A 57,671-nucleotide genomic window follows, 5' to 3' on the forward strand; every position below is an offset into this window, starting at 1 on the left:
CTTCCATAATAGTTATTTAATTTAATATAGCCTTTAGGCATATCTTTTATGGCATTACTTAATGTTTCAATAATGTCATGACCTACAAATTTAGTTGTATCTTTAAATTTAATCCAGTCATGTGCTATGGAGATTAGAAATCCATTTTCATTAGGTTTGATTTTGATCTTAACATATAAATCTGAATTAATGATCTGTTTATTAATTATTTCAATTGTAGGTTCCATTTCACTATCGATGATTAACACGTCATAGTCATCAAATGTTCCTTCGATTTCGGACTGTATAATATTACACAAATCATCAATCACATCATTAACTGCAGATGTATTGTCATTATTTTGTAGAATTTCTATAATTCCATTAATACAGTCTAAAATCATTTTATAACCTCTTTATATTTTTTAAAAATTAACAATCTATTTAATTTTATAACATCTTAGTTTTTATAGTTTATACTATTTATAAACTAAGACTCAATTTTTATATTCTTTAATATTAATTCCACAAAATGGGCATAGGACAGTATTCTCTTTAACTTTATTACCACATTTTGGACAGTAGGTTCCTAATTTCAATGGTTCTTTGTTCTTTCTATCTTTATGTAATATGGATTCTTTAATCCTTTCAAATTCTTTTAATGACTGGGGGTTCCATTCATTCTCAATTAAAATCTTTTTTGCAAGATATGCCTCTGTCATTGTGTCGAAAGAACCGAATTTTTTATCTCCTTTAACTATTGTGAATTTATTTATTTTATGATTGAATTCTAATTTACCTTCAATCCTGGATTTGTCTATTTTATTATGTTTTATCTGTCCCTTTGGTCTTTTTTCTGGAAAGGGAGGCAAATCCATATTTTCATATTTGTTTTCTAAATCACATTCAACAAGTAAATCATAGTCAAAGTTACAGTAAATTAAACAATCCCTTTCATATAATGCATCACTTAATTTACTAAATTCTCCATAATCTTTATTTTTGTGTTTTATTCGATAATGGTCTCCTACACGGACAATATTCCTATAAAAGTATCTAATATCGATTTCTTTAATAGAATCCCCTCCATACCATTATCTATTTAAAATATTTCTTCTTAAAAAACAGTTTATTTGTAAGTATTTCTTTGATTTTTTTATTTAATAAAGTTTATTAACTTTACAAATTCATTAACTGTTAAACTTTAATTCTATTTTTTTGCTTATTTCATTTATTGTAAATTTATTTAGTGCCTATATTATTTTTTATTTTAAAAAAATTATTATATACTTTTAAATAAATTATTATTCATGTTAACAATAGAAAATGGATTGGTTTTAAAGGGTTCTAATCTTGATCCTGTTTATGAAAATATATTAATAGATGATGGAGTGATTATAGAAATCTCTAAAGAGGTTAAAGAAGGTAGGACAATAGACGCCTCTGGTTGTATTGTATCTCCTAGTTTTCTAAATGCCCATGTTCATATTGGTGATTCCATTATTAAAGATGAAGGTGATGGTTTAAGTTTAAGTCAGATGGTTAAACCTCCAAATGGTATTAAGCATAAGGCTTTGGAAAATGCAGAACCTGGGGATATTGTTCAGGCTATGAAATCATCTATGGATGATATGCTTTCAAGTGGAACCACCCACTTTATTGATTATAGGGAAGGTGGAGTCGAAGGTGTGAAATTACTTCGAAAGGCTTCTTGCAATCTTCCAATAAATCCGATTATTTTGGGAAGGGATAATAGTTTCTATGGTGAAGATCCTGATATGAATCTTGTAAAAAGACAGTTACATAAACTCTTAAAATATGGTGACGGTGTAGGTTTAAGTGGTTTTGGTGAGATATCCGCTGAAGTTTCAGAGTTAATATCCTCGGAGTGTGCTAAACATAATAAGATATCCTCAATACATACTGCAGAGTCTATAAATGCTCAAAATAAATCGATTGAAAAAACAGGTTTAAGTGAGATTCAAAGGGCTGTGGATTCTTCTCTAGATCAGGTTGTTCATTGTACTAATCCTGTTGGTGATGATATTAAACATCTAAAAGAATCTAATACATCTGTGGTTTTATGTCCTAGGGCAAATGCCACATTGAATGTTGGGATACCTCCAATAGATGATGTCCTATGTGAGAATATTCATCCACTTATCGGGTCTGATAATATAATGTTGAATGCTCCAAATATAATGAGGGATTTGGAATTTTCACTAAAACTAGCAAGAGCATATTATAGGAAATATTTCAATCCAAAATTTTTCTTTGAAATGGCAACAACAAATATTTATAAATCTAAAAAGACTAATCCCCGTTTATATGATGTAGTAGGTAAAACTGTTATTGAGGAAGGTAGTTCTCCACAGTTAACAATTTTAAGGAAACTATCAAAAAACCCTTATTTAAGTATAATTAATAGGACTGAAACAAAAAATATATTATATGTAATGAATAAAAATACACTTGTAGATTATAGTAATAATCAAAATTATAATGATTAATTAAATTTTCTTTAAAAAATGATAGATTATAGAAAATTTTTTTTAATTATCAATTAAAAATTATTTCACATAATAACTTAAATCTAAGTTGTTTTATGGATATATGGGATAAAAGGGTAAATGTAATATGATTTCCATATATTTTTTGATTTATAGTACCCGTTATTTAATTTATATATTTCAAGGAGATTTAAAAATGTACAAAAAAATATTATTACCTACTGATGGTTCAAAATATTCTGAGAATGCAGAACAACATGCACTTTTCCTAGCTGAGAAATCAGGTGCTGAAATTATTGCATTAAGTGTAATTGAAAACGGTTTTTCAATAGGTCTTCCATCAGATGATACTATTTATGAAATAAATCAAATGCTCAAAGAAGAAACTAAACAAAATCTTAAAAGAGTTGAAGAGATTAGAGATGAAGTTGATAGTAGTATTAAAGTAACTAGTTTAGTTAAAGAGGGATCTCCTGCTGCAGTAATTTTAGATGTTGCTGAAGATGAAGATGTTGATTTAATTGTTATAGGTAGTTCAGGTAAAACTGGATTTGATAGATTTTTAATGGGTAGTGTAGCATCTAAAGTTGTTAAATCCGCTAAATGCTCAGTACTTGTTGTAAATTAAATCTTTAATTTTTAATAATTTATAATTTAATTGAAAAAATAGTTATCTATTAAAATTACTGGATATCTACAATTTGTAATTAAGTTTATAAATTAATTATTCGAAGATATTAAAAATTAATTATTGATTGATTTAATATTATTTTATGATTAATCTTCTATTTTTTTAATTTCGATAATTTATTTTAAAACTTATAAAATATTTTATTAAATTAACTAAAAAATGGTGGAATTATGTTAATAAAAAGAATAGTGTCTAAAAACGTTGTAAGCGTTTCTGTTCCAGGTAATAGACATAAAGCTTTAGAATTAATGAAAAAAGAAGATGTTTCTGTTGTACCTGTAACTAAAGGAGATACTAAAAAAGTTATTGGAATATTAACTCGTTCTGATTTAATTAATAATCCTGACGAGGAACAAATTGCTCTTTTAATGAGTAGAAAATTGGTAACTGCAAAACCAAATGAGGAAGTAAGTGTAGTTGCTAAGAGAATGTTAGAAAATAATGTTAGAAGAGTTCCTGTTGTAAATGATGATGATGAACTCGTAGGTATTATAACAAGCTATGATCTTGTAACCTCAGCACTTGCAAAATTGGATGTTTCAATTCCAGTTGAAGATTTCATGATTACTAATGTTCCAACTACTTGGGATGAGGCACCATTAAATGTAGCTTTTGAATCAATGAAATTCTTTGGTTTAAAATCTATTTTAGCTTTAAACAGTAATTGTAAATTAACTGGTATATTGACCGAGACAGACTTTATTGCAGAAAGTGAAATTATCTCTGAAAGAACTGAGCATAGTTCTACAGTAGGTACTGAAGGAGATAAATGGTCATGGGATAGTACCTCAATATTATACATTGAGAAAAACCATCTTAAATTTACAAATAAACTTGTAAAAGATGTTGCAACCTCAAATGTTGCAACTGCAAATTCAAAAACAAAAGTATCTGATTGTGCTAAAAAAATGAAAGAATTAAACATTGAACAAATTCCTGTTACTGATGTTGACGGTGAAATCTTAGGTCTTGTTCGTGCTAGTGACTTAATGAAAGCACTTATTGATGCAAAATAGACCATTTCTTATTCTTTTATTTTTTTTATCAAATTATTTCTTTGTTTTAATTTTTTTAACTTTTTTATTCTTTTCAAATTAGTATTGTTTAAATTTAATAAAAACAAATATTATTATTAACTAACTTTTTATTTTTATTAAGTGAATTTATAAAAAATGATTTAACGGAGTAATGATATGTCATCTGAACCGATTTTGGTAATTAGAACAAGTCAAAGGAAAATTATTATTAGAGCTCGTATTGAAGATGATTATGTTGAAAATGAAATTCTTTTAAGTCCTATTTTAGCAATGTATAGAAGAAATAATGATAATATTATTAAAAATTTCTTGGATCTTTTTGAATCTTCTGTTAAAAGAACTATAAATGAATTTATACCTCATAAAACTTTAAATATGGATTACAATGTAATTGCAGATGATGATTTAGATAATGCTACACAATTATCTGTTAATGTAACTAATATTGAAGCAGATAATCTAAAATTCCGTATTGATGGTGGAGAATTTACTATCTTTAATTTAAATCCCGAAAGAAATGAGAAAGTTCCATATGATAATAATATTAGTAGGGTCTTACTTACTCCAGATATTGTTTTAAAAAAATATAAAGAGCTTTATGATAAGCGTCAAATAGATTTAAAAAAACCTAAAAGACAATATGTTGGTGAGGATTACAGTCCTGAGGACTTAAACTAAAACATTTTCTATTTTTAATTTTTCTTTTCTAATTTAATTTAATCTAATTATTATTGTTTTTAATTGGATAGGGAAATTTCTTATAAAATTAATATATTAAATATTTCCTTTTAACTTAGTTGATTACAGAAATTTCTTATAAAATTTGTATATTAAAGCTTTCTTTTTCTGTTTATTTTAATTTTTATATCATTTTTAATTGAATATATGAAATTGGCTAAATTCAATTGGTATAAATTAAAACTATGCTTAAAAATAGGTTTAAAAAATTGGTTTTATAAATGATTCTAAAAATTAGATTTAAGAATTCAATTATTATAGTTAAAAGCAATTATTAAAAATTAGATTTAAGAATTCAATTATTATAGTTAAAAGCAATTATTAAAAATTAGATTTAAGAATTTGATTTTTATCTTTGGAGATAATTAAATATGAAAAAATAATTTATAATGTCTTTTTTTATAGGTATTTAATGGATAATCTTATTAAAAAAATAAATAAAGAAGTTATAAAACATATTTATTTTTTTAAACAGTTCTTCTAATCAATTTAAGAATTTTAATTGCAAAATCTTCTCCTTTATCAATATCAACATTGTCTATAATGATTTTACCGTTTTTTGAAATGCTTATGTCTACATCTTCATTGCGGAATAGGATAAGACCACGATCATTGAAGTATTCAACATCACTAAATTCCTTGGATAAATGATTGATTGTTTCTTCAATATCTATTTCATAGGGAAGATTCTTTGTAAACATTACCTTATTATTTTTTGCTTGACATCCCCTATAGGTGTAAAGTTTCTCGTCATTATCTTTAATTTCGGTAATATTTATTCCAATCTTTTTAAATCCTATTGCTTTAAATTCATCCTCTATTAATTGTAATGTTTCAACATTTAATAATGGCTCAATATTATCCGTTTCAATAATAGCATAACTATTAAGTTTTCGAACTTTTACAATATCATTTTTTGTAATGTTTTCAACAATCTTTTCGGCGGTATTTATTCTATTTATTAAATTTCTAGTGATTGGTTTATTGGTTTCAATTCTAGTTGCAAGACATGTGGTTGATTTATTATATTTTATATTATGCTCTTTAAGGAATCTATGCACATCCCTTGTTTCAAATCCCGCATCTATTAAAGGACTTTCAATATTATATTCATATTTCGCTATAATTCCTGGTCTGTCCTCTAAAAAGTCACTAATATTATTTCCGTCAATTACATAGTCAAGGTTATTTTCCTCTGCAAGCTTCTTAATTGAGGAATAAATTTTATTTCTACAGATCAAACATCTTTTTTCATTATTCTTACAGAACTCCTCATCTTTTATAAACTTATCTTTAACTATAATCTGTTTTAGATTGAATTTATCTGCTTGTTCTTTACTTTTTCTAATAAAATCTTTTGGGAATAAACCATTATCAAAGGTGAAAAGGATAATTTCTTTACAAAGGTTCGCCCCGACATATGCAAGTAAACTACTGTCTGATCCTCCAGAAAAGCATAATGCTACCTTTTTATCTTTTAAACTTTCTTCTAATTTCTTAACTTTTTCTCCATATTCCATTGTATCACACAATATTTATTCATGATTTTTAAAATGGTTTATTGCTTTCATATAAATATTTAATAATTGTATATTTTTTTTTAATTGTTTTTATATTATTTAATAAATTTTACTCAATTTCTAAATAATTTCAATATTTTCTATATTTTAAGACATTATTTGTATGCTATTTTCTTAATATATTTCAATACCTCTTTGGCATCTTGGGTTTTAATGTCTTCATGGGAATTGATATATCTTATAAGTTTATTCATCTTATCTTCAGGGAGATCTGATTTTTTAAAGATATTCGGATAGTTTCTATGGGGATAATAGATTTCTTTTGCTATTTCATGTATCTTTTCACCTTCCTCTTCTGTGATTATTCCAGAGGAGATAGCCCCCTTAAGTTTATAGTCAATATTAATCAATGCCTCTGATAATGGTCTATATGTTTTAGGGTCTAATATTACGGCAACATCATCATCAGATTTGATATTTCCATTTTTATATTCGTTATAAACAAAACCTACACCTATCATTCCAAGACTGTCAAGTTCTGATGCTCTTAAAGCACCCATACTAGATCCACCAACAACGGTTATCCCTTCATTCAGTGCTTCCATAATTTCTTTATGTGCTACTGCAGGTGCTGAGTGAAATTGCCCATCTATTATGCCAATAATATCGGGTTTTTCCTCTTCTTTAAGAATTTTAAATATGTCCCCTCTTTTAACGGGAGGCCTATAATCTGCATCAAGTATTTGGCTTGCATCATCAAAACTTAAGGATAATCCTGTAAAAACTATAATCCTTTTATTATTCTCCATTTTATTACATCCAATAAAAATTATTTAAAAATCTAATAAATTTAAATAAATAATAAAACAATTGTTATATATCTTTATTTTTATTAAATTTATATATTTTTATTATTTCTTTTTAATCTTTAAGATTAAATAATATTTCTTATTAAACTTAAAAAATTTATTATTTTTATGATGTTTTTAAAGTTTGGCTATAAAAATAGATGTTTTATTAAGTTTTAAAAAAATAGGTAAAAAATAGGTGTTTTTAGATTCTTTAAAGGAATTTTTTATATCTGGTACCTAGTCTATCCTGGTCTAGTGTATAAAGTTCTGCACCAGGAATTACAACACGGCAAGCATTAATATTAATTTCAGGTCTTGTTAAATCGTCAAACAATATTTTATCAAAACCACTTTCAATTAGATGACTTTTACAGATTTCAATATCCTCTTTAAGTGATGAATTACCACTTAAATCATTCATATCCTCTATTGAAATCTTGTTTTCCTCTTCTTTATAATAGATACTATTGATTTTTTTCATGCGGTCATAACCTGCTTTACGCATGAAATTTGCCCTTGTAGTATCCTCCCTTGTACCATGTATCTGTGTTGCTCTACTTTGTGCAACCTCCGTTAATGCACGTATGATTGCTATATTCGGATCAAGATGTGTTCCAACACCTAAACATAAAAGGGCAGGATCTTTCAGTGAATCATCATCACTTGATGCTGTAACGGTTGGAACATTAATGTCACTTGTAACATCCATTAATTTAATGTTAATGTTCTGTTTGTTAAATTTGTCAAGTAATTCTTGTATGATTGGGTTTTCTATACTATCTGTATCAATCTGCCTTTTATTTTTATGGACTATTTCAAACAGACTCCATGCATCCCTTTCAATAACCTCAAAGATTCCGTGAAGTACGGCCTCTTCAATGACATTTCCAGATGCAAGTCCGTTGGTGTTTCCTTTAAACAGTGGTGTTGCACTTTTATTTGATGGGATATATGGGTGGAAAACTGCGTTTGCAGGTATGTAATACTCCTCCTCACTTACAATATCAATACAAGGATACCATTCAAGGGTTGTAACAGATAGAATGTCATCGGTAATGTTGTTCGGTAGATATAGGCTTTTAGGGTCAATGAATTTTTCACCTTTCATGTCTTCAATGGAAGATACTATGATCTTTTCCTTATCTGTCTCTTGCATCTCGGCGGAATATCTCTCAAATCCCTCCATCATTGCAGATGCTTCAGCTTGATCTTTATTTGCACCCTTTCCTGCATATACACTCACTGCTCCAGATTGTGCAGTAGGTCTGATTGCTGAGAAGACAGGTATTCCCACCCTATCTAAACCAGTAATATCTGTAATTCTAGTAATGCCCGCTGTTTTAAGTTTATCTTCATTTTTTTTAAGTGTTTCTGAGGGTTCACAAACTCTATGGCCTGTTTTAAAATATTTCAATTTAACATCTGAAAACATTAATTTACCACCAATTTTATATTATGTTTATTATGATTTTTTTAAGATTTAAAATATTTTATTGAGTTTTAAAATTAGTTGTGAAGTAGGCATGTCCACAATTGAAAAATAAAAAAAAGAAATGTAAGAATAATTCTTTTACATTTTTTGTGTTTTAATAAAATTACATTAATAAATTAAGAAGTCCACCATTATATGTATAGTATACAAGTATTCCTGCAAATGCTGTAATTATAAGCCATACTAACGGATTCCAATTAAACACCTTTCTACCATCAAGCATACTTATAGGTATTAAGTTGAACAATGCAAGGAAACTGTTAGTTGAAAATCCTAAAAAACAAATTGATTGGATAATTGAAGTTCCAACTGTATATGGACCAAATATCGCTCCGGCATTAAGTAATATTCCTAAAAATATTAATGCAAGTATAATGTTTGTAAGGGGTCCTACAATGGAGATTATTCCATTTTCCTTATTACTCATATAGTCTCCATAGATATATACTGCTCCAGGAGCCGCAAATATGAATCCGAAAAATGAGGTTATAAGTGAAAACACCAAACCTGGAATCCATAATTTAAATTCCGCCCAGTAACCATAATGTAATGCAGCATACTTATGTGCAAGTTCATGTAATATAAAACCTAGACCTACACCAATCATAATCATTGGTAAGATAAAGATTAAAGTACCTGGATTCCTATTGGAATAAAGTATACTAAAACCTAATGAAATAACCAGAAATGATATGATTAAATCAATTGATTCTTTTTTAGTAATATGAAACATAATTTCATATTAGCTTTTTTACTTTATATATTTATACTAATCAAATTCCATTTTATATGGGGGTATATCGTTTAAAATTGGTTATTTGTTATTGTTTTTATAAAAATTTTAATTTGAACTATTTATTTTTATTTTAATTAATTTTTATTATAAATTTTACTAATAATCCAATTATCTTTTATTTATAATAGTTTTAAACAATTATTTATTAATATTTAAATTTTTATAAATTAAATAACTTGTAGTTTTTATTTTAAATAGTTTTTAATAGGTAATTTTTAAAATAATTCTGGATAATATTTTTGTTTGTCATTTAAATTCCTATTAATTCTTTAATTTTTTAATATTTTTTGGATTTTACTTATAAGTTTTAACAAAAATCTTTAATAATGATTTAAATTAAAATTATTATTGATTATGGGTTTTATAATAGGAGATAAAAATGTCAGAATATGAAAGTCCAAGTTCAATTCATTTATCTAATTTGATTAAGAAAACTAAAGAAAAAGGTTATGACGGTTTATTATTAACTGAACCTAACAATATTAAGTATTTGTCTAACTATGATACTAAAAGCTTTGCTTTTGCTATTTTAAGTGATAATCCTGTTGTTTATGCGACTGAATTAGATTTGGAAAATGCAAAACTTAATTCTCAAATAGAAGTTAGAAAATTTGAATCTTTATCTGCATTAAATGATGATTTGGTTAAGGAAGGTTTAACAAACTTTGCAATTGAGTCAACACTTCCAATTAGTTTGTATGAAAAGTTTTCTGATAAGTTCTCTGGAAAATTAAATTTAACCATTGATCATTTAATTGAAGATGAGAGAATGGTTAAATCTTATGATGAGATTGTTAAAATTCAAGAAGCAACTAAAATTGCTCAAAAGGCATTTACTGATTTGGATGTTTTATCTAAATATGATTCTGGAGCTAGCGAATGGGAAGTTTCCTATGAATTAGGTCGTTTAATGAGAGATTATGGTGCTGAATCAGAATCATTTGATACAATAGTTACCTCAGGTTCAAATTCATCATTACCTCATGCTGAACCTGAACATAAGGAACTAGAAACACCTATTTTAATTGATTGGGGTGCAAAATATAAGGGATATTGTTCTGATAATACAAGAACTATTGTTTTCAGTGAAAAACAACAAGAAATATTTGACATAGTACTTGAGGCTCATGATAAAACTATTGAATCTATTAAAGAAGGTATGAAAGCCTGTGAAGTAGATAAAATAGCAAGGGATATTATAACTGAATATGGTTATGGTGATAAATACATTCATAGTACTGGTCATAGTTTAGGTTTGGATATCCATGAGAATCCGAATGTTTCAACAAGAACTGAAACCGTTCTTGAGAAGAACATGTTTATAACTGTTGAACCGGGTATTTACCTTGAGGGAAACTTTGGTGTAAGAGTTGAGGATACGGTTCTTATTGATAAAAAAGCTCATGTTATTGGAGATCTTCCAAGAATTATAATATGAACTCTTTTTTTATCTATTTCTATTTAATTTATGACTTCATTAACACTATATCTTTTCTACTTTTTTATCTATTTCTATTTAATCTAATGAAATCATTCAAAACACTATTTTTTTTAATTACATTTTTTTATCTTTTCCATTAAATCGTCTTTATGGTATTTCTACTTCTTTAAATTATAATCTTTATTTAAAACTAGATAATTTTTTAATTAAATTATTTATTTTATGTATGGATAATAATAAATTAAATATCTACTTTAATAACCTATCTATATGGATTTTACAAGTGTTGTTGCAAGGTTTTCTATCTTTCTCGAAGGGCTGTTAAATAGAAAAACTATTAACAACTTACAGGAATTATTGCTTAAAGCAGGTATTAATCTTTATATATGTGATTTTTTAGCTATTCTTCTTTTAATATCTATAGTTCTATTTATTTTAGATTTAATCTTAATATTTTTCTTTAATTTTTCATTCTACTTTTTAATTACAGTTTTTGTTCCCTTTCTGGCTCTTTTTTTATTTATAAATTATAAGATAGAAAAAAGGAGGGATATCATAGAGAAAACATCTGCTGATTTCTTAAGACAGTTGGCATCTATGCTTAGGGTAGGTTTAAGTTTTGAGAATGCTATGGAGTATATGTCTGATTATGGTTCTGGTCCATTATATGACGAGATTAGAAGGGCTGTAATAGAGATTAAATTAGGTAATGACTTTGATAAAACATGGATTAAATTAACCAAAAGATTAAATTCTAAGGATTTAAAACATAGTTTTCTAATTATATTGGATAGTAGAAAAAGTGGGGGAAGTATTGCTCAGGTTTTAGATGATTTGTCATATGATATACGGGAGATGTGTGTCCTTAAATCTGAAAGGGAGTCTTCAGTTTCAATGACTATAATGTTTCTGGTTATTTCTGCAGTTATTGCCGCGCCTTTTGCAATGGGTATGGTGAATGTTTATTCTGATTTTGTTGCATCTTTAGGAAAATCTAATAGTTTAATCATGACTGTAAGAAATATCTTAGGATTATACACAATAATCCATTCGTTTCTAGTTGGTTTAATTATAAGTGTAATAAAGTATGGTCATTTTAGAAAGTTTTTACAATATTCTATACCTCTGACTTTTGTTGGATATTCTGTATTCTATTTGATCAGTAACTTTGGTGTAGGTTTCTTAAGTTTTACAGTATAGTAAAGAGTTACTTCTAAATCATTTTGTTTTTCCTGATTTTACAGTTTTAAGATGTGATTTTATATTAGAAAATCCTTGAGAAATTAGAACTTCATTAATATGTTATTTCGTTAAAATGTTTGGGGAATTGGAATTTTGTTAATATGTTCTTTATGTTGAAGATATGGGGGAATTGGAATTTTACTGATGTGATTGTTATGTTAAATAAAATCTTTGATGAATTAAATAGTCAGGTATCTTCCGAACTTATTTTATTAATTGGTGGAATTTTAGTTATTGTACTGATTACCATTAATCTTTATAAAAATTATATGTTTAACACATATCACAGTTTAAATAATTCCGAGATTTCGGATTTTAACCAATCAATAAATAAATTATCTGGAAGATTTAAGAATTTCTAATATTTTTGAAGTTTAAGAAAATATTTAATATTATGATTTTAATAATGAAAAATAATAAAAATTGAATTAAAATTATTGGGAAGTCTTATTTATGGAAATCTTAATCAACGGTAAATATGTCACTAAGGAAGAAACAATGGATGTAATAAATCCATATGATAATTCTGTAGTTGATAGTATATCGATTGCCGATAAAAATGATGTGTTAGATGCAGTTGAAGCTGCTAATAATGCAAAATCTAAAATTAATGAATTTTCATCAAGAAAAGTATCTAATTTATTATATGATGCATATGATGATTTAAAAGCTGAGAAGGATAAGATTGCAAAAATCATTACACAGGAAACAGGTAAACCAATTTCCGGTTCCAATTTTGAAATGGATAGGTCAGTTGAAACCTTAAAGTTTGCAGCTGAAGAGGCTAAAAGAATATATGGTGAAACCGTTCCTTTGGATGCAGGTCTTGGTGGTAAAGGTTTCTATGGATTTACAAGAAAGATACCTTTAGGTGTGGTTGCAGCTATCACTCCTTTCAATTATCCGGTTAACCTTGCAATTCATAAAGTAGCACCTGCAATTGCAGCTAAAAATACTGTAATCTTAAAACCTTCAAGAGAGGCTCCACTATCAGGACTTATGCTTGCCGACATTATTGCAAGACATTTTCCAGATGGTGTTATAAATACTATTACAGGTTTGGGAGAGGAGATTGGTGATGCTTTAGTAAGTAATGATGATGTTGATAAAGTATCATTTACAGGTAGTGTTCCGACAGGATTATCCATAGCCAATTCATCAGGTATGAAGAAGCTTACATTGGAACTTGGAGGAAATGATCCCGTAATTGTTCTTGATGATGCGGATATTGATAAGGCAGTAAGAGGTGTTGTAAATGGAGCATACCTTTTCTCAGGTCAAGTATGTATGGGGGTTAAAAGGGTTATTGTAGATAAACATGTTATTGGTGAATTTACAGATAAACTTGTAGCCGAGACCCAAAAACTTAAAGTAGGCGATCCTATGGATAAAGATACTGATATTGGACCACTTATAAATAATACTGCAGTTAAAATGGTTGAGGAATCTGTAAACAATGCAGTTGAAAATGGTGCAGAGATTGTATGTGGTGGAAAAATTAAGGATAATTTCTATTGGCCTACCGTTTTAAGCAATGTAAATCCTGAAATGGATCTTGTTAAAAATGAAATATTCGGTCCAATTGCTCCTATTATTGAGGCTGATGGTGTTGATGAAGCTATTTCAATTGCAAATGATACCCGTTATGGTCTACAAGCAGGTGTATTTACAGAAAATATTCATAGTGCACTTAAATGTACTGAGGAGATTGAGGCAGGCTCTGTATTTGTAAATAAACAATCAACATTTAGAACAGATAACATGCCATTCGGTGGATTTAAATATAGCGGTACTGGTAAGGAAGGAGTAAAATATGCAGTAGAGGAAATGTGTAAAACTAAACTCATTGGTTTAAATTTACGCTAATTTCTATTTTTTTTAATTTTTTGTTAAAACTAGTTTTATTTTCTTTTAGATTTTGAAATCGTTTTTTAATTAATCTTAAAATAGCTTTCTAATTTTATATTCTAAATATAACTATTAGTAAAATAATAGGTTTTTTTTTATTTGTTTTAATTTATTTGTAAAAATAGGTTTTTTAATGTTATAATATTGGAACTATTAGTAAAATAATATGTTTTTAATTGATTTTAGCTTATTATTGAAAATGGTTCTATTTTAATATAATTTCATTGTCCTAAATATAATATTTTGAAATATAAAAAATAGTGTGTTGGTTTTTAAAATAAAAAATAAAAAAATTAAATTTAAGATTCATATGACTTCTTTTCAGGTCTTCCTGCTATTGAAAGTATAATTACAAGAATACCTAATATTATTCCAAGTATTGCAACATAATGTAATCCTGCAGTTAATTCTTGAGCAGCAACACCAAATAATGTTTCCTGTTCAAGTGTTTTTGAGGATACTGCATAGGATAATATTAAACCACCGTAACATACAGCGAAACTAATACCTAAACTTCTTGAAGTAGGAATAACTCCAGAAGCAGTTCCTGCATATTTCTCTGGAACTGAAACCATTATCGCTTTATTAATTGGTGATTGTAGTAAACCACATCCAAGACCATATACTGCAAATACTATAAATATCTCAAGTCCATGGCTTAAGTTAGTTGTAAATGTGATTAGTACCAATGAAATTATACAGATAATATTTCCAATTACAGTTGGAAGCACAACTCCTTTTTTATCTGTAATCATTCCACTTATAGGTGCTATAAATATCATAATAAGTGGTGCTGCACTAAGTACTACACCTACCATTCCAGGTCCGTCATGTACTACCTTTTCTAAAAAGTATGGAATGGAATAAATAAGCAAATACTCTGCTATATATGCAAGGTGAAGATTAATTGTATTTGCTGTAAATGTTTTATTTCTAAATAAATGAAGATTAATTAACGGATCTACAGCAGTTTGTTCTGATTTAATAAATCCTAAAACAGAAATTGCAGTTAATACTACACCAATAATCGCATATAAGAAATATCTATCCTCAATAAAGTTTAAAGTTCCAATTACAAATAATATTGAAAAGAAGGCAGTGGTTAATCCTTTTATGTCCCAAATAATTCTCATTCTTTCAATTTTATCAAGACTATATATTGCTAGTATGAATGTTATAATTCCTAAAGGGACATTGATTAGAAAGATTGCTCTCCAGTCATAGAGTTGCTGTAACAGACCACCAATGGTAGGTCCAATTGCAAGACCTACTGCCGCAGAAACAGAGTATATTCCATAAGCCTTTCCAAGATCCTTTTCTGCAAAAGCCTTTTCTAAAATAACCATTGGACTTGCAAGAAGTAATGCACCAGCAATTCCTTGTAAAAATCTACTTAAAATTAATATGTCTATACTTGGGGATATTGAACACATAATGGATGTTATAATCATTCCAACAACACCTATCTTGAATATCCTATCGTGTCCGTATCCGTCTCCAAGTTTTGATGCAAATAGCGCAAGACCAATAAATGATATAAAGTATCCGGTTACAACTAAACCAGTAAGACCTACACTGGCATTAAAGTATATTCCAATATCTGGAAGGGATACATTAGCAATACTTGTGTTAATACTGGCCATTAAGCATCCTAATGATAATGATAAAAGTATTTTCCATTTATTTGGTGATTCTTCATTATTTGCCATTTATTTTTAGATACTCCTTAAGTTTATTTTTCTATAGGTTATAGTTTGTATTTATGGATATAAATATATGATGAAAATTTTTTAATTAAAATTAAATAAATTTAAAGTTTAAAGAATTTTATAATAGATTTTAATATAAATATTGAAAAACATATATTTTTTAAGAAAATATTTAATGTTTGTTCTATTTTTCTAAAAATGTGTCTATTAAGTTTCTAGTTGTATTTAATGATTCCATTGGAATGCCTTTAGGATTTTTACCAATCTCACCTTGAACGTCTTTTAAAATATTTCCGTCATATCCTAAAAACATAGCTTCTGAAACTTCACCAAAGAATGACTGTGGTGGAAGTATTGATACTCCTACCCTATTTCCTTCTTTAACATTTTTATCATTTGTTATTACCTTTAAGGCTCTTGTTCCAATATTGACATTACACATCATAAGTTTATCTGCATTGGGATGTTTCATTACGCTCATTATTTCTCCTGCTCTAATGTCAATACCAATGATGGGATCATTAATTGGTCCATATGCTAATCTGTTTCTAAGTCCAAGGATTGTATCCAGGAAGAATTTAACTTTTGCAATGTTCTCCTCGGTTTTAGATTTATCGTCTTTAGGTGCTGCATTCATGAATTTATGGTTCCATTCAGGTCCTCCTAAAAATTCTATAATCCTTTCTGCATTTTCCTCAAGCTTGCTAACATCCTCAGTGTTTGTTAGGTTATCTCCTTCAAGATATGAATATTTTAATGATTGGAAGGTACTGGTCATATTTTTAGCTTCATCAATAGCTGCTTTTTTATTCCAATTTCCCCTAAAACTTCCAGTTTGAACAGTATTTAAATATAATTCCTGTGACTTTATAGCTATTAAAATTCTATAATCCTTAGATGTATCCCACATAAACAATCTCCTAAATATTTCTAATAAAAATAAATAAACTAATTATATTATAATATTTTTATTTTTTTAAATAGATATACTTTAATATGGTTTTTGTTTTGGTTTTTTGGATTTAGTTTTTTTTAGTATAGATACGTTTTTTATTTACTTTTTATTTGGTTAGGATAAGTTTATTCTTAAAATATATTTTATAAATTATGGAATTTTTCTATTTTTAAAAATACTGATTAGAAGCATTATTTTCTTAAATTTTTTTATAAAATTATTTATTTTTTCTTTAAAACCATTGTTTATAGGGGATTTTTTGAAATTTATAAATTTATATATGATAAAATATTTATATTAAGAATAAAACATATTATTATTATTAGTATAAAAAATCATTAAATTTATTATTAAATTTTATAATTTATTCTTATTATTATTGATGTGGTGAAAATATGGTTGAAGTTTCAAGTCTTCGTGATTTAGATATTTATACAGTTCATGGAAAATATGTTGGTAAAGTAGAAGATGTTGTTCTTAATATTCGTTTAGGTACTATTTCAAAATTAGTTATTAGAGCTTTAGAACCTCAACATGAAAGACAAGTTGGATTTAGACAAATTATAAGAAGCGGGCTTCAAATGGTACCTGAAGAAGATGAGATGAGATCTTATCAAGAAGGTTTACTTACCATTGGTTTTGATAAAGTTACAGCTATTGGAGATATTATGTTAATCAATACTCCTAATGTAAGGCAACAAATTCCAAATGGTCGTGGACCAAATTCTCAAAGACCAGTTAATCCTGAGACTTCTGAAAATCCGGAACAACCAGGTTCTCAAGTACCAAAACCAGAAGCTCCTAATGCATAATCTTATTATTTTTCATTAAATAATATTTTTATACTTTTTTTTATAGATACTAAATTTTAATTATTTTATCTTAATTGTATTAATAAATAATATTTTTTATTTTAATCTTTAATTTAGCTAAATTTTTTATATACTTTATTGATTTGATAATTTTAGAAGTGATTAGATGATTGTTGGAATACTTGGCTGTGGTGCCATAGCTAATATTATTGTTCAAAACGTAAATACTGATGATACTAATATTGAAATAAAATATTTCTATGATAGAGACGGTGAGAGGGCTGAAAATCTTGCAGATATTGCAGGAGGTATTGCCCTTTTAAAACTAGAAGATATGTTTGGTAAGGTTGATTTAATACTTGAAGCAGCTTCACAAGATTCTGTGAGGGAAAATGCTTTAAAAATCATTGAAAGTGGTACAGATATGATTTCAATGAGTGTAGGTGCATTTATGGATGAGGATTTTAGAAACACTTTAATTGATGCGGCTAAGAAAAATAACACTAAGATATATGCTCCTTCAGGAGCTGTAAGTGGTATTGATGCTATTAAAGCAGCTTCTGTTTTAGGTATTGACAATATCAGATTGACCACCCGTAAATCTCCTAAATCTTTAGGTAAAAATGTGGATGAGGTTGAGGTTTTGTTTGAAGGTAAAGCTTCACAGGCAGTAAAGGAATTTCCAATGAACATTAATGTTGCAGCAGCATTATCCCTTGCATCCGGAAGGGACATTGATGTAAAGATTATTGTAGATCCTGAAGTAACTAGAAATGTCCATGAAGTGGAAGTATGCGGTAAATTTGGACAATTAAAAACAGAAACAATGAATTTCCCGTCTAAGTTAAATCCTAAAACCAGTATGTTGGCAGCTTTATCTGCTATTAAATTACTTAGGAAATTAGACGAGCCATTTGTAATTGGTACATAATACTATAAAATTATTTAAGGTGTTTAAATGAATAATATGAAAGATTTTGAAATTTATTCTAATTTAAAAGTTTCAAAGATTAATCCGGTAATTATTCGCTTGGACGGTCGTAATTTTCATACTTTATCATCAGATTTAAAATTTGAAAAACCATATGATGTACATTTTGCAAAGGCAATGTCTGATGTATGTTTGGATATAGCAAATGAATTTCAACCCTTGTTTATCTATTCCTTCTCAGATGAGATAAATATATTGTTAAATGAACTTCCATTTAATGGTCGTGTTGAGAAATTAGATTCCGTATTTGCAAGTTTCGCATCCTCCTCACTAACATCAAAGCTTATCCGTGAATTCAATATTGATAATGATAAACTATTTAATGAAAATCCATCTTTTAATGATGAATATGAGAGATTTAAACGTAGTTTAGGTATTCAAAATAGTGAAGATACCAATGAAGTTTTAGGTTTTAGAAAACCAATTTCTTTTGATTCAAGGATTGTACCTATATCCCATGAAGAAATCCCGGAATACTTTAAATGGAGACAAAATGAATCCTGGAGAAATTGTATTAATGGTTATGGAATTTGGTCATTAAAGAGAAACTATCCTGCTGATGTAGCTGCCTCAAAATTGTTTGGTTTAAGTTTATCTGATATAATAGATATCCTATCCGATGAAGGAATAGATTTCAATGAAATAGATCTTTGGAAGAAGAGGGGATTTGCTGTTTATAAAAACTTCCACACTATTAAAAAATATGATAAACTAACTGACAGTGAGGTTGTAGAAAGAAGGAGATATCTATATAGGGACTTTAATCTACCAAAATTTGATAGACAATTCTTTGTTAAAAAGGAGATTATTGAAGAAAACCCTTAACTCTACAAAATTCCTCTTTTTATTAAATTTTCACTTTTTTCTATTTTTTATAGGAACATATTTTAGAAATATCTAAAATCTTAATAATTTTTTATATGGTTCTTTCATAACTTTTAAATATCTATTAATTTAAATTATCTATAAATCGTAAGTATGATTTTTATAATATGATTTAATTTTAAATTTAATGATCTTTATTTATTAATAAACTATGGAGAGATATAATGGGTTTAATTTCAAAAATATTAAAATCAGATGATAATGATTCAAACACCTTTAACAGGGTCTGTGTTGATAGAGAAGTTTTGGAATCTGTTATATACTATGCAAAGAAGGCATATCCTCATGAATTTTTATCTATGTTAGATGGTTTAATAAGGGATAATACTCTATATATCACTGGACTAATTTTTATTCCAGGCGAAACCTCTGATACTGGCGCAGTTCTCCATTATGATCAGCTGCCTCCCAACACTAAATTTTATGGTACTGTTCATTCACATCCAGGTCCTAGTGCAATGCCTTCCGATGCTGATTTGGAAATCTTTTCAAAAAGGGGATTTTTCCACATGATTGTAAGATTACCTTATACCATTGAAACCTTTAAAGCATATGATAAGGGAGGTAATCCCATGGATTTTGAAATAGGTGATTACTCATATCTTAAAGAAGAGGAATTTTCCGATTTCTTTGATGAGGATGATATACTTACAGATGATGATAATTTCTCAGATGAAGAGGAGGAGTTTCTTGAAAGTTTTGATGATATCCATAAAAGAACAGATTATGATGAATTTTCAAAAAATTATAAAAACACTTTTTATATTCCATCACCAGGTCAATCTGATTCTGCTGAAAATCCAATAACTATTAATCCGGAGGATCTCGATGATAATAATGTAATTGAGATTAACGCTAGTGATATTAAACGTGGTATTAATATTAATCTTGAGCCGGGTATGCCGGTTCCTAGAATTGTTATAAAAAATGATCAGGATATTGACTATAAATGTAATAGCGAAGATGATTTTAAGGAAGAGTAATCCTTTCAGTATAGGTATCTAATATTTTTTTTAATTCCCTTTTCCTTTAATATATTTTTTTATTAACTGATTTTGTTTATATTGGTTTCGTATATTTCTTGATTTTTATTAATTGGTTTGTTTTTAATTGATTTTAATTTATTTCTCGATTTTTATTGTTGATTTTCTTTATACCGATCTGTATATCTCTTGATTTTTTATTGATTGGTTTTCATGCTTTAGTTTTATTTCAAGTATGATTCTTAGATTAATAGTGAACTTCTATTTTTCTAATTAGATTTTGTAATTTTTTTATTTACTTTAAATATAATCTTATTTTAATAATAAACTTCTATTTTTAATTAAATTTCTATTTATATAATTTATTTTCATTTAAATCTAAAAATAATAAACTTAATCATTAGATTTTGGATATTAATTAAAAATGGAACATATTAAAATATTGTTTACTTAGTAAATTATTATAAAATTAGTAATTTTAATTTGCTTGGTATGACATTTTACTTAGCAAGTTATTATATAATTAGTAAAAACTTTAAAAATTAGTAACATGGTTTGTGGATTTAATTGAAATTTAAGTATGTGAAAATAAAAAAAAGAGAAGTTAAAATTATAATTTAATTTTAACTGCATTGTGAACATTGTCGAGAGCAACTAATTTTTCTAAGACATCTTCAGGAATTTCATGATCTACAGTAAGAATCATTACTGCATTTCCGCCAACGGTGTCTCTTCCAATTTGCATTACTCCAACATTAATATTAGCTTCACCTAAAATGGTGCCAATGCTGCCAATGGTTCCAGGTACATCTTTGTATCTAGCAATGAACATGTTTCCTTCAGGTTTTACATCTACCCAGTAACCGTCTACTTTTAGGATTTTTGGTTCAAAGAGAACAGTTCCTTCTGCAGAGAATTCATCAGAATCAGTTTTACCAGTTACTTTAATAAATGAATCGTAACCTTTTGCATCTTTTTTGGAACCTTCGGTTACAGAAATTCCTCTGGATTCTGCTACTGCAGGAGCATTAACGACAGTTACAGGACTGCTTAATATAGGGTTTAAAATACCTTGTAATACAGTTCTTGTGAATATTTCTTTATTGGAAAGTTCACTAATTTCTCCACCATAAATAACTGAGACTTCTTTAATATGTCCGTTAATGGATTGTGAAATGAAACTACCTAATTTTTCACATAATTCTAAGTATTTTGCAGAATCCTTTAATCCAGAATTATCTACTCTAGGCATGTTAATAACATTGTTTGGGGTTTTACCAGCAAATAAATCTGCAATTTCATCAGCAATAATTATTGCTGCTCCTTTTTGAGCTTCTTTGGTGGATGCTGCAATATGTGGAGTACATACGATATTGTCAAGTTCCATTAATTTGCTGTCTTCAGGAGGTTCAGTTTCATATACATCAAGTGCTGCTCCCCCGATTTTATCATTTTTAAGTGCATCATATAATGCATCTTCATCAATGATTCCACCACGAGCACAGTTCATAATAATTGCGTTTTCCTTCATGATCTCAAATTGTTCGGTTGAGATTAAATGGTTAGTTTCAGGAGTAAGTGGTACATGAATAGTAATTACATCTGCGTTTTTAAGTACAGTATCTAAATCGGTTAACTCTACTCCCATGTCTTGTGCTACTTCAGGAGGTAAGTATGGATCATATGCAAGTGCATCCATCTCGAATGCTTGGCATCTTTTTACTACTTGGGAACCGATTCTACCCATTCCAATTACACCAAGGGTTTTACCTTTAAGTTCCATTCCCTTAAATAATTTTTTCTCCCATTTACCTTCTTTGGTAGATTTATCAGCAATTGCAATTTTACGAGCAACAGCTAACATAAGTCCCATGGTATGTTCTGCTACAGTAATTGAAGTTGATTCAGGTGCATTTACAACCATAATACCTTTTTTAGTAGCTGCATCTAAATCCACATTGTCTACACCTACACCTGCTCTTGCAATGATTTTTAAATTTTCAGCAGCTTCAATAACCTCAGCAGTCATTTTGGTTCTACTTCTGATAGCTATTCCATCATATTCCTTAATAGTTTTTAATAAGTCTTCTTGACTAATGGTAGTATCCACTACAACATCAGCGACTTCTTTAAGTCTATCTATACCTTTTTGATCTATTGCATCAGCAACAAGTACTTTCATCCTTTCACCTATATTTTAAAAATTTCTTTATAAGTAATAATATAAAAAATAAGCTCTATTTTATTTAGTTAAACAAAATTCATATTTAAAATAGTATTTAAATATTTGTTTTAATATTAATTTGATAAAATAGTTTTAAATATCATCTTAGATATTTTTAAAAGCCTTTGGCTTTTATTTTAATGAAATATTATCTAATCTACTTTTTTTCTAAGATTTTATTTTATATTATACGTAAAATTTAAATATAATTGAATTTAAAATAATATAAATTAATAGTTTATATTATAAAATAATCTTTGTTATTCTTAATATTTAAATTTTTGATGTTTCTAAACTTTTGGAGTTTAAATTAGTTTTAGCTATTTTTCCTTATTTAAAATACTAAAATCTATTTTAATACCTCGCATTTGGACATTTTTTAAATATTGTTTATAACATGATATTATTTTATAATATTCAAAATTGGTGATATTATGGTTTCTGTAGATGAATTTTTAGTATCAAGTGCAAATTTTTTGCCTGGTTATGAAATAGTTGAAATTAAAGGGTTTGTTTATGGTTTAACAGTTCGTGCCCGTGGTGTTGGTGGAGATATAGGTGCCGGAATCAAAGGTCTCTTTGGTGGTGAGATAAAACAGTATGTTCAGATGATGGAAGAGTCAAGGGAGGAATCCATTGAAAGATGTATTAGTCATGCTAAACAATTAGGTGCTAATGGTATTATATCTGTAAGACTTGATTCTGATTCAATCTCTACAAATATGCAGGAAGTTTTAGCATATGGTACAGCTGTTGTAGCTAAAAAAATAGAATAGTTATACTAATTTTATTGTTTGTCCTTTCTAATTTCCAAACACTTTTTTTTATTTTTACTTTAAAGTTTAATAATAAATTTTAATAATCCTATAATTTAATATTAAACTAAAGATTATATCTAAATTTTTTTTATTAATTTAATTTTTTATGGTGTTGATATTATTTTTAATGATAATATAGTTTTTAATGATGTTGAGATTCCAAAAGCAGTTTTAGGTTATGCACCTATGACCTGTGAGGGATATTTTGGACATAGGACACGGTTATATGAATTGGATATTTATAATAATCCTGAAAAAATAGCATCTATTATTGTAAAAGCATATGAAAAGGGAGTAAGGGCTATGAATATCCCTAATGATTCATGTTTGTTAGATGCAATTGATATTGCTAAAGGTCAAGGTGCAGATATGAAAATAATTGGAACTGTAGGTCATACAGATGTTAATTATCTGGCACCTAATTTTAAAAAAGCAAGAGAAGAGGTTGATTATTTAACAGATATTGAAATATTATCTAACTATGATACCCCTTTAATGCTGGTTGATGATATTCTAGTTGACGGTTATGATTGGGATTATACTGCTAAGGTTTTGGAAGAGATTAAAGATCATAATATAATCCCAGGTATTATCACATCTTATCCTTTTAAAACATCCAGACAATTGGTTGATGATTGCATTGACCTTGATTTATTTGATTTTTATATGGTTCCAGTAAATAAAATAGCATATACAATGGATGTTGATTTCTTTGTAAAAGAGCAGCAGGAAGAGTTAAAAACATTGCTCAATCAAATTAATAAAAAAGTAATTATTTCAAGAATATTGGCCTGTGGTATTCAATCACCTAAAGAGGCCTTTGATTTTTTAGAAAAACTAGATTATGCTGATATGGTGACTGTAAGTGCAGCTTCTGAACGTGAAGCCGATGAGACATTTGGTCTATTATTAAATAAGTAAACTTAAGAAAAGATTTAAGTATCTTTTCTCTCTTTTACCATTTTAATAAACTCACTTGAGTTATCTGCTTCTTTTAATTCCCATGATTTGATTACAGGAATACCGTCAATTGATTCCTTGAATTTTTCATTATTTATTACAAAGAATGAATCAGAGGATGTAATTAAAGATAGGTCTTTAAGTGGTATTGCCATTTTTTTAAGTGTTTTTGTATTTCTATTTTTCTCAAGATTTGCAATTAATGGACTTTCATTTTGACTGGTGTCCTTAAGTTTTGCAAGTGCATCAAAAGGTGTTTTACTTGTATTTACAACACCGAAACCTAATTTTGCAAGATCATTGTTTTTATCAGTAGTTATTTCCTCTTGATTTTGATAAGGTTCAAAAATATCAATATCAAAGGTTATCTTTGTGTTTAAAACATCTTCCAACATGATTGCAGTTTCAATATTGGCCTTAACTTTACCATTTTCATAGTTATATATTGTTTCACGGGATACATGAGCTAAATCAGCTAAATCTTTAAGTGATAAGGAATATTCTTCCCTGTATTCCCTTAAAAGCTTACCATTAATATTAACAAAGTATCCTCCACGGTTTGCCAATACCTCAGGATATTCGTTATATATAATCATGTTTTTAAATGTTCCAAGACTGACTGCTGGAATACCATGTCTTTCATAGACCACATCATCTTCTAATGGACGGTTTCTTGTTTTAAGTCCAACAAGTAATGGACTTCCTAAGAAAACTTCTGATATTTTTTTAATTTCATTTACATGGGTTTCATTAACACTATCAATATTAACAAGAACTTTCATAAGTAAAATCAAAAGCTTACGACGAGCCACCATATCAAAACAGCTCTGTTCATAAACATTTGATGTTTGAAATCCTTCTGTAGTTAATAGTTGACTTATTTCTTGAATTAATATATTCCTACTTGTAGCCATAGGAATCACCTCATGAATAAAAATATTATTATAATATATTATGTAATTTCTATTTAAAAGGATTTTTTATTTTTAGTGAATATATTATATAAATTGAAAATTTCCTTATTTATTTATTCTATTTTTTAATTAGTAAATCTAAAATTAATTCATCTTTTTTATTATTTTTTTATTAGCTAATTATTTTTTTAAATCCCCCTTTTAAAGGTATCTCATCATTTAATTGTTTTTTATATTTGATTTTTAATTTTTATTCTAATCTTTTAATTTTGTTTTTGTGTTTTCTTTAGCTGTTGTTTCAGTCTTTTACTAATTTAACCTTGATTAATGATATTTATGAAATTATTATATAAGGTATAATATACAATATATTAATATTATTAATTTTTTTGGATGTGTTAGTATAAGTTATATTTATGTAGGTATTGATGATACTGATTCACCAGATGGAATGTGCACTACCTATCTTTGTGCACTTGTAATTCAAAGATTGAAAGATAAAGGGTTTACTATTGAAGGTTATCCTAGACTCATTAGGTTAAATCCTTTCGCTAGATTCAAAACACGTGGAAATGGTGGAGTTTCATTTAAATTTCCTAAAGAACAATTTAAAGATCATGATTTAAATGAGGCTAAAAAAATTATTTTGGATGCAGTTGAAGAGCTTGCAATGTTTGATTGTGATAATACTAATCCAGGTGTAGTGTTTTATGACGGTGAAATCACCGAAGAAATGGAGGCTTTTGCATATAAGGCATTACATTCAATTATTACAATTGAAGAGGCTGAAGAATTTGCAGAGCATATCGGTGCCGAAATCCATAAATTTAAAAAAGGTAGAGGTATTATAGGATCTATTGCAAGTATGTCATGTAAACTTACAGACTATACCTATGAACTTTTGGCATATAGGTTAAAGGAAAATAGGGGCACCAAACGTCATATTGATTATGATTCCGTTGTTAGGATGGATAAATTAACAGACACCTTTGAGAATATTGACGGCGATTATTTGGCTATTGAACCTAATACTCCATGTCCTGTACTTTATGGTATTAGAGCAAACGATCCCGAAAGCCTTAAAAAAGCCCAAAAAATTGTAATTAATGGTGAGGAAGTAGAAAGATACTGTATTTATTTAACAAATCAACATACTGATATGCATCTGGAGGATGCTAGGGATATTGCCTCCATGAAACAATACAGCTCATATATTGTTGAGGGTTTCGTTAAAGACAAACCTCACACTATTGAAGGTGGACATCTGTTCTTTACACTTGGGGATGAAAGTGGTTCCATTGAATGTGCTGCTTATGAACCTACCAAAGATTTTAGAAAAATCGTTGCTAGGTTAAGACCTAAGGATAAAGTTAAGTTATATGGTGGTATTGGAAAGGAAAACACATTTAATATTGAAAAATTCCAAGTGCTTAAATTGAATAATATTGCCTATAGAAATCCAAAATGTCCTGAATGTGGTAAAACCTTAAGCTCTGCAGGTCATAATAAAGGATTTAAGTGTAAACATTGCGGATATATTTTAAGAGACTCCTCTAAAATTCTTTATGAAATTAGTCGTCAATTAAAAGAGGGAAAATTCTATGAAACTCCTGTATCTGCACGTAGGCATTTGGCAAAACCACTTGTTCGTATGAATTTAAGTGATTAGATTCATATCTTTGTTCCTTTTTTGTCTAGTTTTTTCACTTTTTGTTTAGTGGTCTAATATTTTTTAATCTTTTTTTCATTTTTATAATATTTTTCTTAAATATTAATATATTATATTAATTTTTTTTGAAGTTTTTAGCTTTTTTAATCAATTTTTATCTATTTTTCTGAATTTTTAAAAAATTCAATTCTCTTTTTGAAATTCTTAAAGTCCTTAATTTTTAATTTTTTTTAATCTTTTTATATTGGTTATTTTTATTAATATCCTGTTTGAATTCTATGTTTTTGGGGATTATGGACTTTATTTTAGTATTTTTTATAATTGATTCATTATTTACTTTTTGTTCTAATGGATTTATATTCTATTTAGTTTTAAGTATATGTTCTCAAAATAAGAAGTATTATTCATTTTTTGCATTTTATACTAAATTTTATTCACATTTAGGGAATTTTATTTTCTAAAATAGATTAGTTTATAAATTAAAAGAATAAATAATATTTTAATTTATTTTAGAATAATATTATAACTCCTAAATTTAATATTATTTTTTTTAAATTTTTATTAGGGTATATTTATGAGTAAGGAATCAACATCTCAGGATCGTAAAATAAGACCATGGATGGAATATAAACTACATATTGTAGTACTATTTTTGGTTATCATTGCTGAATGGATTGGTATGAAGAAATTCAATCTGGGTGGTAATGTAAGTATTGTTATTATGCCATTACTTTATGCAATGGTTATAGGATTGGCTTTTTATCTTGCAAAACCAATTACTTTTATTGGAAATCATGAATCAAAAGTTGCAGAAGGATTAATGTTATTATTTATGACTCCGCTTCTTGCTAAATTAGCAGTGTCAAGTGGTCAAGCTTTAAAGCTTTTATTTGATGTAGGTCCAGCTATTATATTACAGGAATTTGGTAATTTAGGAACTATATTTTTTGCTTTACCAATCGCTCTTCTTTTAGGATTTAAAAGAGAAAGTATCGGTATGACAAGTTCTATTTGTAGGGAACCTAATATTGGTACGATTCTTGATAAATATGGTACAAAATCTCCTGAAACCAGGGGGGTTTTAACTGTTTATGTTATAGGTACTATTATTGGTACTGTTTTTATTAGTTTAGTTTCAAGTCTTTCTACCTCTTTACCTTTCCACCCTTATGCTCTTGCAATGGCAAGTGGTGTTGGTAGTGCAAGTATGAATGCAGCTGCACTTGCACCTTTAACTGCAATCTTTCCAGATATGAAAGATACCATAATGGCATTTTCAGGTTTTTCAAATCTAATTTCTTTCTGTTTCGGTATTTATCTTACAATGTTTATTGGAATACCTCTAACTGAAAAATTATATTATTGGCTGGAACCTAAGATTGGTAGGACTACTTCTGCATCAATACCCTCTCAAAGTTATGAAGACGAGGATATGAAAAACCATGATTTAAGTAAAGAAATCAATAAGATTACATGGAAAAGGGTTAGTGATTGGATTATTCTATTTGTAATCTTTTCATTTATTGTAACCTGTGGAAATTGTGTTTCAACAGGAAGATCATTTTACTTTACATTTGTTGGAATGTTGATCCTATCTGCTATGGCATTTGCTAGTGTTGTTTTAGAGCGTGTACTTCCACATCATATATCCTCAATTTTATATGTAAGTATAATAGGTATGCTTCTTTCAATGCCTTGGTGTCCATTATCTCCAATCATTGTAACCTATGTTAATAATGTTGAACTTACTTCAATCGTTACTGTATACCTTGGTTATGTTGGTATTTCAATTGGAAGAGATTGGGATCAATTTAAAAAGTTAGGTTGGAGAGGAGCTATTGTTACCTGTTTTGTTATATTGGGTACATTTATAGGTTCTGCTACAATTGCTCAACTTGTATTAATGGGTACAGGTGCAATCTAAATATTCTTAAACCCTCTTTTTAAATCTTATTTTTTAAATTAATTTTCTTAAAGATTCAATTTTAAATTTAAAATCGCTTAAATTAAAAATAAGTATTAAATGTCTTTTTTTTTGATGGGTTATAGTTTAAACGTTTTAATCTTCTTTTATTTTCAAATCTTATAATTTAGGAATAAAAATTGATAGGTTATAGTTTAAACGTTTTAATCTTCTTTTATTTTCAAATCTTATAATTTAGGAATAAAAATTGATAGGTTATAGTTTACGTTTTAATCTTCTTTTATTTTCAAATCTTATAATTTAGGAATAAAAAATTGATAGGTTATAGTTTACGTTTTAATCTTCTTTTATTTTCAAATCTTATAATTTAAGACTTAAAATAATCTTTTTATAAAATATTAATAATCTTATAGAAACTAATAAAACTAATTTTAAATATATTATAATTAATTATAAGCTTTATAAAAATGGTGTTTTTATGGATGATATATTAATAAGAGATGTGATAGTCATAGATTCAACTTACAATGATCTTTTAGATACATCTATCTTGATTAGTGATGGGAAAATTGAAGAGATTTCAAGAAACATAAAAGTTGATGATGATGTTAAGGTTATTGATGGGGATAATCAGTATATTCTTCCAGGATTTATTGATTTACACACTCATTTGATGGCTAATGGTTTTCATTATGAGGATAATATGAGAAATCCCTTATCTACCTATTTTTATAATGGTCTTATAAATGGAAAGGATACCATTGAATGTGGTGTAACTACAGTCAGGGATTGTGGTCTTGCAGATATCGGATTTAAAAGAGAATCAGAACAATTTAGATTTCCACTACCTAAGACCCTTATTAGTGTATGTCCTTTATCTATTACAAGAGGTCATTTTGATTATACAGAACCTTCAGGTCATGATATGAGAATATCTTATCCTGGAATGCCTAGATGTATTGGAGACGGTGAAAGTAATGTACTTAAAATGACAAGGGATTGTATTGGTGCAAGAGCAGATTTTATTAAAGTCATGGCATCAGGTGGAGTTTTAAGTGCTTACGGTTTCCCACAAAATCCACAATTCAATAAAAAAGAATTAAAAACCATAGTTGATGAGGCAAGAGCTAATCATCTTAAAGTAGCAGCACATTGTCATTCAATAGAAGGGATGAGAAACTGTATTGCAGCAGGTGTATCCTCAATAGAACACGGTACTTTTGTAGATAGAAAAACGGCAAAAGAGATTAAAGAGCATAATATGAGTATAATTCCAACTTTACTTGTCCATAAGGAATTATATAAAAATCCCAATGAATCCTATAGGGTTAATAAGGGCAATATTAAAAAACTTAAGGATGTTGTCAAGGTACATTCTGAGAATATTACAACCGCATATGAGGAAGGTGTAAATCTTTTAATGGGTACAGATTGTGGTGTAGTGGATCATGGTATTAATTTAGGTGAACTTGAGAATTTAACTAAAATCGGCATGAGTGAAAAGGAGGCAATAAGTGCAGGTACCTATAAGGCAGCCCAATTTTTAGGTCTGGATGATAGGATTGGCTCAGTTAGACTACATCATGATGCTGATTTAATTCTTACAGATAAAAATCCTTTAGAGGATATATCCTATATTAAAAATAAAGACAATATCAAATTGGTGGTAAGGGACGGACATATCTTTAAAAACCATTTAAATAATTAAATATTAATTTATTTTTTATTTAAGTCGGGTTTAATTTTATTTTCCTTTTATTTTGAATTAGGTTTATATTTTATTATTTTTAAATTTAAACTATTTTAAAGCAATCTTTAAAGATTTGGCTATTTTTAATAAGCTATTATATGATTTTCAAATATCCTCATAATTTAATGCATTGGGTTGTTTTTAAATATTTGGCTGTTTTTTTATTTTTATTTTACTATTTTTAATGATTTTAATCTTAATCTTATGATATTATAATTTTTTTTTAAATCTTCAGCTGTTTTATTGATTTTTTATTTTTTATTATATAATCTCCAATTATCTCCATAATCTAAATTATATTGAGGCTATTTTTAGATATTTGTTTATTTAAATGGGTTTTTATTATTATTAATATTATAACTAAAAATTTAATTAATATAGTTTACAAAATATTAATATTATTTTAATTAATCATTTTTAAAAATTATTTATCTAATTAGTCTGTGTGTTTTTTATGATTGTAAAGAAAATTGCCGATTTTATTGTAAATTTAAAATATGAAGATATATCTGATGATGCTTTAAAACAGATTAAACTAGCTTTTATTGATTATATTGGTGTATATTTAAGGGGACGCAATGAAATGGCTCCTCAGATTTTAAAAGATTCATTTAGTCTTATGGACCATAATTATGATAATTCAATCTTAACTGATGCAATGTTTTTAGGTACCTCCTCACATGTTCTTGATTTGGATGATGGTCATGATGTGGCATCTGTACATCTTGGAACCGTCGCATTTTCGACTGCCATTGCATTGAGCCGTAAATTAGAGGTTAATGGTAAGGAATTTATAGAAGCTATTCTTGCAGGTTATGAAACCGGAATATTGATTGGTTCCATTGCAAATCCCAATCATAGAAATCAAGGATTTCATTCAACCGGAACAATAGGTACATATGTGTCTGGTGCCGTTGCAAGTAAGATTTTAAGATTAAACTTTTATCAAACAATACAATGTTTAGGTCTTTGCGGAACACAGTCTGCAGGACTTTTAGAATCAGATCATCAGGGAACTATGGCTAAAGCTTTTCACTCAGGTAATGCTGCAAGGGCAGGAATCGTTTCTGCATTCTTGGCCTATAATGGATTTACAGGTCCCGAGTCTATCATCGATGGTGATGAGGGTTTCCTGAAGGCCATGGCAATAGGGGATATACGTTCTGGTAAGACATTAAAAGAAGTCAATTCAAATAAGATTAACAGATATATGAATGATTTCGGTAAATTCCTTCAAACTAGTGATGTTTACTTTAAACTATATCCTTTCTGTAGACATATTCACTCAGCTATTGAGTCAAGCTTGTATTTGCATAATATAATTAAAAAACAATACGATGTAATCGAATCCGTTGAAATATTCACATATAAGATTGCATCAGAACATGATAATTATAAACCTCATAATAAAGAAGAATTAAGGCAATCACTTCCATATGCGGTGGCCATTGCGTTGGTATGTGGTGAGGTTGGTCTTACAAAGATTAATTATTTAATTGAGGATGGTCTTTTTAAGGATATTGATGAGGTTGAGGATGAGAAGGTTAAAGAGATTAAAATCTTGGCTCCTAAAATCATTATTCATGATAAAAAAGAATTCGATTCTTTAGAGGCAGGTGCCCGTCCGGCTAATGTTAAAATTAATCTAAATGAAAGTTTTAGAGGTGGGGCATTTGAACACACTACCATCTATTCAAAAGGAAATAAACATAATCCAGTAAGTCCTGGAGAGGTTATCGATAAATTCAGAAAATTAAATCCAACTTATGGGGTTCAAAAATTAAATAAGATTGATTATATGGAATCTTCAAAGATGGATGAGTTAATTAATGTTTTAATTGATTCTTATGAATAATGGAATTTAATTTTGATGATAAGTTAAATCGGGGAAATATTATGATGGATGATACAAAGAATTTCTTAAAAGGATTAGGTATTGAAGAACAAGATTCTAATTATGTGTCTTCAAAGTGTTTTAATGATAAAGGTCAGTATAGATTAGAAATACCTGGAATTCAATCTGTAAATGCTCTTGAAACAGTTTTAAAAACATGTAAACAAAAAGATATTTTTATTCATAGAATTACACAGACTAAGGGAATCATGTTTTTAACCGATGATGAAATTAGCCGAATGGTTGATTTAGCAGGATCTAATGGAGTGGAACTGTTTTTAGCTGTAGGTCCAAGGGCAACTTATGATACAAGTGCAAGTGTTCATACCAAGGAAGGTATTCGTATAGGATATAGGCTTAGAGGTTATGACAATCTAGTTTATGCAATTGAGGATGTTAAAAGGGCAGTCTCTCTTGGAGTCCGTGGAATACTATTATATGATGAGGGTCTTTTATATGTTTTATCTAAAATGAGAAATGAGGGCCAACTTCCAAAAACATTACACTTTAAATTGTCTGCCCATGCAGGCTGTTCAAATCCTGCAAGTGCTAAACTATTTGAATCAATTGGTCTTAATTCTTTAAATCCTGTAAGGGATCTTCAAATACCTATGCTTGCATCTATACGTTCTGCTATTAATATACCTATGGATGTTCATACAGAAAACCCTAAATCCTCTGGAGGTTTTATACGTCATTATGAGGTTCCAAGCATGATAAAAGTGGCGGCTCCAATTTATCTTAAAACGGGAGGTTCTGTTGCAAAAACACATTCCTGGGATACAACAAGTCAGGATGCAGTAAAAAGAGTAAAACAAGTAGAGCTTGTAAAAAGGATAATAGATAAATACTGTCCTGATGCGGTAATCTCACCTCAAGCATCAAAGGATTTGGCTGTTCCTGAAAATTAATCGTTAATGGTTTAGTTATTTAAAATATTATGGTGAATTATGTCTTTAATTAATAAGATTGCAGATGGGGTTATTAAAGCCAGTACTACTTATAGTCAGGATAGAATTGACGGATTTAAAAGAGCTTTAAAGTTAGAGGAGGAACTTTCTAATGATAATGCAGTATGGGCATTGGAACAAATGATTAGAAACGAATCAATCGCATCTTTAAGAAAACTCCCATTATGTGATGATACAGGTATTCCTCATATATTGGTAGAATTAGGTGAGAACAGATCCCTTCCTGAAGGATTTATAAGAGATATTAAGGAAGGCTTGAAACAAGGTTTGGATGATTTACCTGGACGTCCTATGGCTGTTAAAGGAAATCCTTTAGAGCGAATTGAGCAATCTAAAGGATTATATGATGAGCCTTCCATGATGTTACCTGCACCTATTTCCATTGATTCCTTTGATAAGAATAATAGGAGTTATTCCAGGGATTTAGAAAATCAGATACATATTCATATATTACTTTTAGGTGGTGGACCTGAAATACGTTCTAAAACATATAGGGTTTATCATCAGCATGATAGAAAAATCGTAATAAATGAAACGATTGATTGGCTTAAGGAATCTCTTAAAATGTTGGGCTGCACACCTTCCATTCCTGCAATTGGTATTGGGAGAAGTCATTATGAAGCAAGTCATCTAATGTTAAAGGCTATGGTTTATGGTAATTTAAATTACCAAAGTAACACTGAAAACTTCATTACAAATGAATTAAACAAATTAAATATTGGTCCTATGGGTCTTAAAGGTCATACTACTGTTTTAGGGACATTTTTAAATATCGGTCCTCAAAGGGCAAGTGGTGTTAGGATAGTATGTGCAAGACCCTGCTGTTTTGTTGAACCTCGTATTTCAACAATTAAAATATAATTTCTATTTTTTAAGAGGTAAGTTTTATAAATTTAGATATTGATATTTATATTATCTTATAAACTAATGTGAGGCATAAACTTGGAGAATAAAAAAGTACATAATAAGTTTAAAATTCCAGAACATAATCTTACTACTACAATTACTAAGGTAGAACCTAATAAGATTTCTACAAGAGGTTATAATCAAGTAGATCTAATAGAACATCTAAGTTATAGTGAAATGGTATATTTATTACTTTTAGGTAAATTACCTAATAAAAAAGAAGGCAGATTATTAAATCATGTACTTGTTTCCTTCTGTGATCATGGTGTAACACCTCCAAGTACTCAGACTGCAAGGATTATATCTTCAAGTGGTTCTCCAATTAATAATGCAGTTGCTGGCGGTTTGCTATCCTTTGGATATCATCATGCTGGAGCTATTGAGAAAGTCATGATAATGTATCAGGATGGAATTAACAGTTTACATATATCTGGAGATCCTGATTTGGATGACCCCCAAATTACAGATAAGGCATTGGATATTGTATGTGAAAAGATTTCAAAACATGAGAAGGTTCCAGGTTTTGGTCATAGATACCATGATAAGGATCCAAGAGCACGTAAATTAATTGATTTGGTTATTAAAGAGGGAAGTTTAGGTCCACACGTTAAACTTGCGTTGAGTATGGAACAATTATTGAGGGAAAGGAAGGGCATATCCTTAAATGTGGATGGTATTAATGGAGCTATTCTTTCAGATTTAGGTTTTAATCCTGAGTTAGGTATAGGGGTATTTATGATAGGCAGACTCCCAGGTTTGGTTGCCCATAGTTATGAGGAGAAAATGGATGAGGAAGAGTTTAGAAGATTCTGTGAATTAGATGATATCACTTACACAGGATTTGAAAATAAACAAGTAAATAATAGAAAATAATTTAATGGTGGTCAATATGGATTTTTTTGATGTAATTGATAAAAGATATAGTGTACGTGGATTCACTGATGAGGAAGTTAGTAAAGAAGACTTAGATAAAATTTTAGATGTAGCTGCAAAAGCTCCTACTGCAGTAAATTTTCAACCTTTTAAGGTTTATGTAATTGACACAAATAAAAATAGGGGGGCTCTTAAGAAGGTTTATCCCTCAGAATGGTTCTTACAAGCACCAATTGTATTGTGTGTTGCAGTTTCAAAAGAAGATGCTTGGACACGTAGGTATGATAATAAAAACTTTGCTGATATCGATGGGACTATTGTCATGGATAATATCATTCTTGCAGCAACAAGTTTAGGATTAGGCACATGTTATGTTGGTGCATTTAATCCAGATGCAGCTGAGGAATTAATTAACTCAGATAAATATGCTCCATTATTATTTACTCCACTAGGACATGTTGATGCAGGTCCAAGAATTCAAGATAAAAAAACAGCCAATGATATAAGTGAATATATTTAATCTGAGTATTAATTATTTCACCTATCGGTTTTTTAATATTATTTCCTCGGGTTTTATTAATCAGTTAAGGATATAATTGAATGTTAAGTTTGTCAATGTTGAATTTGTTAATCTTTAATTGATGGGTATTTTAGTTTTATTGTTTATTTTAAAAAGATATTAAGTAGTTGAGATGATGAGACCTCTTACAATACATGCTAAAAATAAAGAAGAATTAGATAAATTTACAGATCTTCTTGAGGAGAACAATTTTAAATTACATTCATATGATGATAATTTTTCATTTCTTTATAAGAGGGCATATGGCAATTGGGTAGCTCATTTAATTTGCATTATACTTGCAGCTACTCTCACTGCATGGTTTCTATTTGGAAATTTAGTCCTATTTTTATATGCTTTTTATAGAAATTCCCAGTATGTTTTAATTACAACAAAACTTGAAAATGATGGTGAAAAATTGGATTTCGATGAGTTTAATGAAATTGATTTAGACAGGGGTTCATTTTCTTAATTTTCTTAAACTCCTTTTTGAATTTCTTAAGATTTTTATAAACTATTTTAGTTGAGTTTTTTTTACTAATTTCTTTAAAGTTTTCTTAAAGATTTTAGAAACTATCCTTGAATTTTTAGAGATTCTTTCTAAAATTTCAAAAAACTATTTTCTTATTGGTTTTTTACATATTTCATATATATTGTAGTTATTATTTTAACATGTTTTTTCAAAAACATTGTTTTATAGATTTTTTTATTATTTTCATAAATAATTTTTTTAATTCTTTGTGTTTTTTATTGTAAGCTTATTTTATTTCATTATTTTATTAAATGGACAGTATACTGTATTTATTAATTTTTCATATAATTTTTTATATACATTATTAGTATTTGTTTAAGTCTTTATAGGAAATCTCTTAAAACTCTATTTATTCTTCATTCTTAACTATCATATTTTTTTTAAAAAAATATTTAAATTATCTTAAACAAAATTTTAATTGTAAATTTTTAATATTTTAAAATTTTTATTTTCAATATTTTTTTCTAATTTTTTAGGAAATAATAGTTAATTTATTATATTAAAAATTAAATAAATTAATACATTAATAATATGATAAATAAGAGAAAATTATTTTTAGTATAAAATAGGTTTTTAGGTAGATAATATGGTTCAGATGACTTATCAAAAAAGGATGCAAGTATACTCAATTGTTTTCTTATTTGTTATGATTAGCTTAGCAATAGCTCCATTTTATCTAGGCGAACCTTTTACTAGTGAAAACTTAGCTACTGCTGTACTTGTTTGTTTAGTGGGAGTAGCGTTTCCATTGGTCTCATATAGACCAGAATGGAATAAGGCTATGTTATTTTGTGAAGGCATATTATTCGCTATTTTAGGTTATATGTTTTTGGAAAATCCTTATAATTATGTTTTTTTAGTATTTGGTATTGTTTTGATTGCTATTTCAATTTTAGCATATATGAAGAAATTACCTCCACGATTACTAGGATATTTTTATCATAGTAGTAAAAAGAAGTAATTTTTTAACTTTTTTTAAAAATCTTTTTGTATTAATAAATTGAAACTTATTGAATTTTATTAATGAACTTTATGTGTTTTATTTAGAGTTGGATTTTTATTTAAAATCGCGTATTATAATCTAGATAAAATTTTAAATACCATGGTGATAAAAAATGGCAGAAATATCAGAGGCTATCTCAATGATTAAAAAGGCTGAAAGTGATGCTGTTCAAGTAGTGGAAGATGCTAAAGTTAAATCTGAAGATTTAATTAATGAAGCTACTGCTAAATCTAACCAATTAATGGAAGAAGCTAAAAGTAATGCATCACATGAGGCTGAGGTCACTGTTTTAAATTCAGAAGAAGAAGCTAAAAAAGAGGCTGAACAAATTAAAGCTCAATCTGAAAAAAATGTTGAGTCTATTAAAGCTAAATCTTCAGTGAATGTTGATGAAGCAGCTTCTGTTATTGTTGAAAAATTGTTGTAGTGTGAGATAATGTTTCAAACTGAAAGAATGCGTAAACTTAAAATAGTCACTTTGGATAAGTATGCTCCTTCAATAATTAGTGAATTACATGAGGCAGGTACTGTTCAAATTGATGATATTTCAGAACGTATTCAACAAGATCCTGAGATTGGGGAACTATTAACTCCTGCTAAATCCACATCTAAAACTGGTAGAATATCATCATTATTAATGAAAACAACTAGTCTTTCTGATGCAATTGCAAATGCTTTAATGTTTAATACAAGTAAGAAAGATAAGATTCATTCATTAATTAATCCAGAATTGATTGTTCCTAAAAATGTGGAACCGATGGATACTGACGCATTGATAATCTATGCAGAATCTGTTTTAGATGATGCTAGTACTGAAATATCTCCAGTACAGGATAAATTATCCGCTCTCGACACTGAAGCAAGTAGATTAAATTCTAAAATTACCGTTGCTCAAAAATTAATTAACTTTAATTATGACTTAGGTATTTTAGCAGACACTAATACTACTTCAACAATAGTTGGAAGGATTGCTGTTGAATCTGCTTCTGAAGTAAAAGCAGAATTGAATAAAATAACTGATGAAATTGTAATTGATGAAACTAATTCTGATGAAGCTTTTAATAGTTTTATTGTAGTTAGTTCTAATGAATATAAAGACACTGTCTATTCTACACTTAGAAAATTCGGTTTTGATAATTTAGATGTTAGTGGTATGGAAGGTAAACCTTCTGATTTCATTGCTAACGCTAATGCTAGGTTATCTGCTATTGCTAATGAAAAAACCCAGTTACAAGCTCAATTTAAAGAGCTTGCTAAAAAATGGGATGACGATATCTTAGCTTTAAAAGAACAATTAGAGAATGAAAAAGATAAAAATGAGATTTACACTAGTTTCGGTGAAACTAAAAACTCTAAAGTATTTGAAGCTTGGGTACCAGTTAAAAAAGCAGAAGAAACTAAAAAACTTATTGAAACTGCAAGTGATGGATATTGTGTTATAGAGGAAGAAGAAATTCCAGATGACAGTGAAGATGTACCTGTTCTTCAAAATCACTCTGGATACGTTAAACCATATGAAATATTAGTTGATATGTATTCACCTTTAAAATATAATGAGGTTGATCCAACTTTATTTGTAGCTATTACATTCCCATTATTCTTTGGGTTCTGTTTAACTGATGCAATGTATGGATTGTTAAACTTTTTAGTTGGATACTTTGTATTATATAGAGGTCTTGGAAGAAATAGCGAAACCTCAAAAGACTTTGGTAAAATATTTATGGCTTCAAGTTTATGGGCTATACTTTTAGGTCTTTTAACCAACGGTCTATTGGGAGATTTCTCATCTAGAGTCTTAGGTATGGGAGCACTTCCAACTACCTGTTTAGATGCATTTACCAATGCAGCAGTAATTTTAGTTATTGCAATTGCTCTTGGTTTAGTCTATCTTAATATTGGTTTCCTTTTAGGTGCAATCAACAATTACAGATATGGTAATAAAAAAGATGCTTGGACTAATCAAATTGTTTGGTTCGTTTTAGAAATTGGTATTGTATTCTTAGCACTTGGATACATGTTACCTGCAATTGGAATGATTGGAATAATAATTGGAGCTATTTTCATAATCGCTGCTTTCGGCCTCTTATTCTGGGGAGGAGGAGCTTATGGAATTATGGATTTCTTCAGTTATATGGGAGATGTCCTTTCATTTGCTAGGTTACTTGCATTATGTTTAGCTACTGCAGGTATTGCAATGGCTGTAAACATTCTTACTGTAATGTGTGGTACTATGATTCCATATATTGGAATTATTCTCGCTATCATTGTATTCATTGGTGGTCATATATTTAACTGGCTTTTCCAAACTTTAGGTGCTGGTGTTAATGCATTACGTCTTAACTATGTTGAATTCTTTGCTCAATTCTTCATGGGTGGAAAAAACAGATTTGAGGCTTTCAAAGCAGGTAGGAAATTTACAAAACTTAACAAATAGATTTTTTCATTTACAATTTTAATATTTAAAAATAAAATTAATTTCAAAATTATGATATAATTTAAGGAGAAATAAATTATGGTAGAAATTGTCTTAGGAACTGCTTTAGCAGCTATTGGTGCTGGTGTAGCAGTCGGTTTCGCTGGTTTAGGATCAGGTTTAGGTCAAGGAATGGCAGCTGCAGGTTCTGTAGGTGCTGTTGCTGAAGATGGGGATATGTTCTCAAGAGGTATTATTTTTGCAGCTTTGTGTGAAACTCAGGCTATTTACGGTTTCTTGATTGCTATCTTATTATTAGTATTTTCAGGATTACTTGGTGGTGGAGGTAAAGGATTATCCACTGCTGTAGGTATTGTTGCTATTGGTGCAGGTGCTGCTGTTGGATTTGCAGGTCTTGGTTCCGGTATGGGTCAAGGTATTGTTGCAGGTTCATCTGTAGGTGCAATTGTTGAAAATGATGATATGTTCGCAAGAGGTATTATTTTCTCAGCATTACCTGAAACTCAGGCTATTTACGGTTTCTTGATTGCTATCTTACTCATGGTATTCGGTGGAATATTATAAGTGATTAGGAGGTCAAGAAATGAGTTCTGGGGCAGATAAAATTGTCTCTAACATAAACTCTGAGGCTCAAACTAAAGCTGATGGAATAATTCAAGAAGCTCAAACCAAAGCAGATGCTATAATAGCAAATGGACAAGCTGATGCAGATAAAGAATCAGCTAAAATTATTGCTAATGGTGAAAAACAAGCTAACATGAGACATCAACAAATTATCTCTGAAGCTAGAATGAATCAACGTAGAGATGAGTTAGGGGCTAAAGAAGAAGTTATCGAAATGGCTTTCGATAAAGCTATGGACGATTTAAAAGATTTAGCATCTACTGCTGATCCAAAATATGTGGAAGCATTAAATAAATTAATAAAAGAAGCTGCTGTTGAAATCGGCGGCGGAGATTTAATCGTTCAAACTAAAGAAGCAGATAAAACTAAAATTCAAAGTGCTTTAAGTTCTATGGCTAGTAATATATCTTCTGACACTAATGTAACTACTACTTTAGAATTTGGTGAGCCAATAGACACTATTGGTGGAGCTATTGTTAAAACTAAAAATGGAGATATCGAAGTAAATAATACTATTGAAGCTAGGGAATCTAGATTCAAACAATCATTACGTAGTGAAGTTGCTCAAATATTATTTAGATAGGAGTGAGAATATATGGCTGATGAAATAGCTACTTTAATAACACAATTAGGACTTTCTAATGAATTACTCCTTGTAGGTGTAATTATTGCAATATTGATTGTTGGTGCTGTTGTAGTTGTTGTTACTAGTAGACCTATATTAGATATTTATCCTTATCTCAACCCTATTGCTAAGGTCAGAGCAAGAAAAGGTAGACTTTTAGATGATAAACAAATGTCAGAAATCATAGAAACCGATTCTATTGATGAGCTTACAAATTATTTAAGAGGATTACCAGATTATGCTCCATACATAAATGAATACTCAATTGAAAAATCATTAGATACACATCTTGCAGATACTTATCAATATCTTGCAACTATTGCACCTGATGAAATTAAGGATTCATTTGATGTTTTAGCTACTAAAACTGATATTGCTAATATTAAAGCATTATTAACTGCTAAAGAAGTAGGATATAATAATGAACAAACATCTAATTTGTTACTTCCTTCCGGTTCATTATATGAAGACTTAGATCGTTTAGTTGATGCAGGTTCTGTAACTGATGTTATTGCAGGATTAGATGGAACCGAATATGCTGATGTTTTAACTGATGCTATTCCAGAATATGAGGAACAAGGTTCTTTATTACCATTTACAAATGCATTAGATAAATATTATTTACATAAATTATTACACTCAACTAAAGTTCCAGGAAATGACAATACTGAAGCAATGTATTCATATATTGGAACCCAGGTAGATATGGATAATCTTAAATTAATTATAAGAGCTAAAGAAAATGGTTTAGCTTATGATTCAATTAGTCCTTTCTTAATTAGTGAAGGTTATCAATTAAGAGAATGGAAACTCAAAGATTTAATGGAATCTGATAATGTTGAAGGAGTTATTTCTTCATTAGAAGGAACTAAATACAGTGAAATACTTTCTGAGCCTTTAGCTCAATACAATAATGGGGAATCTATTGCTGTATTTGAAAAAGCTCTAGATACATATTTTGTTGAATATTCACATTCCTTATCTTTAGAAAAACCATTAGGTGTAGGTCCAATTATAGGATTTTTAAGTGGTAAAGAGAAAGAAATTAAGAACTTAAAAATCATTACAAGAGCTAAAAGAGAAGAAGCATTTCCAGATAGTAAGATTCCGGAGTTGCTTGTATGATTTCATATGTTAATTATGGAGTGATATTATGAGTTCTGTTGCTGTTATTGGAGATTTAGATACTGTCACCGGTTTTAGACTTGGTGGAGTAAGAGAAGGACGTATTGTAAATACTAAAGAAGAAGCTGAACAAGCTCTTGATGAGTTAATTGAAAATAATTTTTCAATTATTATTATTACAGATAAAATAGCTGATGAAATAAGAGAACATATCAGAAAAACTCTCGGTTCAGAGATTGTACCAATGATTATTGAAATCCCTGATAAAAACGGTAAATCTGAAACTGATGGTGATCAAATGAGAGCTCTTATTAAACGAGTTATTGGGGTAGATATCAAATGATTATTGAAGGAAACATTATCAAAATTGCTGGTCCGGTTATCCTTGCAGATGGGATGAGAGGGACTCAAATGCATGAAATGGTAAAAGTAGGTGATTCTAAACTTATCGGGGAAATTATTGAACTCGAAGGTGACACTGCTACCATTCAAGTATATGAAGAAACCGCTGGGATAAAACCTGGTGAAGTAGTAGAAAGTACTGGAGGACCATTATCTGTAGAACTTGGTCCTGGTATTATGGGATCCATCTTTGATGGAATTGAAAGACCTCTTGAAGTTATTAAAGAGAAAACCGGAGATTTCATTGCTAGAGGTGTCCAAGTACCTTCTATTAACAAAGAGAAAAAATGGACATTTAAACCAACTGTAGCTGTAGGAGATAAAGTTACTGGTGGAGATGTTCTTGGTGAAGTAAATGAAACTTCAGCTGTAGTACATAAAATTATGGTACCTCCAACTGTTTCCGGTACTGTAAAAAGTATTGTGGATGGAGATTACACTGTAATAGACGATATTGCAGAAATTGAAACTGAAGAAGGAAACGTCGAAAAAGTTCAAATGTTACAAATCTGGCCTGTAAGGAAAGCTAGACCTTACACAAGAAAACTTGATCCGGATATACCTCTTGTAACTGGTCAAAGAGCACAAGATACTTTCTTCCCTGTAGCTAAAGGTGGAACTGCAGCTATTCCTGGTCCTTTTGGTTCAGGTAAAACTGTTACTCAACAACAATTAGCTAAATGGGCAGATGCTGATATTGTTGTATACATTGGATGTGGAGAACGTGGAAACGAAATGACAGAAGTACTTACTGAATTCCCATTCCTCGATGATCCAAAAACTGGTAATCCTATTATGGATAGAACTGTTCTTATTGCTAACACTTCTAACATGCCAGTAGCTGCTCGTGAAGCATGTGTATACACCGGTATTACTATTGCAGAATACTTCAGAGACCAAGGTTACGATGTAGCACTTATGGCTGATTCAACCTCAAGATGGGCTGAAGCTATGAGGGAGATTTCTGGAAGACTTGAAGAAATGCCTGGTGAAGAAGGTTACCCTGCATACTTAGCATCTAGACTTGCACAGTTCTATGAAAGAGCAGGAAGAGTAACCACTATTGGAACTGAACCTAAAGAAGCTTCTATTAGTGTAGTAGGTGCAGTATCACCTCCTGGTGGAGATTTATCCGAACCTGTTACCCAAAACACCTTACGTATTACTAAAGTATTTTGGGCATTAGATGCATCTCTTGCAGATAAACGTCACTTCCCATCTATTGATTGGTTACAAAGTTATTCATTATATGTGGACAGTATCCAAGATTGGTGGAAGGAAACTGTTGGTGAAGATTGGAGATCTAACCGTGATGAAGCTATGGTTTTACTCCAAGAAGAATCTGAACTCCAAGAAATTGTACAATTAGTTGGTCCAGATGCTTTACCTGATTCCCAACAAGTTGTTTTACAAACTTCCCGTATGTTAAGAGAAGACTTCTTACAACAAAATGCATTTGATGATGTTGATACTTACTGTCCTCCTGCAAAACAAGCAGACATGTTAAGAACCATTCTTTTATTCAACAAAGAAGCTCAAGCTGCTGTTGCAAGAGGTGGAGATATCAAGAAAATAGATGCTTTACCTGTTAAAGAAGAAATTGCAAGAATGAAATATATTCCTGCTGAAGAATTTGAAGCTAAAATCAAAGATATTAAAGCTAATGTTGTAGACCAAATGGGTGGTGTATAAATATGAATACTGATATTAAAACAAGAGAATACACTACAGTCACTGAAGTTTCTGGTCCTTTAATGGTTGTTGAAGGTGTTGAAGGTGTAGCTTACAACGAAATTGTAGACATCGAAACACCTAACGGAGAAAAAAGAAGTGGACAAGTATTAGAAGTTAGGAATGATGTAGCTGTTGTTCAAGTTTTTGAAGGTACAGATGATTTAAACACTAAAAATACTAAAACTAGATTCACTGGTAGAACTGCTAAAATCGGAGTTTCCAGAGATATGATGGGCCGTATCTTTAACGGTACTGGTAAACCTATTGACGGTGGTCCAGAAATAATTCCTGAAAAAGAATTGGATATTAACGGTAACCCTATGAACCCAACTTCAAGGGAATATCCTGCAGATTTCATCCAAACTGGTATTTCTACTATTGATGGAATGAACACTTTAGTAAGAGGTCAAAAACTTCCTATTTTCTCAGGATCTGGTTTACCTCACAATGAACTTGCAGCACAAATTGCAAGACAAGCTAAAGTAGTTGGTGAAGACACTGAATTTACCGTAATTTTCGGTGCAATGGGTATTACTCACGAGGAAGCTAACTTCTTTATGAGAGAATTTGAAAGAACAGGAGCACTTGAAAAAGTAACTGTATTCATGAACTTAGCAGATGATCCTGCTATTGAAAGGATTTTAACTCCTAAAATGGCTTTAACTACTGCAGAATACTTTGCTTTCGAATTAGGTATGCATGTACTTGTTATCTTAACCGATTTAACAAACTACTGTGAAGCATTAAGGGAAATTTCCGCTGCTAGGGACGAAGTACCTGGAAGAAGAGGTTATCCTGGATACATGTATACTGATTTAGCAGGTATATATGAAAGAGCAGGACGTATTCAAGGTAAAGAAGGTTCCATTACTCAAATGCCTATCTTAGTCATGCCTCAAGATGATATTACTCACCCTATTCCAGATTTAACTGGATATATTACAGAAGGACAAATTGTATTAAGTAGGGATTTACACAGGAAAGGTATTTACCCACCTGTAGATGTACTTCCATCATTATCTCGTTTAATGGGTGGAGGTATTGGTGAAGGTAAAACCAGACCTGACCATAGTGGTGTATCTGACCAAATGTATTCAGCTTATGCTGAAGGTCGTGATTTAAGAGATTTAGTAGCTGTAGTTGGTGAAGAAGCTCTTACAGACAGGGATAAAAGTTTTTTAGAATTTGCTCAACAATTTGAAGACAAATTCGTAACTCAATCCAAAGATGAAGATAGAAGCATTGAAGAAACTTTGGATCTTGGTTGGGACTTATTTAAAATCTTACCAAGAACTGAACTTAAACGTGTTAAAGACGAATTTATTGAAGAACACCTTAAAGATTAGATTTAAATTAATTTTTAAATCTTTGGTTCTATCCAACTTTTATAAAGGAGGATATTATGGCAGAAGAAATTTTAGAGGGTATTAATCCTACTCGTATGGAGTTACTCGCTCTTAAAAAACGTGAAAACCTTGCAGTTAAAGGTCACAGTCTTTTAAAAGAAAAACGTGATGCTTTAATCAAAGAGTTTTTTGATATTTTAGACAGAGTTAAAGGCGCTCGTTCCGATGTAGAAAAGATCCTCAAAGAAGCATATGAAGCTTTAACCTTAGCTCAAATTGAAATGGGTGATTTAGCTGTAGAAAAAACTGCTTTATCTGTTAAAGAATCAGTTGATGTAAAGGTTACATCAAGAAGTATTATGGGTGTTCCAGTTCCATTATGTGACACTACATTTGATTCAAGGGATTTAGTCAACCGTGGATATGGTTTCTCAGATACATCTGCTCAATTAGATATTGCTGCTGAAAAATTTGAACAGGCAGTAAAAATGATTATTGAATTAGGTGAAATTGAAAAAACTATCTACCTTTTAGCTGAGGAAATCGAATCAACTAAACGTCGTGTAAATGCTCTTGAACATATTATGATTCCAAAATTGGAAAACACTGTAAAATCTATTGATATGAGACTTCAAGAGATGGAAAGGGAAAATTTCGTTAGATTGAAAATGATTCGTGCTACTATCGAAGCAAATGAAGCAGAAGAAGCTGCTAAAAAAGCTGATAACCCAGCTTAGAAAAACAACATCTAGTATTTAAGATTTATTTAGATTGAAAAAAGGGTAGAATAATATTTTCTCTTATTTATCAACCCCTTTTTCTCTAATCTAGATATTCTTACTAGAATAAATCTTTTTTTATTAAAAAAAGATTTTCTTTTAAACTTTTTTTTATTAAAAGTTAAATTAATTAAAATAAGTGAGATTATGGAAAGAAATCCATTGGAAATGGCTATGCAGGATCCTGAAAAAAGGACTAAATTATATATTTGGATAAATATTGCAATGATTGGTGTAACATTTATTATGGTCTTTGGTGTTATTTTATTTATTTTAATTGCATTTGGAATTATTCATGCATAATTTAATACTTTTTAATTTTTAGGTTTTAAAACTGCTATTTTTTATTTATTTGATTGTTTTTTGAATATATTTTTTAAAATAAGGATTTTTAATTATTATTATTTATGGGGTATTTTTAATTTTTAGGTTTTAAAACTGCTATTTTTTATTTATTTGATTGTTTTTTTGAATATATTTTTTAAAAAAAATATTTAATTTGTTATTATTTATGGAATAACTATTTTTTTTAAAAAAAGAATCAATTTTCTAGTTATTGTCTATATGATAAATATATTTTTAAAAAAAAGGAATTTTTTAATTTAATTATCTATAGGATAGATATTTGAATTGATCTTATCTTTTAATGATTTAATCTCTTTTAAACCTTTTTTCACATTACCACATTCTTTAATTATTGTAACTAGCGGTTGATCCTTTTCTATTATTGTATTTTCATGGGATATATCATATAATCCGTCGATATTGAGATTTCCCTGTTTGATTTTAGATTGTGCATATAATATCTCTTTAATTGCATGGGCATTTGGATTTAATTCTTCTATTAATTCTCCATTACATGCTTTAATATGCTCTTCTAATAGATTTATGGATAACACTTTTTCTACACATTCATAGGTACCTTGAAAACGGGGATTAACTTCTATTAGATATATGTCATTATTTAATATGTTTCCCTCATTATTTTCCTCACCTGATAATATCAAATCTACTCCATTAGATCCGATTAATTTAGATTCTTTTATAATCTCCTCTGAAAGCATATTCATGTCCTCATTTAGATTCTTTATTCCAATCTCATCATGAGGTATATTGAATCTTGTAAATTGTTGTATGGATTTTATATCCAATGGCATAATATTTCCGCAATATCTATAATCACCTTTAAATCCAATATCATCAAGTGTTAATAGTCTTGTATTCATTATTGTCTTTGCATCAGTTGAACTTGCTAGTACTGATGAGCTTATGTTAACTCCACTTATGAATTCCTGAACTAATATCTCGTCCTGTGACAAAAGAATATTTTCAATACTATTTTTTATTTGATTATCTTTAATGTATGCATCATAATTCAGATGGATTGTATCATATCCACCTGATCCTTTATTGGGTTTTACAATAAATGATACATCATCATATTCTTTTAAAATTTCACCTAACTCATCAACATCAGATATTAAAAAAGTCATAGGACATAAGAATTTATTGGAAATTTTATTGTAAAATCTATATTTGTCACTTACATGTTCCGTTGATTTATTTCCGATAATCTTGGATTTGTATTTTTTAAATTCTCCAGTGAAGTCATCTCCACTTATACCTGAAGTTAATATTATATTGTCTGCACTATCCAAATAGTCCCTTACATTAATAAGTAATTTCTTGGCACTATAATTTTCCTCAAATAATCCACAGGATGTGTCTGCCTCTTCATTTAAAATGTGTTTTTCTAATACGTTTTTTGGAAAATCTATAGTCGTATAATAAGCTGAAGAGTATACGTTGTATTTTAGTTTTAAAGCTGAATTTACCTGAGGACGAGTATCAATTCCAAGTATAACTAGATTATCCATTTAAAACATTTCCTTTAATTTCAATATAATTACATTATTAAATTAATGATATAAATTATTTGAGTATAAAATGATATTGAAAATAAGTTTAAAATTAGATTCCCTTATTTAAAAAATAAAAAAATGGGATTAATTATTGTTTTTATTTCTTTCTTGTATTTTTTCCTGATATTTAAAGAATTTTCTTTTGATATTCATATATCCCTTTTTATGGAAAGGACAATCATTTATACAATATGAGCATCCTTCATTACAGCCCTTGCATTTTTTGGGATGTAATTTATCGTTTTTAAGTGCATCATAAGTACATGCATCCATACACTTTCCACATCTTTTGCAGTATTCTTTAATCCAGCTAAAATCCTCTTCGGGATCTGTTTTCTCTAATTTTGCGCTGGTTAAAATCACTGAAATTTTAACTTTGGGGCCATATTCTGGTGTAATTAGGAGTCCACTTCTACCAATGCCTCCTAGATTTGCCTTTGCTGCAATCTTTGAAAAGTCTATAAACTCATCATATTCTGGATGTATTGGTTCTGTATCCACATTATTTTCTCTTAGGAAATCTGAAAGTTTATATGTTTTGTTTGCAATCTGTTCGTAGAGATAATCATTATATGATTTTGCTAAAATTCCCGGTTCCGTTTCTAATATCTCATCAAACATTTCAAAAACCAAAACTATTGCATTGTCATATTCTAATTCAGCGTCATTTAAAATTAAGTCAGGACTTAATTTAGTAAAGCCAACACTTACAACATTTAATTCCTTGGACAACTCCTTAAATCTCTTTATAATATCTGGATTGTAGTTATATACAATATTTTTTGGTCTTTTAACTGTGGATTTATCATAGTTTACTTTGATACTAAATTCTTGGTTTTTTATGATCTCTTTTAATTCTTTACCATTTTCTTTACTTTTGATTTCCATATTATCCCTAGCATTCTTTACTTTTGATTTCCATATTATCCCTAGCAACAGCAACAGCATGTGTCAGTATTGTTCACGTTATAACCTATTCTTGATAGAAATGCTTCATAACCTAACCTTATAAGTTTCTTAATACCTACTAAATCATACATCTTAATCTCATCGCTTGCTGTTAATTCTAAAAATTTGGAGAAGTTTTCATCGTTTATAACCTTTTCGACATCATCCTCTTTAATTTCAAGTATTAAATCTGCAGTCTTATCATCAACCTCCTCGACATCATTAAGTAATGAAACATCGATTCCATTCTCTTTTTTAGTTAAAATAATAAGTTTATCCTCTATTGAATCAATTAAAATTCCTATTTTTCTATTATCTTTTATTCCTGAAAATAGAAAAGATGATCTATTTGCCCAGTCATTCCATTTTTTAATGTCTATTTCCATTTTATCATTCTCCTATTTATTCATTTTTTTCAAGATAATGTTTTTAATGTAATTTACTGCAATTTCTTCATTTTTTCCACATCTTGTCGGATCTTTAGGTTTTATGCTGCAATTCTCAAGCTCTTTATCTATATTAATTGTATCTTCTACCTTTATATTCTTACTTTCTAAAATCTTGTTTACACAGTTATTACTACAACCATTTACTCCAATTATTGGGTATTTATCTATGATTTTATAGATTGACTTATTTGATTCTGCAGCCGTTGATGGTATGCAAATGTGTATGAAATTATCATATTCTTTCTGCGCATCAAAGACAGCAACCCTGGCTACAAGTCCATTAGGGCTCATTCCAGTACATGCTGCAAGGGCTGTCTTTTCATCATTTTTTGATTTAACCTTCATTATAAATCACCGATAAAATACCTTACTTCATTAATAAAAGGTTTAAACCTTTAACCATTTCTGGATTATTGAGTGAATAATAGATCCATTGCCCTTTCTTTGTCCATTTTAGAATCTTTGCTTTTTTTAATATGTTTAAATGATGAGATAGTGTTGATTGTGATTTATTTAATGTCTCGAGTATCTGGCATACACAGAGCTCGTCCACCTCTGATAATAGATAAACAATTTTCAGTCTTGTTGGATCTGCTAATGCTTTAATCATTTCAGAGTCATCATAAATCTCATCATCTTTCGGCATTTTTTCTATGATTGGATTCAAATCAATCTTACAACAATTTTCATCACTACATCCTGTCATGGTTAAGAATTATATTTTGATATATTTAAATATATCGAATTACTTTAAGTAAAAAAATTACAGTTATTAATCTAATTTATATCCTTATAATTTGATTGAAAATTAATTAAATCATTAAAAACAGTCTATAAATTTAGAAAACATTATAAAACTTGATTAAATCTAAAAAATCAGTAAAAAATAGTTTATAAAAAAGAATAGTTCCGAGCGGAGTCGAACCGCCGTCTCCGGGTCCAAAGCCTAGAAGGATTACCACTACCCTACGGAACTAATATTACTATTACTAGTAATGTTCTGTTATGAACATTATAATTTTTGTTATCATAATATATAAGTCTTTCCTTTTTTTTCAAGATTTTTAATCAATTTTTTATTTTTCTGATTTATTAAAAATAGCATATAAAGTAATAAACATTGAATTTCTATTGATCTTTATTTTTTGGATTTTGCCCATGTGCAAACATCATACCATTTACATCTATAACATGTATCTTTAATATCCGAGGAACTTTTAAAAATTCTATTAGTCATGTTAAATAGTTCACTTGCTTTGTACTCTTTCTGGTTTGACTCTTTTAGGACTTTGTCAATTACAATTTTGTCCATCTTTAAAATTTTCTCATTTTCTCTATCATTGATACATATATCTTTGTTAAGATTTGGGCAATATTTACAAAGATCATCTAATCCATTAACTAGGTGTATGGATTCTTCATCATTCATTAGTTTCTCATGAATTATTGTCATGTTCCTTGTAAATTCTTCATTGTATCCATAGCCTTGAAAACCTTGAAGACATAGAAGGTGATGTCCACGTAAATTAATCATTAAAGTCATCTTCTTTAAAAAATAGTTAAAAATAAAAAAGTTAAGAGTATTTTTTTATACTCTTATTCGTCTTTTGGTAGGAATACCTGTGATATAGCAGAACCTGCTAATACTTTAAGTATATCTCCAATAATAAATGGTACAAGTCCCATTACAAGTACTTGGGTTAAGGTTAATGCTGTTCCTTGAGCTAAGTAGAAGTATAAATATAATCCTATTAAACCTGGAATATATATTGCTAAGAAGTTAGCTACAAGTAAGGTTCCAGTCATACCTACGAATTTTCTGGATTGAGGATATCTTTCAGAGATTGAACCTACAAAGTAAGCACAAACTAAGAATCCAATAAAGTATCCACAATTGGTTCCAAGTAATGTAGCGATTCCTCCGGTCATACCACTATACCATGGAATTACAAGACCTAATGCTAAGTACAATACCTGTGATAAAGTACCATACTTTCTTCCAAGTAACATACCTGATATTAAAACTGCAAAAGTCTGTAATGTGATTGGAACTGGGGTCCAAGTTAAAGGTATTGCAATTTGTGCTGCAATTCCAGTAAAACAAGCCATTAAAAATGCAAGTCCAACTTTTTCATAAGTTCCGGCATTTTTCACATGATTATATACTTGGCTTCTTATTGTATAATAAGATTCTATAGTATTGTTTACCATATTTTACCTCCTTTTATAATAGTTAAAGTCGACTAATAGTAAAATATCCAATAATAAGTTTCAATATAATTTATCTTAAATATTATACCTATTATATATTGTTTTAAATAATTTATATATGTTTTTATTAAAGCTTGTATTTAATTAGTTAAAATAGATTTAACATGCTTATTTAATGAATATATGAGATTTAAAAACTGATTTTTTAAACATTTCTTTATTTTAATTAGTTAAATCTATTAAACTGGATTAATCTATTAATTGATCCTTTACACCTGCAATTTCTGCAAGTGTTTTACCTTCCCTTAATTGTTTTAGAATACCCTTTTCTTTACGTTTAATTGAAAGTGTTTCTAGTATGACCTCGTTGAACTTTTCCTGTGGAATGACAACCACTCCATTTTCATCTCCGAAGAAGAAATCTCCAGGTTTGATTGAATCTCCGTCAATATTAAGTTCAACATTAAGTTTTCCATAGCCTAAGGCGGTTCCGGCATTTGGGCAGGTATCAACACAGAATAGTGGATAGTCCATATATTTTAATATATCGATATCCCTCATTTTTCCATAAACTGCAACACCTGCAAGTCCCTGCTCTTTTGCACAGGTTGATGCTAACTCTCCCCATACTGCTAGTGGACCTTCTGTGGATTGTACAAACAATACCTCTCCTTTCCTGCCGATATCAATTCCGGCTACAGCTGTTCCCCAATCTTCTACAGGTGTATAAGCAGTAATGATTTTACCATATGTTCTATGGTTATTCAATGATTTTAAACCTTTAATAACTCCGGTTTTTCTATAAAGGTTATTATATGCATCAGAAACTTGGCAGGTAGATGCATCTTCTAAGATCATATTGAGTTTTTCGTAATTTTCAATATTTGACTCATCTTCCTTTTTAACCAAATCATCCATTGAGAAATCGTCAATATCTAGGTTTATGTCATCTAAACTTAGATCCCTATTACTCCTTGAAGCCATTTTTAAAACTGTATTAGCATTAATTCCTTTTGCCATTATAACACCTGATTGTTAGTTTTATTTTTGATTGTTTAATCATGAATAATTGAATAAATCAATTATATGTCATATAATAGTTTGTTTTTATAAGATTTAATATTAATTAAAAATCCCAATTAAAATTTAAATATACAATTTTATATATGAGTATTTGCAAAAATTATATTAGGTAAAATTTAACAATTATTATGCTCGAAAGAGTTTTTTCATTATTAATATTATTATTCACTAATTAACAAAATAAAGGAGAAACATATAATAGATAGCTATTATTTAAGAAAATTGATTTTAATAGAGAAATATTATTCCGATTTGAAATATTATTATTTATAAATGGGTTTTGATGTTTTGGATATTTTAAATAGGGAATTATTAATAAACACTTGAAGATTATTAAAATTTAAGAATTAATATTGGCTAATATTAAATAAAATAAGGTGTAGTTTATGATGTGTTAAGATTTTTTTGGAAATGTTTTTCATATTTTATTAATATTTAATTAAATTACCTATTCGATATTTGGGGTTTAATTAAGTAGTCATAAACTTGTAAGATTTTATTTAAGTTCTATTATAGGCGGAACTTTATGATTTTTAATTAGGTATATTTGTTATTTAAAGGACTCTTTTTTTGTTTTTTTGCCTATTTTAATCATTTATTCATTAATAACATTCATGTTATTTTTAATAAACTTTATTAATTAATCGAATTATTTACTTTTAAGTAAATATGTTTAAACAATTATTTAGTTTAATTTTTAGCAAACTTCTAAATTAAACTTATATTCTTATAAATTAAGCCGTAAAGGAGGCTTACTATGTCAAAAGGTGAAGAGTTAACAACAACTAAATATCTCATTTATGCTGAAATTAATGCAAATGGGATTGTAGAAAAACCTGATGTTGTAGGTGCTATCTTCGGTCAGACAGAAGGTCTTTTAAGCAATGATTTAGACTTGAGAGAACTTCAAAGAACTGGAAGAATTGGTAGAATTCAGGTTATTATTCATTCTAATAGTGGTCGTGCTAAAGGTGAGATTGTTATTCCTTCTAGTTTAGATAGGATTGAAACAGCCATTTTAGCAGCATCACTTGAAACAATTAACAGGGTAGGTCCTTGTGAAGCAAACATCAAAGTTAAAAAAGTAGAGGATGTTCGTGCTGTAAAACGTCAACAGGTTGTTGAACGTGCTAAAGAAATTTATCAAGGAATGATGGATACCGTTACCCCTGCTAGTATGCAAATGATTGAAGAAGTTAGGGAAGCTATGCGTGTTCATGAGATTTCTGAATTTGGTGAAGAAAGACTTCCTGCAGGACCTAGTGTTCATACTTCTGATGCAATTATTGTTGTGGAAGGTAGGAATGATGTGTTAAATCTCTTGAAATATGGTATTAAAAATACTGTGGCAGTTGAAGGAGTTAATGTTCCTCCAGTAATTGCAGATTTAACTAAAAAACGAACAGTTACCGCATTTGTTGATGGTGATCGTGGCGGAGAATTAATATTAAAAGAACTTATTCAAGTTGGAGATGTTGATTTTGTAACACGTGCACCTGTTGGTAAGGAAGTAGAAGATCTTGAAAAGGATGAAGTTATCACTGCTTTAAGAGATAAAACTCCTATAGAACAATTCTTAGCTTCAACTAATCTTTTATCTGTTCAGGACTCTCCAAGAAACAAATCCAAAAAATCCAAATCCCGTAATAATCATAATAACAAAAAGTATAATAAACGCAATAATCGTCATCAGGATGATGATTATGGATACTCAGATATTGTTGAGGAACCGGATTTAGATGATGAACTTGAAGATGATGAAATCAGCTTGATGAAGGATATGCTTAGAGAAATTGAAGGCAGTGGAACTGGTGAAATCTTGGATGGCGCATTAAACCTTATGAAAGAGGTTAGTGTTGAGGATCTCTATAATGAAGTACAAAATGTTGAGGACAATGCAGAGACTATTGTCTTTGATGGAATTGTATCTCAGAGATTAGTAGACGCTTCATATAAAAAAGGTATTAAAAACCTTGTAGCTTTTAAGGCTAGCAATATTGTTAAAAAACCAAGGGATGTTAAAATTATTACATTACACTAAATAGGATTATTTATCCTATTTATTTCATTTTTATTGGCTATTTTTTTACATTTAATAATTACTTTGACTTATCTTAATCTGTTTTAATCTGATTTTTTTTTAAACTTTTCAATTTGAACAAGTTTTATATACTTTAAAAATATATTGGTATAACGAAGTAAAACTTTTAAAATCAATTTAAGAACTTGATATTATGGTAAATTTTTCTAAATCAAAAGAAGTAAATATTTTCAATCCCTCTTTAACGTCATCAAATCTTCCAAAATATGATGCTGAAGGTAATAAAATAAGCATTTTGGATTTATATAATTTTAATGATTTATGTGAGGATTATATTATTGATTTGGAAATTAGGAACTACTCCCGAAATACTATAAAAACATATAGTACAATAATTAATAATTTTATAGATTTTCTAAAAACTCAGGATGATTTAACTGATGATAAAAAATTTTTAAGATCGTTTAAACGTTATATTCAATATCTAAAAAGAGATAAGGAAGTTTCCCAGAATTATATCTATCTTGTGACCATTACAATTAAAAAATTTCTGGAGTTTAACAATATCTATTATTTATATGATGTGGAAACACCTAAAAGAACTAAATCCCTTCCTAAGTCTTTAAATGAGCATGAGGTAGAGAAACTTATCTCATCAGTTGATGGGGATAGGGAAGATACGAATCTTCAGAAATTTACTAAAATGAGAAATAAAGTTATATTGACTGTTTTATATTCCTCAGGCTTACGTATTAGCGAACTTTTAAATCTTAAAATAAATGATATAGATTTCGAAACCCGTACAATGAGAATACGAGGTAAAGGAGATAAGGATAGAATTGTTTTATTTGATGAGGAATGCCGAAATCTTCTTGAAGAATATCTCAAATTAAAAAATCCTGATAACCCTCTTTTAATATATAATAATAAGGGAAATAAATTAAGTTCACGTTATGTTGAGATGATGATTAAGAAATATGCTAAAAGGGCGGGAATTAAAAAGAAGGTTACTCCCCATGTTCTAAGACATTCCTTCGCAACCCATTTATTGAAACATGGTGTGGATATTAGGATTATTCAACAATTATTAGGTCATGCAAGCCTTTCAACTACTCAAATATACACCAGTGTGGATATGGAATCTGTTAAGGATATATATGATAAAGCAAGAGGTGATCTTGATTGATTTTAGGCATATCCCAGTATCTGTCATAAGTTAAGATAGGGTATTGATTAATCCCGATAACATAATTATATAATTAATAATCAATATTTTAATATAAATATAAGGTGTAAAAAGCCTGGTTTTATATATTTTATTGTTTATTCTTTAATCGTAAGTTTTTTATTAATGAATATTTTTTATATATAAAAGTATCGAAAACTTTATATATGATGACACATAATGTATTATTTGTATTGGAATTTAAATATTTTTTTAACTGATTTTTTATGAAAGTGTTAGGTAATAGTTTACATATTGCAAAATCTGGAAAATTAATTGCTAGGGGAAAACAAACTCCAATAATTGGTGCTTTGGTTTTTGACAATAATAAAAACAAGATTGGTAAGGTAAATACTGTTTTTGGACCGACTAAGAATCCATATATTTCTATTAATCTTTTTAGGTCTGCTAATCGAGATAGGATTATGAAAAATTCAGGTGAAAAATTATTTGTTTCAAATGATAAAAAGCGTAAACGGGGGAGGAGACCACGGAAAAAGAACAACTAAAAGAAAGTATTAAAAGAACCAGAAGATCCAAACAAATTTCAAGAAATGGTATCTCTGATAATAATACTTCAGAAAAAGAACAAATGCAGCATGATGTATTTGATATAGATAAGCAAACTCGTTGTCCAGAATGTGGATCAGACCAATTAATTGGTGATTATGAGAGGGCAGAAGTTGTTTGTGCAAATTGTGGACTCGTTATTGATGAAAACCTTGTTGATATGGGACCAGAATGGAGAGCATTTGACCACGAGCAAAGAGATAAAAGGACTCGTGTAGGAGCACCTATCACTTATACCATTCACGATAAGGGTTTAAGTACAATGATTGATTGGAGGAATAAAGATATCTATGGAAGAGATATTCCTGCAAGAAATAGGGCTCAATGGTACCGTTTAAGAAAATGGCAAAGAAAAATCAGGATTTCTGGTGCTACAGAAAGAAACTTAGCATTTGCTTTAAGTGAATTAGATAGGGATTCCTCAAGACTTGGTCTTCCAAGAAGTGTAAGGGAATCTGCATCTGTTGTATACAGAAGTGCAGTGGATAATAAACTTATACGTGGAAGAAGTATTGAAGGTGTTGTAGCTGCTTCACTTTATGCCGCATGTAGAAGATGTAAAGTACCTCGTACTTTGGATGAGATTGCTGAAGTTTCCCGTGTTACTAAAAAAGAA

At 29.0% G+C, this 57,671-nt stretch carries 56 protein-coding genes and 1 tRNA gene (2 of these 57 running past the window's edge); 38 read left to right on the plus strand and 19 right to left on the minus strand.

Annotated elements, in window-relative coordinates; all coding sequences use genetic code 11:
- Window positions 1-383: the beginning of a hypothetical protein gene (locus ABM4_RS01945; protein ID WP_016358000.1), read on the minus strand. Its footprint begins 802 nt before the window's first position; 383 of the gene's 1,185 nt are visible here — the first part of the coding sequence; it begins with the start codon at window positions 381-383; its stop codon lies beyond the left edge, outside the window.
- Window positions 384-476: 93 nt separating this feature from the next.
- Window positions 477-857: a zinc ribbon domain-containing protein gene (locus ABM4_RS01950; RefSeq protein ID WP_016358001.1), complete on the minus strand. Its 381-nt coding sequence runs from the start codon at window positions 855-857 to the stop codon at window positions 477-479.
- Window positions 858-1,289: 432 nt separating this feature from the next.
- Between ABM4_RS01950 and ABM4_RS01955 the strand changes: the two genes are divergently transcribed.
- The 4 genes from ABM4_RS01955 to ABM4_RS01970 all read left to right on the plus strand — a co-directional run bounded on the left by ABM4_RS01955 (window position 1,290) and on the right by ABM4_RS01970 (window position 4,895).
- On the plus strand, window positions 1,290-2,489 hold the full coding sequence (locus ABM4_RS01955; protein ID WP_016358002.1) for an amidohydrolase family protein: 1,200 nt from the start codon (window positions 1,290-1,292) through the stop codon (window positions 2,487-2,489).
- 196 nt (window positions 2,490-2,685) lie between these two features.
- Window positions 2,686-3,117 carry a universal stress protein gene (locus ABM4_RS01960; protein ID WP_016358003.1) on the plus strand — a complete coding sequence of 144 codons (432 nt, stop codon included), beginning with the start codon at window positions 2,686-2,688 and terminating at the stop codon, window positions 3,115-3,117.
- Between the two features lie 233 nt (window positions 3,118-3,350).
- Window positions 3,351-4,196 (plus strand): CBS domain-containing protein, encoded by an 846-nt coding sequence (locus ABM4_RS01965; RefSeq protein ID WP_016358004.1) that lies wholly within the window; start codon window positions 3,351-3,353, stop codon window positions 4,194-4,196.
- Window positions 4,197-4,373: 177 nt separating this feature from the next.
- Entirely contained in the window at window positions 4,374-4,895 is a 522-nt protein-coding gene (locus ABM4_RS01970; RefSeq protein WP_016358005.1) for a hypothetical protein, read from the plus strand.
- A gap of 527 nt (window positions 4,896-5,422) precedes the next feature.
- Here ABM4_RS01970 and ABM4_RS01975 read toward each other — a convergent pair.
- The 4 genes from ABM4_RS01975 to ABM4_RS01990 form a co-directional block, all read right to left on the minus strand.
- Complete coding sequence (locus ABM4_RS01975; RefSeq protein WP_016358006.1) at window positions 5,423-6,475, minus strand: PP-loop family protein; 1,053 nt, start codon at window positions 6,473-6,475, stop codon at window positions 5,423-5,425.
- Between the two features lie 155 nt (window positions 6,476-6,630).
- Complete coding sequence (locus ABM4_RS01980; RefSeq protein ID WP_016358007.1) at window positions 6,631-7,284, minus strand: TfuA-related McrA-glycine thioamidation protein; 654 nt, start codon at window positions 7,282-7,284, stop codon at window positions 6,631-6,633.
- A 253-nt stretch (window positions 7,285-7,537) separates the two neighbouring features.
- Window positions 7,538-8,758 carry a YcaO-related McrA-glycine thioamidation protein gene (locus ABM4_RS01985; protein ID WP_016358008.1) on the minus strand — a complete coding sequence of 407 codons (1,221 nt, stop codon included), beginning with the start codon at window positions 8,756-8,758 and terminating at the stop codon, window positions 7,538-7,540.
- Window positions 8,759-8,921: 163 nt separating this feature from the next.
- Window positions 8,922-9,551 (minus strand): site-2 protease family protein, encoded by a 630-nt coding sequence (locus ABM4_RS01990; protein ID WP_016358009.1) that lies wholly within the window; start codon window positions 9,549-9,551, stop codon window positions 8,922-8,924.
- Window positions 9,552-9,993: 442 nt separating this feature from the next.
- Here ABM4_RS01990 and ABM4_RS01995 point away from each other — a divergent pair, with 442 nt between their 5' ends.
- The 4 genes from ABM4_RS01995 to ABM4_RS02010 all read left to right on the plus strand — a co-directional run bounded on the left by ABM4_RS01995 (window position 9,994) and on the right by ABM4_RS02010 (window position 14,163).
- Window positions 9,994-11,052, plus strand: coding sequence for a Xaa-Pro peptidase family protein (locus tag ABM4_RS01995; protein WP_016358010.1), 1,059 nt, complete (start codon window positions 9,994-9,996; stop codon window positions 11,050-11,052).
- A 273-nt stretch (window positions 11,053-11,325) separates the two neighbouring features.
- A complete protein-coding gene (locus tag ABM4_RS02000; protein WP_016358011.1) occupies window positions 11,326-12,255 on the plus strand; it encodes a type II secretion system F family protein in 930 nt (309 codons plus the stop codon).
- 197 nt (window positions 12,256-12,452) lie between these two features.
- Window positions 12,453-12,659, plus strand: coding sequence for a hypothetical protein (locus tag ABM4_RS02005; protein ID WP_040682493.1), 207 nt, complete (start codon window positions 12,453-12,455; stop codon window positions 12,657-12,659).
- 91 nt (window positions 12,660-12,750) lie between these two features.
- Window positions 12,751-14,163: a lactaldehyde dehydrogenase gene (locus tag ABM4_RS02010; RefSeq protein WP_016358012.1), complete on the plus strand. Its 1,413-nt coding sequence runs from the start codon at window positions 12,751-12,753 to the stop codon at window positions 14,161-14,163.
- A gap of 341 nt (window positions 14,164-14,504) precedes the next feature.
- Here ABM4_RS02010 and ABM4_RS02015 read toward each other — a convergent pair whose 3' ends face one another.
- Both ABM4_RS02015 and ABM4_RS02020 read right to left on the minus strand, forming a co-directional pair.
- Window positions 14,505-15,914 carry an MFS transporter gene (locus ABM4_RS02015; protein WP_016358013.1) on the minus strand — a complete coding sequence of 470 codons (1,410 nt, stop codon included), beginning with the start codon at window positions 15,912-15,914 and terminating at the stop codon, window positions 14,505-14,507.
- A gap of 184 nt (window positions 15,915-16,098) precedes the next feature.
- A complete protein-coding gene (locus ABM4_RS02020) occupies window positions 16,099-16,824 on the minus strand; it encodes a tRNA-binding domain-containing protein (protein WP_016358014.1) in 726 nt (241 codons plus the stop codon).
- Window positions 16,825-17,264: 440 nt separating this feature from the next.
- Here ABM4_RS02020 and ABM4_RS02025 point away from each other — a divergent pair, with 440 nt between their 5' ends.
- The 4 genes from ABM4_RS02025 to ABM4_RS08875 all read left to right on the plus strand — a co-directional run bounded on the left by ABM4_RS02025 (window position 17,265) and on the right by ABM4_RS08875 (window position 20,540).
- Entirely contained in the window at window positions 17,265-17,681 is a 417-nt protein-coding gene (locus tag ABM4_RS02025; RefSeq protein WP_016358015.1) for a PRC-barrel domain-containing protein, read from the plus strand.
- A gap of 166 nt (window positions 17,682-17,847) precedes the next feature.
- The gene (locus tag ABM4_RS02030; RefSeq protein ID WP_016358016.1) at window positions 17,848-18,612 is read left to right on the plus strand and encodes an aspartate dehydrogenase; all 765 of its coding nucleotides are present in this window, start codon (window positions 17,848-17,850) and stop codon (window positions 18,610-18,612) included.
- A gap of 27 nt (window positions 18,613-18,639) precedes the next feature.
- Window positions 18,640-19,497, plus strand: a complete 858-nt coding sequence (locus tag ABM4_RS02035; protein WP_050553599.1) for a tRNA(His) guanylyltransferase Thg1 family protein — start codon at window positions 18,640-18,642, stop codon at window positions 19,495-19,497.
- Between the two features lie 224 nt (window positions 19,498-19,721).
- The gene (locus ABM4_RS08875) at window positions 19,722-20,540 is read left to right on the plus strand and encodes a Mov34/MPN/PAD-1 family protein (RefSeq protein ID WP_016358018.1); all 819 of its coding nucleotides are present in this window, start codon (window positions 19,722-19,724) and stop codon (window positions 20,538-20,540) included.
- Between the two features lie 610 nt (window positions 20,541-21,150).
- Here ABM4_RS08875 and serA read toward each other — a convergent pair.
- The gene (gene serA, locus ABM4_RS02045) at window positions 21,151-22,722 is read right to left on the minus strand and encodes a phosphoglycerate dehydrogenase (RefSeq protein ID WP_016358019.1); all 1,572 of its coding nucleotides are present in this window, start codon (window positions 22,720-22,722) and stop codon (window positions 21,151-21,153) included.
- 476 nt (window positions 22,723-23,198) lie between these two features.
- On the opposite strand from serA, the gene ABM4_RS02050 reads away from it, so the two are divergent.
- Both ABM4_RS02050 and ABM4_RS02055 read left to right on the plus strand, forming a co-directional pair.
- The gene (locus tag ABM4_RS02050) at window positions 23,199-23,540 is read left to right on the plus strand and encodes a heavy metal-binding domain-containing protein (protein ID WP_016358020.1); all 342 of its coding nucleotides are present in this window, start codon (window positions 23,199-23,201) and stop codon (window positions 23,538-23,540) included.
- 228 nt (window positions 23,541-23,768) lie between these two features.
- Complete coding sequence (locus ABM4_RS02055) at window positions 23,769-24,503, plus strand: hypothetical protein (protein WP_016358021.1); 735 nt, start codon at window positions 23,769-23,771, stop codon at window positions 24,501-24,503.
- A gap of 14 nt (window positions 24,504-24,517) precedes the next feature.
- On the opposite strand, the gene ABM4_RS02060 is transcribed toward ABM4_RS02055, so the two are convergent.
- Window positions 24,518-25,456: a transcriptional regulator gene (locus ABM4_RS02060; RefSeq protein WP_016358022.1), complete on the minus strand. Its 939-nt coding sequence runs from the start codon at window positions 25,454-25,456 to the stop codon at window positions 24,518-24,520.
- 403 nt (window positions 25,457-25,859) lie between these two features.
- On the opposite strand from ABM4_RS02060, the gene ABM4_RS02065 reads away from it, so the two are divergent.
- From ABM4_RS02065 to ABM4_RS08960, 20 genes are all read left to right on the plus strand, one after another.
- Window positions 25,860-27,125: a DUF1743 domain-containing protein gene (locus ABM4_RS02065; RefSeq protein WP_394295812.1), complete on the plus strand. Its 1,266-nt coding sequence runs from the start codon at window positions 25,860-25,862 to the stop codon at window positions 27,123-27,125.
- Window positions 27,126-27,699: 574 nt separating this feature from the next.
- The gene (locus ABM4_RS02070) at window positions 27,700-29,049 is read left to right on the plus strand and encodes a DUF3100 domain-containing protein (RefSeq protein ID WP_016358024.1); all 1,350 of its coding nucleotides are present in this window, start codon (window positions 27,700-27,702) and stop codon (window positions 29,047-29,049) included.
- Between the two features lie 478 nt (window positions 29,050-29,527).
- Complete coding sequence (locus tag ABM4_RS02075) at window positions 29,528-30,757, plus strand: amidohydrolase family protein (protein ID WP_016358025.1); 1,230 nt, start codon at window positions 29,528-29,530, stop codon at window positions 30,755-30,757.
- Between the two features lie 496 nt (window positions 30,758-31,253).
- Window positions 31,254-32,654 (plus strand): MmgE/PrpD family protein, encoded by a 1,401-nt coding sequence (locus tag ABM4_RS02080; protein ID WP_016358026.1) that lies wholly within the window; start codon window positions 31,254-31,256, stop codon window positions 32,652-32,654.
- A gap of 44 nt (window positions 32,655-32,698) precedes the next feature.
- Window positions 32,699-33,604 carry a peptidase gene (locus ABM4_RS02085; RefSeq protein WP_048200991.1) on the plus strand — a complete coding sequence of 302 codons (906 nt, stop codon included), beginning with the start codon at window positions 32,699-32,701 and terminating at the stop codon, window positions 33,602-33,604.
- Between the two features lie 39 nt (window positions 33,605-33,643).
- Window positions 33,644-34,525, plus strand: coding sequence for a fumarate hydratase (locus tag ABM4_RS02090; protein ID WP_016358028.1), 882 nt, complete (start codon window positions 33,644-33,646; stop codon window positions 34,523-34,525).
- 81 nt (window positions 34,526-34,606) lie between these two features.
- Window positions 34,607-35,443 (plus strand): citryl-CoA lyase, encoded by an 837-nt coding sequence (locus ABM4_RS02095; protein WP_016358029.1) that lies wholly within the window; start codon window positions 34,607-34,609, stop codon window positions 35,441-35,443.
- A 16-nt stretch (window positions 35,444-35,459) separates the two neighbouring features.
- Window positions 35,460-35,963, plus strand: coding sequence for a nitroreductase family protein (locus ABM4_RS02100; RefSeq protein WP_016358030.1), 504 nt, complete (start codon window positions 35,460-35,462; stop codon window positions 35,961-35,963).
- A 175-nt stretch (window positions 35,964-36,138) separates the two neighbouring features.
- Window positions 36,139-36,474 (plus strand): hypothetical protein, encoded by a 336-nt coding sequence (locus ABM4_RS02105; protein WP_040682503.1) that lies wholly within the window; start codon window positions 36,139-36,141, stop codon window positions 36,472-36,474.
- A gap of 646 nt (window positions 36,475-37,120) precedes the next feature.
- Window positions 37,121-37,495 carry a hypothetical protein gene (locus ABM4_RS02110; protein ID WP_016358032.1) on the plus strand — a complete coding sequence of 125 codons (375 nt, stop codon included), beginning with the start codon at window positions 37,121-37,123 and terminating at the stop codon, window positions 37,493-37,495.
- Window positions 37,496-37,649: 154 nt separating this feature from the next.
- On the plus strand, window positions 37,650-37,964 hold the full coding sequence (gene ahaH / locus ABM4_RS02115; protein ID WP_016358033.1) for an ATP synthase archaeal subunit H: 315 nt from the start codon (window positions 37,650-37,652) through the stop codon (window positions 37,962-37,964).
- Window positions 37,965-37,973: 9 nt separating this feature from the next.
- Window positions 37,974-39,971 carry a V-type ATP synthase subunit I gene (locus ABM4_RS02120; RefSeq protein WP_016358034.1) on the plus strand — a complete coding sequence of 666 codons (1,998 nt, stop codon included), beginning with the start codon at window positions 37,974-37,976 and terminating at the stop codon, window positions 39,969-39,971.
- 78 nt (window positions 39,972-40,049) lie between these two features.
- Window positions 40,050-40,535 carry a hypothetical protein gene (locus ABM4_RS02125; RefSeq protein WP_016358035.1) on the plus strand — a complete coding sequence of 162 codons (486 nt, stop codon included), beginning with the start codon at window positions 40,050-40,052 and terminating at the stop codon, window positions 40,533-40,535.
- 19 nt (window positions 40,536-40,554) lie between these two features.
- Window positions 40,555-41,178: a V-type ATP synthase subunit E gene (locus tag ABM4_RS02130; protein ID WP_016358036.1), complete on the plus strand. Its 624-nt coding sequence runs from the start codon at window positions 40,555-40,557 to the stop codon at window positions 41,176-41,178.
- Window positions 41,179-41,190: 12 nt separating this feature from the next.
- Window positions 41,191-42,345, plus strand: coding sequence for a V-type ATP synthase subunit C (locus ABM4_RS02135; RefSeq protein WP_016358037.1), 1,155 nt, complete (start codon window positions 41,191-41,193; stop codon window positions 42,343-42,345).
- A 25-nt stretch (window positions 42,346-42,370) separates the two neighbouring features.
- On the plus strand, window positions 42,371-42,688 hold the full coding sequence (locus ABM4_RS02140; RefSeq protein WP_040682504.1) for a V-type ATP synthase subunit F: 318 nt from the start codon (window positions 42,371-42,373) through the stop codon (window positions 42,686-42,688).
- Window positions 42,685-44,439 (plus strand): ATP synthase subunit A, encoded by a 1,755-nt coding sequence (locus tag ABM4_RS02145; protein ID WP_016358039.1) that lies wholly within the window; start codon window positions 42,685-42,687, stop codon window positions 44,437-44,439. Before ABM4_RS02140 ends, ABM4_RS02145 begins: the two co-directional genes overlap by 4 nt.
- Window positions 44,440-44,441: 2 nt before the next feature.
- Window positions 44,442-45,827: an ATP synthase subunit B gene (locus ABM4_RS02150; protein ID WP_016358040.1), complete on the plus strand. Its 1,386-nt coding sequence runs from the start codon at window positions 44,442-44,444 to the stop codon at window positions 45,825-45,827.
- A 56-nt stretch (window positions 45,828-45,883) separates the two neighbouring features.
- Window positions 45,884-46,564 carry a V-type ATP synthase subunit D gene (locus ABM4_RS02155; protein ID WP_016358041.1) on the plus strand — a complete coding sequence of 227 codons (681 nt, stop codon included), beginning with the start codon at window positions 45,884-45,886 and terminating at the stop codon, window positions 46,562-46,564.
- 189 nt (window positions 46,565-46,753) lie between these two features.
- Window positions 46,754-46,909 (plus strand): hypothetical protein, encoded by a 156-nt coding sequence (locus ABM4_RS08960; protein WP_016358042.1) that lies wholly within the window; start codon window positions 46,754-46,756, stop codon window positions 46,907-46,909.
- A 299-nt stretch (window positions 46,910-47,208) separates the two neighbouring features.
- On the opposite strand, the gene ABM4_RS02160 is transcribed toward ABM4_RS08960, so the two are convergent.
- From ABM4_RS02160 to ABM4_RS02200, 9 genes are all read right to left on the minus strand, one after another.
- Window positions 47,209-48,483 (minus strand): ATP-grasp domain-containing protein, encoded by a 1,275-nt coding sequence (locus ABM4_RS02160; protein ID WP_016358043.1) that lies wholly within the window; start codon window positions 48,481-48,483, stop codon window positions 47,209-47,211.
- 129 nt (window positions 48,484-48,612) lie between these two features.
- On the minus strand, window positions 48,613-49,416 hold the full coding sequence (locus ABM4_RS02165; protein WP_016358044.1) for a 4Fe-4S binding protein: 804 nt from the start codon (window positions 49,414-49,416) through the stop codon (window positions 48,613-48,615).
- Window positions 49,417-49,457: 41 nt separating this feature from the next.
- A complete protein-coding gene (locus ABM4_RS02170; protein WP_016358045.1) occupies window positions 49,458-49,862 on the minus strand; it encodes a hypothetical protein in 405 nt (134 codons plus the stop codon).
- 12 nt (window positions 49,863-49,874) lie between these two features.
- Entirely contained in the window at window positions 49,875-50,270 is a 396-nt protein-coding gene (locus tag ABM4_RS02175; RefSeq protein ID WP_016358046.1) for a putative zinc-binding protein, read from the minus strand.
- Between the two features lie 22 nt (window positions 50,271-50,292).
- Entirely contained in the window at window positions 50,293-50,631 is a 339-nt protein-coding gene (locus ABM4_RS02180; protein WP_016358047.1) for a helix-turn-helix transcriptional regulator, read from the minus strand.
- Window positions 50,632-50,829: 198 nt separating this feature from the next.
- Window positions 50,830-50,901 (minus strand) — tRNA-Gln (locus ABM4_RS02185).
- Between the two features lie 162 nt (window positions 50,902-51,063).
- A complete protein-coding gene (locus ABM4_RS02190) occupies window positions 51,064-51,459 on the minus strand; it encodes a DUF1284 domain-containing protein (RefSeq protein ID WP_160162424.1) in 396 nt (131 codons plus the stop codon).
- A gap of 62 nt (window positions 51,460-51,521) precedes the next feature.
- On the minus strand, window positions 51,522-52,136 hold the full coding sequence (locus ABM4_RS02195) for a biotin transporter BioY (RefSeq protein WP_016358049.1): 615 nt from the start codon (window positions 52,134-52,136) through the stop codon (window positions 51,522-51,524).
- Window positions 52,137-52,385: 249 nt separating this feature from the next.
- Window positions 52,386-53,156: a demethylmenaquinone methyltransferase gene (locus ABM4_RS02200; RefSeq protein ID WP_016358050.1), complete on the minus strand. Its 771-nt coding sequence runs from the start codon at window positions 53,154-53,156 to the stop codon at window positions 52,386-52,388.
- Window positions 53,157-53,976: 820 nt separating this feature from the next.
- On the opposite strand from ABM4_RS02200, the gene dnaG reads away from it, so the two are divergent.
- The 4 genes from dnaG to ABM4_RS02220 all read left to right on the plus strand — a co-directional run.
- Window positions 53,977-55,260 carry a DNA primase DnaG gene (gene dnaG / locus ABM4_RS02205; protein WP_016358051.1) on the plus strand — a complete coding sequence of 428 codons (1,284 nt, stop codon included), beginning with the start codon at window positions 53,977-53,979 and terminating at the stop codon, window positions 55,258-55,260.
- Between the two features lie 193 nt (window positions 55,261-55,453).
- Window positions 55,454-56,446, plus strand: a complete 993-nt coding sequence (gene xerA, locus ABM4_RS02210) for a site-specific tyrosine recombinase/integron integrase (RefSeq protein WP_016358052.1) — start codon at window positions 55,454-55,456, stop codon at window positions 56,444-56,446.
- Window positions 56,447-56,712: 266 nt separating this feature from the next.
- On the plus strand, window positions 56,713-56,994 hold the full coding sequence (locus ABM4_RS02215) for a Gar1/Naf1 family protein (RefSeq protein ID WP_016358053.1): 282 nt from the start codon (window positions 56,713-56,715) through the stop codon (window positions 56,992-56,994).
- Between the two features lie 83 nt (window positions 56,995-57,077).
- A protein-coding gene (locus ABM4_RS02220; RefSeq protein WP_016358054.1) for a transcription initiation factor IIB crosses the window boundary here: on the plus strand, window positions 57,078-57,671 show its 5' portion. The gene runs 339 nt beyond the window's last position; 594 of the gene's 933 nt are visible here — the first part of the coding sequence; the start codon lies at window positions 57,078-57,080; its stop codon lies beyond the right edge, outside the window.

Origin of the sequence: Methanobrevibacter sp. AbM4 (assembly GCF_000404165.1) — an archaeon.
GTDB lineage: Archaea > Methanobacteriota > Methanobacteria > Methanobacteriales > Methanobacteriaceae > Methanarmilla > Methanarmilla boviskoreani.

Excerpts from the sequence above, each read along its gene's own strand:
- ABM4_RS01950 (WP_016358001.1), bottom strand. The coding sequence starts at position 857 with ATGGATTTGCCTCCCTTTCCAGAAAAAAGACCAAAGGGACAGATAAAA.
- ABM4_RS01955 (WP_016358002.1), top strand. The coding sequence starts at position 1,290 with ATGTTAACAATAGAAAATGGATTGGTTTTAAAGGGTTCTAATCTTGAT.
- ABM4_RS01960 (WP_016358003.1), top strand. The coding sequence starts at position 2,686 with ATGTACAAAAAAATATTATTACCTACTGATGGTTCAAAATATTCTGAG.
- ABM4_RS01965 (WP_016358004.1), top strand. The coding sequence starts at position 3,351 with ATGTTAATAAAAAGAATAGTGTCTAAAAACGTTGTAAGCGTTTCTGTT.
- ABM4_RS01970 (WP_016358005.1), top strand. The coding sequence starts at position 4,374 with ATGTCATCTGAACCGATTTTGGTAATTAGAACAAGTCAAAGGAAAATT.
- ABM4_RS01975 (WP_016358006.1), bottom strand. The coding sequence starts at position 6,475 with ATGGAATATGGAGAAAAAGTTAAGAAATTAGAAGAAAGTTTAAAAGAT.
- ABM4_RS01980 (WP_016358007.1), bottom strand. The coding sequence starts at position 7,284 with ATGGAGAATAATAAAAGGATTATAGTTTTTACAGGATTATCCTTAAGT.
- ABM4_RS01985 (WP_016358008.1), bottom strand. The coding sequence starts at position 8,758 with ATGTTTTCAGATGTTAAATTGAAATATTTTAAAACAGGCCATAGAGTT.
- ABM4_RS01990 (WP_016358009.1), bottom strand. The coding sequence starts at position 9,551 with ATGTTTCATATTACTAAAAAAGAATCAATTGATTTAATCATATCATTT.
- ABM4_RS01995 (WP_016358010.1), top strand. The coding sequence starts at position 9,994 with ATGTCAGAATATGAAAGTCCAAGTTCAATTCATTTATCTAATTTGATT.
- ABM4_RS02000 (WP_016358011.1), top strand. The coding sequence starts at position 11,326 with ATGGATTTTACAAGTGTTGTTGCAAGGTTTTCTATCTTTCTCGAAGGG.
- ABM4_RS02005 (WP_040682493.1), top strand. The coding sequence starts at position 12,453 with ATGTTAAATAAAATCTTTGATGAATTAAATAGTCAGGTATCTTCCGAA.
- ABM4_RS02010 (WP_016358012.1), top strand. The coding sequence starts at position 12,751 with ATGGAAATCTTAATCAACGGTAAATATGTCACTAAGGAAGAAACAATG.
- ABM4_RS02015 (WP_016358013.1), bottom strand. The coding sequence starts at position 15,914 with ATGGCAAATAATGAAGAATCACCAAATAAATGGAAAATACTTTTATCA.
- ABM4_RS02020 (WP_016358014.1), bottom strand. The coding sequence starts at position 16,824 with ATGTGGGATACATCTAAGGATTATAGAATTTTAATAGCTATAAAGTCA.
- ABM4_RS02025 (WP_016358015.1), top strand. The coding sequence starts at position 17,265 with ATGGTTGAAGTTTCAAGTCTTCGTGATTTAGATATTTATACAGTTCAT.
- ABM4_RS02030 (WP_016358016.1), top strand. The coding sequence starts at position 17,848 with ATGATTGTTGGAATACTTGGCTGTGGTGCCATAGCTAATATTATTGTT.
- ABM4_RS02035 (WP_050553599.1), top strand. The coding sequence starts at position 18,640 with ATGAATAATATGAAAGATTTTGAAATTTATTCTAATTTAAAAGTTTCA.
- ABM4_RS08875 (WP_016358018.1), top strand. The coding sequence starts at position 19,722 with ATGGGTTTAATTTCAAAAATATTAAAATCAGATGATAATGATTCAAAC.
- serA (WP_016358019.1), bottom strand. The coding sequence starts at position 22,722 with ATGAAAGTACTTGTTGCTGATGCAATAGATCAAAAAGGTATAGATAGA.
- ABM4_RS02050 (WP_016358020.1), top strand. The coding sequence starts at position 23,199 with ATGGTTTCTGTAGATGAATTTTTAGTATCAAGTGCAAATTTTTTGCCT.
- ABM4_RS02055 (WP_016358021.1), top strand. The coding sequence starts at position 23,769 with ATGACCTGTGAGGGATATTTTGGACATAGGACACGGTTATATGAATTG.
- ABM4_RS02060 (WP_016358022.1), bottom strand. The coding sequence starts at position 25,456 with ATGGCTACAAGTAGGAATATATTAATTCAAGAAATAAGTCAACTATTA.
- ABM4_RS02070 (WP_016358024.1), top strand. The coding sequence starts at position 27,700 with ATGAGTAAGGAATCAACATCTCAGGATCGTAAAATAAGACCATGGATG.
- ABM4_RS02075 (WP_016358025.1), top strand. The coding sequence starts at position 29,528 with ATGGATGATATATTAATAAGAGATGTGATAGTCATAGATTCAACTTAC.
- ABM4_RS02080 (WP_016358026.1), top strand. The coding sequence starts at position 31,254 with ATGATTGTAAAGAAAATTGCCGATTTTATTGTAAATTTAAAATATGAA.
- ABM4_RS02085 (WP_048200991.1), top strand. The coding sequence starts at position 32,699 with ATGGATGATACAAAGAATTTCTTAAAAGGATTAGGTATTGAAGAACAA.
- ABM4_RS02090 (WP_016358028.1), top strand. The coding sequence starts at position 33,644 with ATGTCTTTAATTAATAAGATTGCAGATGGGGTTATTAAAGCCAGTACT.
- ABM4_RS02100 (WP_016358030.1), top strand. The coding sequence starts at position 35,460 with ATGGATTTTTTTGATGTAATTGATAAAAGATATAGTGTACGTGGATTC.
- ABM4_RS02105 (WP_040682503.1), top strand. The coding sequence starts at position 36,139 with ATGAGACCTCTTACAATACATGCTAAAAATAAAGAAGAATTAGATAAA.
- ABM4_RS02110 (WP_016358032.1), top strand. The coding sequence starts at position 37,121 with ATGGTTCAGATGACTTATCAAAAAAGGATGCAAGTATACTCAATTGTT.
- ahaH (WP_016358033.1), top strand. The coding sequence starts at position 37,650 with ATGGCAGAAATATCAGAGGCTATCTCAATGATTAAAAAGGCTGAAAGT.
- ABM4_RS02120 (WP_016358034.1), top strand. The coding sequence starts at position 37,974 with ATGTTTCAAACTGAAAGAATGCGTAAACTTAAAATAGTCACTTTGGAT.
- ABM4_RS02125 (WP_016358035.1), top strand. The coding sequence starts at position 40,050 with ATGGTAGAAATTGTCTTAGGAACTGCTTTAGCAGCTATTGGTGCTGGT.
- ABM4_RS02130 (WP_016358036.1), top strand. The coding sequence starts at position 40,555 with ATGAGTTCTGGGGCAGATAAAATTGTCTCTAACATAAACTCTGAGGCT.
- ABM4_RS02135 (WP_016358037.1), top strand. The coding sequence starts at position 41,191 with ATGGCTGATGAAATAGCTACTTTAATAACACAATTAGGACTTTCTAAT.
- ABM4_RS02145 (WP_016358039.1), top strand. The coding sequence starts at position 42,685 with ATGATTATTGAAGGAAACATTATCAAAATTGCTGGTCCGGTTATCCTT.
- ABM4_RS02150 (WP_016358040.1), top strand. The coding sequence starts at position 44,442 with ATGAATACTGATATTAAAACAAGAGAATACACTACAGTCACTGAAGTT.
- ABM4_RS02155 (WP_016358041.1), top strand. The coding sequence starts at position 45,884 with ATGGCAGAAGAAATTTTAGAGGGTATTAATCCTACTCGTATGGAGTTA.
- ABM4_RS08960 (WP_016358042.1), top strand. The coding sequence starts at position 46,754 with ATGGAAAGAAATCCATTGGAAATGGCTATGCAGGATCCTGAAAAAAGG.
- ABM4_RS02160 (WP_016358043.1), bottom strand. The coding sequence starts at position 48,483 with ATGGATAATCTAGTTATACTTGGAATTGATACTCGTCCTCAGGTAAAT.
- ABM4_RS02165 (WP_016358044.1), bottom strand. The coding sequence starts at position 49,416 with ATGGAAATCAAAAGTAAAGAAAATGGTAAAGAATTAAAAGAGATCATA.
- ABM4_RS02170 (WP_016358045.1), bottom strand. The coding sequence starts at position 49,862 with ATGGAAATAGACATTAAAAAATGGAATGACTGGGCAAATAGATCATCT.
- ABM4_RS02175 (WP_016358046.1), bottom strand. The coding sequence starts at position 50,270 with ATGAAGGTTAAATCAAAAAATGATGAAAAGACAGCCCTTGCAGCATGT.
- ABM4_RS02180 (WP_016358047.1), bottom strand. The coding sequence starts at position 50,631 with ATGACAGGATGTAGTGATGAAAATTGTTGTAAGATTGATTTGAATCCA.
- ABM4_RS02190 (WP_160162424.1), bottom strand. The coding sequence starts at position 51,459 with ATGATTAATTTACGTGGACATCACCTTCTATGTCTTCAAGGTTTTCAA.
- ABM4_RS02195 (WP_016358049.1), bottom strand. The coding sequence starts at position 52,136 with ATGGTAAACAATACTATAGAATCTTATTATACAATAAGAAGCCAAGTA.
- ABM4_RS02200 (WP_016358050.1), bottom strand. The coding sequence starts at position 53,156 with ATGGCAAAAGGAATTAATGCTAATACAGTTTTAAAAATGGCTTCAAGG.
- dnaG (WP_016358051.1), top strand. The coding sequence starts at position 53,977 with ATGTCAAAAGGTGAAGAGTTAACAACAACTAAATATCTCATTTATGCT.
- xerA (WP_016358052.1), top strand. The coding sequence starts at position 55,454 with ATGGTAAATTTTTCTAAATCAAAAGAAGTAAATATTTTCAATCCCTCT.
- ABM4_RS02215 (WP_016358053.1), top strand. The coding sequence starts at position 56,713 with ATGAAAGTGTTAGGTAATAGTTTACATATTGCAAAATCTGGAAAATTA.